The following is a 42,171-nucleotide window of genomic DNA, read 5'->3' on the forward strand; positions in this document are numbered from 1 at the left end:
CGCCCGTCCAAAAAGGACGGGCGGGACGCCCATCCCACAAACTTGTGGAAGTTATTTAATTCTCATTCCTTATAGGGTGTCTAAAATACAACCAATTCCCGCTTCATGAAGTACAGTAGCAACAGCTTGTCAACCCCTTTGTGAATTATTTAGTATTGAGTAAATAAGCGTCCAGTAGCAAGTAAAACATCAAGCTGGAGTGGTAGTGGTTGGAGAGAAATGACGTAAAAAAGCTTTCAGTTGTGACCACCATAATTCTATCGGATTAAAGTCTGGAGAATAGGGTGATAAATTGAGTAGACGCTTAGCCAGCCGATTGAATCAAGGGATCAATAGGAGAAGGGATTTTGGCTTGAGCACTAGGGAGGAAGGGAAAATCGCCGCCACTCAGCGCGGCTAGAAGTGAGAAGAGTAACGTCGAGCCAATGGTTTGCAGTTTCATCGTTTTTACTTCCTCCGTCAGATACATCACCTGAGCCAATATAGCAGTTATCAACCGCATAAGGTACACTCAGTAAAATTCATTAGCGTTTTGGCCTCGTACACACCAATCCTCTACTATTATGAGGGCGAGCAACTCATAACATTTTAAGGTAGCTCAAAGCTTGGTTCAAAAACTCGCCCATTGGCTAAGCTGCTACGCATTTAAATTGAATCCAGAGACGGGCAGGATGCCCGTTCCACAATAATTGTAGAAAAATTGAGTGTCAAATTAGGTGCACAACAGCTTAGGGAGAACTAAAAAATCTAGCTTCCCTTTCTACCGATGGCGGATTTTCCTTAAAGTTGGTTGGAAAAATTGATGTGATTGAACAACTGCTGGATAAAAAAATGATGCTACTTTAAAATAGTTATGCCAAGGCTTTCAAAAAAAGACCCCAATAAAATTCAGTATATCTTATTACGCGATCGCCCAAAAAACATTGAATTTGAATTCAAATTTCTCCCTTCACAGGCAAAACGATCGCAAACTCAGTGCCAACTCCAAGCTCTCCCTTCACCTCAATGCTTCCGCCATGTTTCTCTACCGCAATCTGGTGGACAATTGTCAACCCCAATCCCGTTCCCTTTCCGACACCTTTCGTCGTGAACAAATGGTCGAATATCTGCTGTTTAATTTCCTCTTTGATTCCGGTGCCGTTATCAGCAATTTTAATTTTAATGTACCCTTCGCTGACTAGATCCGTGCAAATCGTGATGCGGTTGGGATGGGCAGTAATTTCGCTAAAAGTGCGTCCTATATTTGACTCTTCTAAGGCATCGATCGCATTGGCAAGCAGGTTCATGAAAACTTGATTCAATTGACCGGGAAAACATTCGATTTTAGGGAGATTGCCGTATTTAGTTATCACTTCGATCTGCGGGCGGTGTTCGTTTGCTTTGAGACGGTGTTTCAAAATTAAAATAGCGCTATCAATGCCTTCGTGAATATTAAAAGGAACTTTGTAGTCTTTGTCGCCTCGCGAGAAGGTACGCAAACTGTTGCTGATGCTGCAAATGCGATCGCATCCAAGTTGCATTGAATCAATCATCTTCGGTAAATCTTCCAAAAGATAATCGAGGTCTATCTCTTCGGCGTGGTCGGCTATTTCCGATTGGGATGCACCGGAGCGATACAATTCTAAGTGTTCGATAACATCTTCCAAACTTCTTTTACCTTCGCTTAAATTGCCAGAAATAAACCCAATCGGATTGTTAATTTCGTGGGCAACTCCGGCGACTAAATTACCCAAGGCAGACATTTTCTCACTTTGCACGATTTGCAGTTGTGCTTGTTGTAAATTTTTTAAAGTTCTTTCTAGCTGTTGATTTTGCTCTTGCAAAAGTTCGGCTGCTCGCTTGCGATCGGTGGCATCAACAGCCAAACCAATAATCCCGATTGTCTCGCCCAGGGAATTTTTTAACTGGACTTTCGTGATTTCTAAATCGTGTAGTTTGCCGTCAACAAGTCTGAGAATTTCGCTGGAGTAATGCGGCAAATCTTGAGCAAGGCAGGCGGCATCGGAAGCCAGACAGCCCGCTGCATTCTCCCCCAGTATATCTTTATAATGATCGACAGCTAGGAAATCGCTCAGAGACACGCCCACATCTTGAGAAAATGTCTTGTTCAAAAACTGTACTTTACCACTGAGATTCACCATCCAAATCCAAATCGGAGCGACATCAAGAATCGCTTGGAGCATTGTTTTCTGATCTGCAAGCTGAGCTTCGGTTCGACTAATTTTTACTAGCGATCGCTCTAATTGTAGGTTGTAATCCTGATATTTTTTATAGAGTAGAGCATTTTGCAAACAGATGGCTGCCTGGGAACACAGGAGATTGAGAAGTTGCAGGCGATCGCGGGTAAAAACTTTGGCGGTTAAGCGGTTTTCCAGATACAAAATGCCGACTAAGTTGCCTCGATCGAGAATCGGCCAACACAACAGGCTCTGCGGTTGGTATTTGAGGATGTAGGAGTCGGAATCCCAATCACGTTGTTGAGCGAGATCCCGAACAATCACAGGTTTCAATAAATTTTTAACGCAGTCAACAATTGTGAGGGGCAAGATATCGCTGTTTTCATCGAGTTTTGCCGATGATAAGTTGATCGCCCATTCGAGTCCCGAATTGTCGATCGCGCTGGTAGCCGCGATTTCCCATTGATTGCCATTTGGCAAAATCAGCGCCCCTTTGTTAGCTGCTGTATTTTTCATCGCCAGTTGCATCAGTTTGGCAATCAGTCGATCGAGTTCTCTTTCACTAGAGAGCCCTTGACAAGCTTTTAGCAGTGTTGAAAAATTCCCGAAATCTGAGACGCTCGCCGAAACAGACGGAGGAATGGATGGATGAATGGATGGATGAAGCGATTGATTTTGCCCAGCAGGTGTGGGAAAATTTGCTAATGGATTTGCAGGGAGTTTGGCGGGTTCTAAAATCGGTTTTAATAATTGAGGATAACGTTTTTCTAAGTCGTCAATTTTTGCTCTATCTCCCCAGCGGACATAGCAATCATAGGCATCTATCATGTAGAGTCTGGCAATTTTTTCTCTTCCCAACGACAGGTAAAACTTAGCAGCGAGTTCGCAGGCAAGAGCTTCTTCATTGACATATTCGTTAGCTTTAGCTCCGGTAATAGCTCGATCGTACAGTTCCATTGCTTCTGCTGTCTGTCCCAAAACGCCGAGCAATTCTGCCTCAACCAGATCGAACTTGTGTTGGTAATTGATCGGCGTATGGTGCGCGAATTCTTTGAGTTTTTTCTGACTAGCCTGAACGCGCTTAAGGATTTGTTGGCGCTCCGTCGGTGTGGCATCTGCATAGAGTGCCAAATCGGCCAGAGCATCATGAAAGTCGTGCATCATAGTTACTAGCATCAAAACAGAATTCCCAAGATAAGGTTTGCCTCCATTTCCCCTGTCGATTGGCGGTGGATTACGGCTCGAATATATCCCGAATCCGTGGCCTCTTTTTGCTAAAATTTATACACCTCCATCTGGCAGATAACAGTCTAGATTAATTGAAAGATTGGAATGTTTAATGTATTTGTAAATAACCGGTCTGCGTTCAAGTTCGTCGAGAATGTCTGTTCGGTTGAGGACTATTTCTCCCGATGCAATTAACGGTCGCTAATGCAACTTTATTCGATTGTGGCAGCACCGCGTCCCGGAAATCCTCCGCCACCACGACGTAGGTTTGAGAATTTTAGCGGCGGGTTGTCGGTCTTTCTCGTGCACGAACGGATCGATAGCCGATCGAGAATCTGTGTACAATTGCGCGATCGGGCGATATCCCTGCCTTACCGCAGTCAAATCTACTGCATCTACTATGGCGTCCATATCCGCTGGCCTCCACCCAGACATTAAGGTAACAAAACGTAGTGTATCTATCTTAGGGCATAAATACCATAATTTTCCAGCGGTCGATCAGAAATTCTACTTATTATGTGTTAATAAAAAACATTTTATACTTTGGCGATCGGGATTAAAGCTTTTTACTTACGTATAAGTTTCTGCTGTTAATCTCAAATGCGATTCAATGAAGGCGTAATACGGTAGAAACGCTGCCTTATCATGTCTTGAAAAATACAATTGCTAATTAAGTGAATTTAATATAGCGCGATCGACCAACTTTCCGCTACTATATGGAAAATTTTTTACCTTAAAAAATGAAAATACAATGTATAGAAATAATAAAAAATCCGTCGTGAAAGGAGTGACACTCCACTCCCCCCTAGAAAAGGACAGGGCCGTTGCATTGTGGTGAAACCCCCCTGCACTCTACTTCCGGGCTAATAGCCCTGCCAGGGGTTAAAACCCAATCAAATATTAATAGGCAGTAGTCTTCACATGACCGAAAGCATCCAGGATACAAGCCCCCGTATTCATCCGTGGGGTCAATGCTTCAATTCTTTAATCTAAAATCTAAAATCTAAAATCTAAAATCGATTGACCGAAAGCATCCAGGATACAAGCCCTCGGATTCATCCGTGGGGTCAATGCTTCAATTCTTTAATCTAAAATCTAAAATCTAAAATCGATTGACTTTACCTAGATTCCGACAGGGGTTAAAACCCCTGTCGGAATGTAGCTTCCCGAGAAGGAAACAGCGTTATTTGAGATTAGTCGTCTGTCGCTCTTTTTGTCGCTCGTTGAGGTCAGTCAATATCTCGACTCACTTTCTAGGGAACCTTGTCCGATGCCTCTTCAGCGTTCTATCTTGCATCTCGTGCTGCATCATTGATATTTTCTTGGCCGCCGCTGGTACCATATCTCAGAGACTCAGTACCCTCTGATACTCTTTCTTTTGCTCCCTGGGTGGCTTCTTTAACAATATCTTTTGCTCCCTGCAAGCCTTCGCGAGTGTTTTCTTTAAGATTAGAAAAGCCTTGTTTGGTTTTGTCGCCAAAGTTATCAGCTTTGCGCTGGGCGGTGCGAGCATCTTCCTTCACCTTGTCCCCAATTTGGCCTAGTTTCTCAGGCGCGTCATCCGCTACCCGCCGTACATTTTCGCCTACATTGTTGCTAGATTTCGTGTCAATGCGGTGCTGCGCTTCCTCTTTGAGAAGCTGAGCTTTTGCTTCTGTTGTTGTAAGCTTTTTGTTTCTGGGATCGACATCGGGGTAGTCGTTCATGCCGCCTTTGAATTCGGACGTTACAGCCCCGGTCGGTACTTCTTCTCTAATTTGGTCGGCTGTTTTTCCTACCCTCGCATCAGCTTTTCCTGCCATCACATCCGTTTTTCCTGCCGCCACACCAGCGCCGCTGCAGGCCGTACTCACTAATACTAAAATGCCAGCCAGAAACACGGTTAAAATTTGTACAGCTCGAATTTTTTTCAGAAATGCAGTTAGTCTCTTCATAAAAATGCTCCTTTCTATTGTGAGATTCTCAAATGCCTTGTGGCTTTGTAGATGTCTAGCCTTACCAAATTAGGCACTTAAACACTTTTTTAGTATACGAATAGAAACAGGAGCTTTTCATCTATCTCAAGTTAGATTCCTGAAGTTATAGTAGAAGGAAGAAGGAAGAAGGAAAAAGGAAGAAGGAAGAACGAAGAAATAACAAGGAAGAAGGCTCTTCGGCTTGGCGAGCGGATAGAAATCAGCAATCAGGAAGAAGGAATGGACAATCCTCAATATTTTACCCATTATTAAAAGTCGCAGCACCCCCCACGGGACAAGGCAACGCCGTTTCCCTACATGGCTGTTGGGTTCTGTGTGCGCGCACTAGGTTGAGATGTTTTGCGTTTTTTTAAGTTAAAAAAAAACCTTCCGGTCAGGAACCAGAAGGCAGTGGATGTATGATCTCAAGTACAACAAGGTCTTTAATCGCAATTGTCGTGGCCTATCCCGATCGCACACATCTGTCTAATGGCTGAAAGTATGTGCACACTTACTAAGCATTTTGAATCGCTGTTTTTAAACTCTTGCAGAATTCGCCTATCGCCTCTAAACCCTGTTCTGGAGTTCCTTCAGCCAAGCGTTTGACAAAAGCACTGCCAACAATCGCAGCATCTGCACCCCATTCTTTCACTTGGCGAGCGTGTTCAGGTTTCGATATACCAAACCCGACGCCGATGGGTTTGTCGGTGACGGTGCGAAGTTCTTGCAGCAACTCTTTTGCTCTCGTTTCTAAGCCTTCGCGTACTCCCGTAACCCCCGTCACGCTGACTAAGTAAATAAATCCTTGAGACTGACGAGCGATCGCTTCTATACGACTTTTGGGACTTGTCGGAGCAACTAATAATGTTAGTTCAATCCCTAATTTGTTGGCAGGTTGGATGAGACTGTCGGCTTCTTCTAAGGGCAAGTCTGGTACAACCAATCCCTGAACTCCAGCACTTTTGATTTGCTGCAAGAAGGTTTCTATACCTCGGTACAAAATCGGGTTGTAGTATGTGAAGAGAATGATGGGCGATCGCAAATTCGGACTAACTTTCGCTACCATTTCCAGCACCGAATCTAACCGCGTTCCCCGCTGTAGAGCCCTTGTAGCAGCAGCTTGAATCACCGGCCCGTCAGCTAGCGGGTCAGAATAGGGAACGCCAAGCTCGATCGCGTCTGCACCGTTATCATCCAAAATTTGCAGTGCTTTAGCCGTTGTCTCCAAGTCTGGGTCGCCAGCAGTAATAAAAGGAATCAATGCACATTGGTGGTTCTTGCGTAACGTTTCAAAACAATTAGAAATAGTCATTAGGCAGTTGTCAGTTGTCTGGTGTCAGTTGGCAGTTGGCAGTTGGTTGTTGGCAGTTGGTTGTTGTCTGGTGTCAGTTGGCAGTTGGTTGTTGGCAGTTGGTATTAGCTAATAACAACTAATATCATGTCCGATCGATTAACCATAATATCCCGGTCGGGGCGGGTTTTTGAGATTGTCAATTATTAGCAGGTATTGTTGGCGAGGGGAGCCCCTACAAAAAGCGTGATCGCTCGACCGGACATGATATAACCACTAACAACTAACCACTAACCACTGACAACTGACAACTGACAACTGACAACTAACCACTGACTAATTATCTTTTTCCTGCTCAATTTCGGCTTGAAGTTTGGCTAATTCTTCAGGAGTGAGTGCATCTAGCTGCTTCTGCAAGACAGCTTCTTTGTAGTCTTGCAATTGCTGGCTGTAGGTCATATTTTGAGTCAGTGCTCGAAATAAATAAGTCACCAGCCAGCCAATCAAGCCGGCGACCAAAAATAACTGACTCCAAATCCCTGCATTCATGCTGTCGAGTCCGGCAAATTGCAGTAGCAAGTAGACAAACCCACCTGCTACAAAAAAGCCGACACTGATTCCAATTACGTCAATACGTCGCATTTATGCTTCTATCTGCCGCCGTTTGGGCCGAAAATTCAAAAACGGAGCTAGCAGAAACATACCTGGGAAGAAGAAGAACATCAAGAAGTACATGAAGCCGCGCTCAAAAGAGGTAGCGACGTACCAGCGGCTGTTCAGGTAAGCGTAGGTGGCGGCGGGTACTACCAGGAGGTAGGCTCCTGCCAAGACGGCGTAAAGCAGTAAGGTAATATACATTTTTTGCTCTAGAGGAATAATAACACGGGTAGTCGGTTGACACGCTCCGTTAGCTGGTTAACTATTGTACCGCTTGGGGAGAGCCAGCGCGACTTTTGGGAATTTTTTGATTAGGGGTTGCGTAAATTGGGGTTTTGCCTGTAGAATAAAAGGCTGTTGCTGTTAGTGGCTCAAAACCACAGCAGCTTGACCAAAGGGGGGCGTGGCGGAATGGTAGACGCTACGGACTTAAAATCCGTTGACCCGAAACGGTCGTGTGGGTTCAAGTCCCTCCGCCCCCATCCATTTCAATCATTTGTGATTCAATGGTTTCAGATTTATTGTCACCAATAGTTCTGTTTTCCGCTCGATTTTCGCGCTAATGGTTTTTTACTATGTCCAAAAGCGCCTCTATATCTGCCCAGTTCGCCCCGGAATTTTTACGTCGGGTATTCAACTGGTTGAGCAAAGCGGCTGGTTTGGGAAATTGGGCGACGGTGGGAACCGATTTTTTATGTTCATCCCGCCCCGCGTAATATTAAGCTGTTGTGCATTTAAATTGAATGTCAAAAAATAATCAAGCGTCTTGTGGGGTGGGCGTCTCGCCCGCCCTGAATATGCAATTTAAATGCGTGACAGCTTACGCAGCAACTGGCAAAGTAATCACAAATTCCGTGCCCTGTCCTATTTGAGAATTTACCTCAATTTTGCCTTGATGCTTGGCAAGGATTTGATAGGAAATAGCCAATCCTAATCCAGTACCTTTGCCGATCGACTTTGTAGTAAAAAATGGGTCAAAAATCTGTTGGACGCTTGCGGAGGCAATTCCCGGCCCGTTATCCCGAATCTTGACGGTGACAGTATTGTCGGCCGTAACTTCCGTGCTAACCCAAATCGTTGGCGAATAGCCTTTGTCTTCCTTTTTCACTTCCTCCAGCGCATCTATTGCATTACTAATAATATTCATAAATACTTGATTCAGTTGCGCGGGATAGCACTCAAGCGCAGGCAACTTGCCGTATTGTTTAATAACTTGAATACCTTGTTTGAGCCGATGATTGAGAATTACGAGGGTGCTATCAATTCCTTCGTGAATGTCGGCTGATTTCATTTTTCCGTCGTCGCATCGCGAAAAATTCCGCATGGATAGGACAATTTCGCGAATGCGATCGGCTCCCATTTTCATCGAACAGAGAGTTTTTGGCAAATCTTCTCTGAGAAATTCGAGTTCAATGTCTTCGATGCGCTCTAGAATGGCATCTGGTGGGTTAGGATAATATTCTTGATAGAGAGTTACCAAATCTACCAAATCTTTGATGTATTGGTTGGCATAGTCAATGTTGCCCCCGATGAAGTTGACAGGATTGTTGATTTCGTGGGCTATCCCTGCAACCATTTGACCGAGAGATGACATTTTTTCGGTTTGAATTAATTGGGATTGAGTTTCTTTTAGTTCTTTTGTATACTCGCTAACTCGCTGAATTAATTGATTGAAAGAGACCGCTAAAACTCCGATTTCATCGTCGGTTGTGACTGGTACTTGCAGGTTAAAATTCGATTCGCGAGCAACTTGCTGAGCCACATTAGTAACGGTTTCGAGGGGTTGGGCGATCGCGCGGCTGGTTTTGTCCGCCAGTGCGACAGCGATGAGTGCGGAAATTAGCATACTTCCGAGAATAATTCGGTTTCGCAAATTTTCAGATTCTTCTAATGCTTGGGTTCCTTCCTGTTTGTGAATTTCTACTTTAGAAATTAGCTCAGTTAAACGTTGAGCAAGGTTATCTAGTACGATCGCCTCTTGGCCGCTGCTAGTCCTCAACATTTGTAGCTGTGCGGACTCGATGCTGTTGGGAGGCAAGTTCCAAACTTCCGCTTCTTTTAACTGCAATTTAATTAGCTGACCGTAGTCATCAATGACGAGGGCAGATTTCTTCAATATAGCGTGCAATGCTGCCTCTTCTGTTGCTAGTTTATCGGGATGTTCTCGTGCGAAAGATTCAATTTCTGAAATCAGGATTTTCGCCTGAGTGATTTGCCCGAAAAAGCGATCGTGTTCGTATTGCAGCAACACCGTGTTTCCCAAAACGGCCGGCAATCTCGCCGCGTGCGATCGGGCTTCAAATACGGTATTTTGCAAATTTTGCAGCAGTTGCTGCTGCTGCCCAGCAACATTCACCTGAACTAAAGCTTGCTTGCGAAAGTAGTCTCCCAATCGCAGTCCCGCACCCGTTCCCAAAATCGCTATGCCGATAGCTAAAGCATAGCCATAGCTAATTTTTTGACCGATCCGCAAACGGTTGCATTCTGCCTTTAGCCCAGTTATATTAATAGTTGATTTTTGTAACAAATGTTTTTGAGCATAGTGCTCTTGCTCTACCTTGCTATTCTTGGACTGACTGTGGTTAAATAATAACATTGGAAGTTCCTCCCAAACAAATCAGGAGTAATTGAGCGAAGAAAAGCAGAATGCACTTATGCTGAAGGTCGAAAGCAGTTGTGAGTGTTGAAGTTGGAATTTTGAAATCTTTAGCTCAAAACTCACCCCTCAATACTCAACGCTTCCCCTAGTATCTCTCTTTTTAGGCTAGAGTGTTTGTGATCTCTATCAACAATTTATGTGATTATACGCAAATTTACAAAACTTAGGGTGACAGCGATTAGTATTTTTAGTCTGTTGGGACACCAGGCCCAACTACCGATTCTTGCCGTTTTTCTTTTTCGGCCAGTTCTAGGTTTAATTCCAGCACTTTTGCTAAAATATCGTCGCTGTCAGTCAATCCGTAAGCTGCATTACATTCGCGATCGAGCTTAGCGTGGAGTTTATCAAGTTGACTTGTTGGCTCTTCAAAAAATTTATTGTAAAGTTGAGTAATTCCCCACTGCTTTGCTGACATTTGTTGAGTGCGGTATTGATGCAATTCGACCGCCGTTGCCCGAATTTGCTCTACTGATTTACGAGTCGGTGTCTGGGGAAATGGGAAAGTTTCAAAGCAGGTATTGTGGGTGTATGCGATATCTCCTTTGAGAGTTGATTTTTGAGCGTGCATCCAAATTCGGTGAATTTTAGATGAGAGAATGCCGAGAATATAAAAATCATCAGAGACAACGACTTTAGTTTTATTTCCGGGCAGCCATTCACAAGAGCAAGGAACGAAAACAGCCCATTTGGATACCTCTGGAACTGCAAAGTAGTGAGATAAAGGGGCGATCGCCTTTCTCATTGCTGGTCGTTTTTCGCCATATTTCCACCAATTAACTTTAGTTACTTCTCTGCGGTTTTTATCTCGTTCAGGCTTGACATGAGCTTTTACATACTCGAAAGGCAGCACATATTCACTCGCTTCTTCAATGCTCATATCATTGAAGTCAATAATCCAGCGTTCCGGCATACCGTTAGGATTCTTTGCTAGATTTGCACCCATTGAAAAAAGTTTAAGAACCTCTTGATTTTTAGTATCTTCTTTAATCCAATCATTAACCTGTTCTTGAGTAACGATAAATCCCATACCCACCGGAATTACCCCTTGAAAGCATTTATTTAAATTCGCTGACAACCTAGCAGCTTGAGAAACATCAATCGTAGCTTGCAGCGAAGAGTTGATACTAGAAACCGCGAGGTTATCTAAATAATAAAGTTTCGGCTTTTCCTTGCTCCAGTTAATCAAACTAACATGAACCTTAGCTTCCCCCGACCAAGGCTGAGTAGAAACTGCCGCATAAATGTGACCGCCATTTTGCGCGACATAATCTAAAGCAGCAGCACGACTTTTACCTTGACTAATTGAATTAGTAGCAACTAAACCAGCCCGGCCATTTAGTTCTAAATTATTGTGAGCAATGCGAAACCAATAAGCACAAAAATCAACCGAATCTTTCACATCAGGAAAGCGTTTAAACACGCGGTCAATATATTCATCTCCCAGGGCAATCCTCATGTGCTTTCCGCCTAAAAACGGAGGATTGCCGATAATCGCGTCAGCCTTCACCCAATCAGTAAATAAAGCATCCTTACAGACAATATTTTTATCCAAAGTATCTAAAGGCAGAGAAGGTTCTTTCAATCCCAAATTATCGATCGCTACCTTGCGGCCGATCATCAACGTCACCCGCGCCAACTCCACGGCAAACGAGTTAATATCCATGCCGTAAAATTGCTGCGGCGTGACTAAATTCATATAACCTCTTGTACCGTCTAACTCGTTTAGCTTATCTAAAAGTAACTTTTCAACTTGCTTAAGTTCCTGATAAGCTACATACAGAAAATTACCCGAACCGCAAGCCGGATCTAGGACGCGATAGCGACCTAATTCTTGGTGCAAATTTTGCAGTTTTGCTACGGTATTTGCAGCGTTAATTCGCTCTTCCCAGTAATAGCTAATTGTGGGCAGAACAATGCGGCGAATGTCTCCCTCCGTAGTAAAGTGAATCCCGTAGGCGCGGCGCTGTTTTTTATCTGTTTTCAAAGCCGATTCAAAGATATTGCCAAAAATAGAAGGGCGTACCTGACTCCAGTTTTGTTCGGCACAAGCTTCTAATATTTTCAACTCTCCCTGTTGCAGTTCAATGGGATGTATTTCCGAAAATAATCCGCCGTTGAAATACTCGACTCCTTCATAACGTCCTTCCGGCGTGACTCCCTGCTGATTCATTGCTTGAAATAAGCCGCCCAAGACATCGTAAGAACTTGCTCCTTCTAGGCAATCTTTGACGCAGCGAGTAAAGAGTGCCGACGGCAAAAGTCCCCTATCTTCGGCAAACATTGCTAAGACGCATTGCAACACAAATCGCTGTGCCTGAAACTGATTAAATTTAGCAAATTTGCGCTCGTTGCCGCGTTCGATTAGCATTTCCAGCAGCATCCCCATTCTGCTAGCAGCTTTTTCGGTAATCTCGACTTGGTTGTTTTTGAATATGGGGCGGCGGCTAGTAGATTCCATGAAGGCAAAAGCGGGCGATCGCGCGGGCAATTGCTTTAGGGATATAATGTCTACAGGCTGATCCGGCTGAAGGTCGAAATCGTAAATGTGAAACTCGTCAAAATTGCACATCATCACGTAGCGCGGGCGATCGTCTTTTTTGAGGCGAATATAATAGCGTTCTGTTTGGGTGCGGTGTTCTCTTTTAGTCAAATCTTCACCGCGCTTTTTCATTTCAATCAAAACGTGCTTTTTCCACACCAAATCAGCAAATCCCATTTGACCTTTTTTGCTGCTTTTTTCTATGCGTTCCTCATAGGTTGCGCCTGCTTCTAATGCCCCATCGTGGCCGAAAGCCCGAAAGAAGCGGTCTAAAAATACCTGTGCTTGTCCTTTTTCATCGCCTGTAATGTGTTGTTGGCAGTAGGTAACGAATTTTTGGAGGCTTTCAGGGGTTGCTGGCATGGGAGGATAATTTAAAACGCATATTAATTAGTATAATCTGGTTAGAAGTTACGCAGCGATCGCTTAAAATTTCGATACTCCCTAGCCTTTTTTAAAGAGAGTAGAATTGATTCATACTTCCTTTGCCCGCCAGGCCCGCCAGGCCCGCCAGGGACTGAAGTCCCTGTCTAATAGCAAAAGTCGGTTGAAACCGACTGAAATACAGGACTTACGCACAGCAAGCAAATACTAACTTTACAGTCCTCTTAAGAGGACTTTCGCTTTGAGGCAGGGAATTCATTCCCTGCCGGACTATCGGACTGTCGGAATATCAAACTGGATCAGTGACCGATCATCCAAGGTCGTCCCCCTCGGTGTTCGCGATTCCGCTGCGGTTTAGGTTGCTCAGAACGCTTAACTACCTCCGGTTCCCGATTTTCTTGACCTTTCAACCGCAGCTTTCCCGTTAAAATCATCGGCGGCGAAAAGATGCGTTTAGCAACAGTTTCGCAATTCGGGCAAAGCACCGGTGTATCTGATTCTGCAAGAGGGCGCCACTTATCAAAAATGCCGCAAGTTTCACACTTAAAATCGTATAGAGGCATATCAATTTTTGAGGGTAAATTTGGATGCAATGACTAGGGCGGGCCGCGCATTTGTGTTAATTTAAGTTCAACTTAAGGTCAAAGTTAGTATCAGTCTGCTGTCTGAGTCACATTCCTCTAGATCCCCCCTAGCCCCCCTTAAAAAGGGGGGGAGAAGAGCGCTCAAAGTCCCCCTTTTTAAGGGGGATTTAGGGGGATCTAGACTCGGATAAAAGCGAGAGATACAGAGGGCTTTAGTCTTAAGTTCACACCCCCTTGACTGGCCCGGCCCGCCCTACTAATTAAGACGGCAGAATATCCATCTGGAAAATTTCTGTCGGTAAAGCAATCGTGCAGCAAGCATTGGGAATATCCACAATGCCGCTGATGCGACCCTCCACAGGAGCACAGCTTAACAGCAAATACGCTTGTTCTCCGGTAAAACCAAACTTTTTCAAATATTCGATCGCATTCAAACAAGCTCGTCGATAAGCAACGTGGGCATCCATATAATACTGCTGACCCGTAAATTCATCAACAGAAATCCCTTCAAAAACGAGGTACTCAGAATAGCGGGGTTCCACCGGCCCTGGTTTGAAAATCGGGTTGACCATCGCGTATTTATCCATGCCACCTTTGATAATATCAACGTGGAGGTCGATGTAGCCCGACATTTCAATTGCCCCGCAGAATGAAATCTCCCCGTCTCCTTGAGAAAAGTGAATATCTCCCATCGAAAGTTTCGCGCCTTCGACATAAACCGGGAAATAAATTCTCGAACCCCGCGACAGGTTTTTAATATCGCAATTGCCGCCGTGTTCGCGGGGAGGAACAGTGCGCGCCGCTTCTGCCGCCACTCGATCGAATTCTGCCCCTTGCAGCGAGCCCAAAATTGCATTTTTGGAGTTCGGCAGCGCTGCTAAAGGCGGCACTCGATCGGGATTTGTTGCTACTAATTCCGCTTCCCGTTTGTTCCATTTATTCAACAATTCCTGAGAAGGAGCGCAGCCGATTAAACCCGGATGAGTAATCCCAGCAAACCTGACTTTTGGTATGTGTCGGGAAGCGGTATAAATTCCCTGAAAATCCCAAATTGCTTTAGCAGCAGTCGGAAAATGTTCGGTTAAGAAACCGCCGCCGTTTTCTTTAGCAAAAATTCCCGTAAAACCCCATTCGTCCCCTTGCAAAGCCCCGATATCGAGGATATCGACTACTAGAATATCCCCCGGCTGCGCGCCGTTAACGTAAATTGGCCCGCTCAAAACGTGAACTACTGTTAAGTCTACATCGCGAATGTCGTCGGGATTGTCGTCATTTTTAATTTGTCCGTCTGTCCAGTCTTTGCACTCGATGCGAAATACATCGCCGGGATTGACGGAAACTACTGCTGGAATATCTGGATGCCAGCGATTGTGACCGACTAATTCCTGTTCTGACATCGGTTTGGTCAAATCAACTTTGAAGAGAACTTGAGGCATATTCTGCACTCCTCTAGTTACTGATTTTTACATGGTACGCGCATCTTCGCCGATCTGATGGTTGATAAATGTAAATTCTTATACTAATAAGTGCAGAAACCAAAAATATTTCAGAGAACGATTATCATTATTTAACTAATTGCAGGGAAGCGCCGCAGTCGTGGTATGTTTTTGATTGGGAATGTTTTTAAATTTAAAAATTAGTGACGGAAAATTTGACCAAACAACATATAGATCAAGTTGAAAATGGATGGCACGGCAGCCTGGATTTAGTCTACGCTAACCGCAGCGGCTCAACTCAAATCATTCACAATCAAATGCAAGCGCCCCTAAAGGTGCAGCGCCCGTTTTATCCTGAAGGTAAAGAGATTTGTCACAGCGTCATCTTGCACACGGCTGGTGGAGTTGTCGGGGGCGATCGACTTTCCAGCCATTTTCACCTCCAACCCAACGCCAAAGCCTTGATTACCAGCGCCGCCGCTAGTAAAATCTATCGTAGCAGCGGACTAGAATCACAACAAAATATTGACATCAAACTAGAACCAGGTGCTAATTTAGAATGGCTGCCACAGGAAACAATAGTTTTTGACGGCGCAATATATCGGCAAAATTTGCGGGTAGAATTAGCACCAACAGCGAGGATTTTACTGTGGGAAATTACCCGATTTGGACGCAGTGCTAGGGGCGAAAAGTTCTTGTCTGGAGAATGGATCTCGCACACCGAAATCTGGCAACAAAACAGCCCTTTATGGATTGACAGACAATTGCTAAAAGGTGGAGAAAAAATGCTCGAAAGTCCTCACGGCCTCGCAGGAAAACCCGTAGTCGCCACCCTCGCTTGGGTAGGCGAACCCGTAACCACAGAAATCGTGGAAAAAGTGCGAAATTTGCCATGTGAGGCAACAATTTATCCTGGTAATTCCACCGTCGGCGTGACTCGTATTCCTAACGGTTTGCTGTGCCGATATCGCGGTACATCCACCACCGCAGCTAGAGACTGGTTTGTCAACATTTGGCACTTGCTGCGCTTGTCTTTTTCACAACGCCCTTGCTGTTTGCCCAGAGTTTGGATAAAATAGGATGATCTTTGAGTTTCAATGTATAGTTGCCCTCCTAACTAGATTATTCATCTCTCTCTTCTCTGACTCTGCGCCCTCTGCGCCCTCTGCGGTTTAATCATTCTTAATCATTCAGCAACAACCGTAAACGATATCATAACCAAATAATGCGATCGCACTTACCCGAATAAAAATGCAACTCACCCCCCAAGAAAAAGACAAACTGCTGATTTTCACCGCCGCCCTGGTAGCAGAGCGCCGCAAACAAAGAGGTTTAAAATTAAACTATCCAGAAGCACTAGCCTACATTTCCGCCGCCATTTTAGAAGGAGCAAGAGATGGCCTCACCGTCGCCGATTTAATGAGTTACGGGACAACTCTCCTGACGCGGGAAGATGTGATGGAAGGGATAGCAGAAATGGTGCATGAAGTCCAGGTGGAGGCGACTTTCCCCGACGGAACTAAGTTGGTAACAGTCCACGATCCGATCCGTTAAAAAATTAACCACACAGACTCATAGGAGGAAAAGATGATTCCCGGAGAAATGATTGTTTCAGCAGGTGAAATAGAACTAAATGCCGATCGCCCTACGCTGCGGTTGCTTGTAGGAAATACGGGAGATAGACCCATTCAAATCGGTTCCCACTATCACTTCTATGAGGCCAACGAAGCCTTAGAATTTAATCGAGAACAAGCAAAAGGAATGCGATTGGATATCCCCGCAGGTACAGCAGTCAGGTTTGAACCTGGAGATGAAAGGGAAGTGCAATTAGTGCCGTTTGTTGGTACTCGTCAAGTCTACGGCTTTAATGGAAAAGTGAATGGTGAGTTAGATGGATGAGAGACAATTAGACTATTATAGGACTTACGCGAAAAACCCAGTTTCTGAGAAAAATTGTGCATCTATGCGAGAGATATTGACAGAGAAACCTGGTTTTTGGCAGCCGTGCGTAAGTCCTGTATTATCAACAATATTACTAAAACGACAGGTAGCGAAATGACACCGCACTCCCGAATAACCTCAATCAAAATTCAGGGTTATAGACCATTCCGAGATTTTACTGCTTTATTGGAACCAGTAGAAATTATTGTCGGAGCTAATGGTTCTGGGAAATCAAGCCTGTTTGAGTTTCTAAAATTTTTGACCGACAGTATGGAAAGCGAGATTCCTAACGAAATTATTAAGGGTTCTATCGGTCAACAGATTTTCCATATTCCCGGCTCAGAAAAGTTTGAATGGGAGCTTAAAATTGATACAGGTGAGTCTAATATCTCCTATCAAGGAGAACTCATGGGGCCGAGAAGCAATCCGCAAATTTCTTTCGAGCGAGTGGAGTCATCTCAACATTTATTCATGGATATTAAAGGTACTGAAGGTTTGTATCGCGAACCAGGATATGCAGAGACAAATCGCGTATTTCCAAAACGCAATCAACTCGCACTCAGGACAATAACAAATCCAGATTTAGCAACTCTCTATAAACTACGAGAGTATATCGGGGGTTGGAAATTTTACAGTTCATTTAACATTGCTAATCACAAAATTCGCAAATCTGTTCTCATTGAACAAGAACCAGTGTTGGATGAAGATGCAGGCAATTTGAGTTCAGTATTACACTATTTAATGACTGAACATAGCGCCGTTTTTGATGACCTGCAACAACATTTACAATCAGTTATTCCAGGATTCAAAAAATTGACTGTAAAAGCTCGCGGCGGGCCTGGAGAAGTTATCGCATTTTGGCAGGAAAAGGGGATTAACCAGGATTTAAGTCTTGCGGATTTATCCGATGGTATTCTAAGATTAATTTGTTGGATTTGTCTTTGTTTGCACCCGAAACCACCCTCTCTAATTTGTATTGATGAGCCGGATCAAGGTGTTCATCCTCGGACACTCCCTCTTTTAGCAGGATTGTTTGAAAAAGCTGCTGAACGCACTCAGGTTCTTTTGGCTACTCATTCTTCTTATTTTTTAACCCAATTTGATATTTCCCAAATTGCTGTGGTGCGAAAGGAGAATGGAGAATCAAAGTTTATTAAACCTGGTAATTCCAAAGTTTTAACAGATATGCTTGATGACTTTGGGACAGAGGAAATTGAAAAACTCCACCGCAGTGATGAATTGGAGCTTCTACCATGAGGGTAATTATCTATGTAGAAGGGCCATCAGATAAAAATGCAATGGAAGCATTGTTAGTAAATTTGATTGACCAAAAATCTGAAGAAGGTGTCAGTATAGAGTTTTTTCCAATCAAAGGAGAGAACAATGATAGAGGAGGTGACGCTAAAAAAGAGTTGCTGCTGAATGCTCCAATAAAAGCTGTTAATATTCTTTGCAGGACTCCGAATTCAATTGTAATTCTGTTGCCAGACTTATATCCTAAGAATAAAGGGTTTCCCCATGAGACTTTTCAACAGCTAAAAGCTGGAATTAGGGAGAATTTTTATCAAGCATTACAAAAGAAAGGTATTCAGGATGAACGTCTCAAAGAACGCTTCAAAGTTTTTTGTTTTAAATACGAAATGGAAGCTTTGATTTTGGCGGCTGAATCTGCATTACGAGGTAAACTAGGAGTTACTTCTCTAGCTGTCACCTGGACAATACCAGTAGAAGACCAAAATCACGATCGCCCCCCCTCGAAAATTGTAGAGCAACTTTTCCGAGATGCTGGCAAAGGATACAATAAAAAAGTGGATGCAAAATTGATACTAGGGAAGACTTGGTATCAAGAAATTGCCGAGAAATGTCCTCAATGTTTCAAACCATTTGTTGAGTTTATAGAAGGTATACAAACGGAAAATTTTTAGCATAAATTAATGTATACTCAAGCATTGGGGCAATGAGAAAAATTCTCGAAAATTTGATGAGGAGCTAATTAATATGAGTTACAGAATGGATCGCCGCGCCTACGCGGAAACTTTCGGGCCGACTGTGGGCGATCGCGTCCGGTTAGCCGATACAGAATTATTCATAGAAGTTGAAAAAGACTTCACAACCTACGGGGATGAAGTTAAATTTGGCGGTGGCAAAGTCATTCGCGACGGCATGGGACAGTCGCCTATTTCTAATGCTGATGGTGCGGTTGACACGGTAATTACTAATGCTTTAATATTGGATTGGTGGGGAATTGTTAAAGCAGATGTTGGGATTAAAGACGGGAAAATTTACAAAATTGGTAAAGCCGGAAATCCTTACATTCAAGATAGGGTAGATATTATTATCGGGCCTGGTACTGAAGTGATTGCCGGTGAAGGAATGATTCTGACTGCCGGGGGAATTGACACTCACATTCACTTTATTTGTCCGCAGCAAATTGAAGTGGCGATCGCCTCTGGAATCACGACAATGATCGGCGGCGGCACTGGCCCCGCAACGGGTACAAACGCCACAACTTGCACTCCGGGGCCTTGGCATATGTACCGAATGCTGCAAGCTGCTGACGCTTTCCCCGTAAATCTAGGGTTTTTAGGTAAAGGAAATAGCAGTCAACCTCAAGGATTAGTCGAACAAATCTTTGCCGGTGCAATGGGTTTGAAACTCCACGAAGATTGGGGAACTACACCAGCAACGATCGACACTTGTTTGAGTGTCGCTGACGAGTACGATGTGCAAGTTGCAATTCACACCGATACTCTCAATGAGGCGGGATTTGTGGAAGCTACAATTGCCGCATTTAAAAATCGCGCTATTCATACTTACCACACCGAAGGTGCTGGCGGCGGACACGCACCGGATATTATTAAAGTGTGCGGACAAGCTAATGTTTTGCCCTCGTCAACTAACCCGACTCGCCCTTACACTGTCAATACTTTAGAAGAACATTTAGATATGTTGATGGTTTGCCACCATTTGGATCGAGGCATTCCTGAAGATGTGGCTTTTGCTGAATCGAGAATTAGAAGGGAAACTATTGCTGCTGAGGATATTTTGCACGATTTAGGTGCGTTTAGTATGATTTCTTCGGATTCTCAGGCGATGGGAAGAGTTGGAGAGGTGATTATTCGGACTTGGCAAACGGCACATAAAATGAAGGTTCAAAGGGGGAATTTGAACGGGCAAGATGCCCGTTCCACAGGTGATTTATACGGGCAAGATGCCCGTTCCACAGGGGGTTTGGGCGGGCAAGATGCCCGTTCCACAGGGGGAGAAAATGACAATTTTCGGGTGAAGCGGTACATTGCGAAATATACAATTAATCCGGCAATAACTCACGGAATTAGTCAGTATGTCGGTTCGGTGGAAGAGGGGAAATTGGCGGATTTGTGTTTGTGGCGGCCGGCTTTTTTTGGGGTGAAACCGGAACTGGTAATTAAAGGAGGGGCGATCGCCTACGGGCAGATGGGAGATGCTAACGCCAGCATTCCGACGCCGCAACCGGTGCATATGAGGCCGATGTTTGGCAGTTTTGGCGGTGCGATTGGGGCGACTTGTCTGACGTTTGTTTCCCAAGCTGCGCGCGATCGAGATATTGCCGCACAGCTCGGTTTGCAAAAGCCCACGGTAGCAGTTTCCGGCACCAGACAAATTACCAAAAGAGACATGAAACTCAACGATTATTTGCCACAAATGGAAGTCGATCCAGAAACTTATGAAGTCAGGGCGGATGGGGAATTGTTAACTTGCGAACCGGCAACAGTTTTGCCAATGGCGCAGCGCTACTTTTTGTTTTAACTGATATTTTGCACCATTGTCAGCAACAGGCAAGATGCCTGTTCCACAACATATAAATTTTCTTGTGGAACAGGCACCATTTTCAGCAACAGGCAAGATGCCTGTTCCACAACATATAAATTTTCTTGTGGAACAGGCATCTTGCCTGTTCCTAAACAATTAATTGAAAAGGGTGCAATATCTCAGTTTTAACCGATTATACAATCATGTAGGGGCGGGTTTTACCAACAATATTTGCCAAAAATCGACAATCTCAAAAACCCGCCCCCACGCAACGACCAATTTTCATCTTACTTCATTCGGGATTGGATTTCCTGTTAGAAAAATTGAGCGATCGCACTATCAAACCCTGACACAAAAACCAAAAATAAAGTGCAATATTAATCCCGCTCAACAGCTTCGGTATTCCCTCCAGCAAGATCGAAACAATCTCGTTTTTTAAAGGCAGCGCTTCTGCAAAAAAGGCAACAAATAACAAACCAACGCCACTCAGCAGTAAAGGATAGGGAGTCGAGCGAATTTGTTTCCGAAAAGCTAATCCGTATGCAATTGCCAGGACAGCGTAAAATATGACAATTGCCGCTTTCGGAAAACCCGCACGTCCCAGATGAACGTGGGTGCGAAAAACTTCATTGAACAGAAAGCAACCTGCAAACAGTGCCGAATATAAAATAAATCGATTTTCTGGGCGATCGGGTTGAATAATTCTCAGCAATCCAAAGGTAAAAGCGCACACCATTACCGATAAATAAAATAACATTTGAAACGCCAAAAAAAAGAAACCTGCACCCGGATACGTGGCAGAACAAGGCGGCAAAAATAACCCTTTTACTGAAGAACCGAACAAACTCAGACACGCCGTCACTAGCCCAACTAGCACTAAAGTTAGACTATTGAACAACAATACAGTTCTGTAATTTGCCATAATTAATAACTAAAAGCTAACAACAGTATATTGCGCGTCAAACCATTTTTTGCTAGGGCTTTTGCACGGGGGTTCAGAAACCGGGTTTTTTAGGAAAATACTGCGTTGTGACTCGCAGATTCGGTAAAAAACCCGGTTTCTCTGTCGGAGTGCGTAATTCGCGATCGTGTTCTTTGAGTAAAGGTGAGATATTAGGTTTCGTAGGTGTGATAGCGAGTTGTAGAAAAGATATCTAGTCGAGGTGCAACTACCTCATCCACAGGTGTGGAACCTGCACGGTTAGAGAATTTATCTCTCCTGCCATTTATATCAATTCCTCCCACAGCAATTCTGCCGCGATCGGCATTCATAGCTGGATAGTCTGGTGCACAATAGTCTGGACTATTCACTCAAAACGCTCTAATTTAATCGCGACTCTCCTGGATTTGTGGTGGAAACATTAGTGTTAGCGTGTCGCTAACGCAGGTAATATGCCCCCACCACGGGAAGTTTTATTTTTATTTATTATCACCTAAAACTCAGGAGAGTCTTAATCGCTTGGTAAACTCAATTTTAATACCTGTCCAACAGATACCTCGTGCTTGTGCGTCGCTACTACCACCGCACCTTCTAATCGCGGATCGTAACATCCCACCCAAGCAGCAGGATGACATTCGTGCACTAAATACCCGTACAGCCAAATTGCTCCTCTACCTTCAATGACAATTCCTTGGCTTAATTGAACGTCTTGAGGAAGTTTCAAACCTTGTAAATCATCGGGTGTGATAATACCGTCTTGAGTTGTAATTCGCAAGCGCAAATGTTGGTAAGCTAAACCGTCTTGAGTTTGATGGGGGATTATTTTTAATTCAATAGGATTCATGGGATGCACAAATGTTGAATGCTGCGATAAAATCATATCATGTCTGGTAGTATGGGCGGGGGCGGGTTTATTATATTGTAGATTATGGGCAATTATTGTTTGTGAACCCGCCCCTACAAAATTTAATATCATACAAGTCCGAATCAAACAGACATGATATCATCTACCTTTTTAGGGTAAATTGGGAATCCGATCGCCAATTTTGAGTCCCAATTGGGCCGCCCTTCCGCCTTTGAGTTCAATAACTCCGTCAACGGGAACATCCGGGCCGTAGTTGGGGCAGGTTTCGCTCAAACACGGCGGTACGTTAGGAATTATCGCCTGCACGACGCCTTCCCGCAGAAAAACCATATCGAGCTCAATAAACACGTTTTTCATCCAAAAACGCACGTTTCGCGCGGGTTCGATGGGGAAAAGCATTCCTCTGTCGTCTGGCAATTCTGTGCGAAACATTAAACCTGTGGCTTGTTCTTGGGGAGTTTGCGCCACTTCCAGTCCGATCGCGCGATCGGCTATAATCGTGTTAACAGAAATTGGCAAAAGCTGACCCATATCTATCCCGGCAAACAGCGACATAAAGTGGGATTCAGTCAGATTAGAATTTCCCGGAACAACTCCTAAATAATTACCAGAGTTTTTATCTTTCATAATAGTTTGGTTATCGGTAACAGAAAGCTCTAAATCGCTAAACTTCATGCCTTCGGTCAAGACAATTTTATCATTGCCGTTGCCAAAATCTGTAATTATATCGGCTTGACTAATAGTAGATGCGGCGGATGTTTTTTCCATCACAAATAAATCCTCCCCCGCGCCTCCTGTCAAGATATCCCTGCCTTCGCCACCTATTAGCAAATCGTGACCCCGATCGCCAAAAATCGCATCTTCACCTTGTCCTGCATAGATTGTATCGCTTCCCTGCCCGCCAGACAGCGTATCAGCGCCTTCATTTCCTGCTAGCAAGTCATTTTCCCGATCGCCAAAAACTCGGTCATTTCCCCCCAAACCTTGAATAGTATCATTACCTGCAAATCCTCTAATGGTATCGTTGCTGAGAGTTCCCGCGAGAAAATCGAAGCCGGAAGTACCGTCGATGTTAACCATTTTGCGTTTAATGATGCGTTTAATAAAAGGAAGATTTGGCGATCGGCATCCGCCAACCGGTACCAAAAGCTCGATCGCTAATTTTCAAACCAGGGGCTGCTTGCCGCCGTTTAAACTCCGCTTGCCTCACTAATTTTACTACCCGTTTAACCACGGCTTCATCGTGTCCGGCAGCGACCATTTTTTGGGCAGATTCGTGATGTTCTATCAACCGATACAAGATGTCATCCAAAACATCGTAATCCGGCAAAGAATCTTGGTCAATTTGGCCAGGTTTCAGTTCAGCACTCGGCGCTTTATTAATAATATTAACCGGAATAATTTCCTTGCCCAGGGGCTGGCACGGGTGTGGGTACGGAGAGGGCGGGCACGGGGGCACCGCCCCTACATATCCGCCAGAATTCAGCCACCGACAAAGCGAATAAACGCGAGTTTTCGGCACATCGGAAATCACCGCCAATCCCCCATTCATATCGCCGTAGAGAGTGCAGTAACCCACCGCCATTTCCGACTTATTGCCCGTCGAAAGCAGCAAATGTCCGAACTTGTTAGAAATTGCCATCAACAGATTGCCTCGAATCCGCGATTGAATATTTTCCTCAGCAATCCCGAAAGTTGTATTGACAAACAAATTGGCGAGAGTGCGATCGTAAGTTTCCATCAAATCGCCGATCGGCAACATTTCGATCGCAATGCCCAGATTTCGGGCTAATTCCAAAGCATCGTTAACAGAATGATCCGAACTGTAAGGAGAAGGCATCAACACCCCTAGAACATTTTCGGGCCCGATCGCGCAACTGGCGATCGCCGCCACCAAAGCCGAATCTATCCCGCCACTCAAACCGAGTACAACCTTAGAAAAACCGCACTTGCGAACATAATCTCGCACTCCCAAAACCAAAGCAGCCCAAATTTCTGCATCTCCCTCTGCCGGATGAAAACTCAAATCAGTTGTGGAACGGGCATCTTGCCCGTTCCCGCCACTGCCAACGCCACTGCCGATCGAACCTAGTTTTTGTCGTCCTTCACATAATCCCAAATCAGTTGTGGAACGGGCATATTGCCCGTTCCCGCTGCCAACTAAATCTTGTTTAGCTGGGTCATATTCCAGCACCACAAAATCAGTTTCAAAAGAAGCCAATACCTGAATTAAATCACCCTTTCGATTCACAGCAAAACTGCTGCCGTCAAAAATAATATCGTCATTTCCCCCTACCTGATTAGCGTAAATAATCGGTTTCCCGCAGCGGATGACGCTGTGCTGCAACATCGCCGATCGCACTCCCCGCTTTCCCGCAGAATAAGGCGATGCCGACAAATTCACCACTAAATCTACACCCAATTTTGCCAAATCGGAAACAGGATCGCCCGCGTAACTGCGTTTACCCCAAAACTCCTCATTGTTCCACAAATCTTCACAAATTGTAACGCCGATTTTGACTTTGCCAATAGTAAAGTAATTGCTGTTTTCTCCCGGTTCAAAATATCTATCTTCATCAAATACATCATAAGTAGGCAACAAGCGTTTATGAAAAACTTGTTTGACCACGCCATTTTGCAACAAAACAGCGCTATTAAACAAGGATTTTCCGCCGAGTTTAACAGCATTAGCATTAGGTAAGGCAGTGCCTGCTATGACTGCCAACTCCGGCGGCAAAGCTTGCGCCAGTTGCAGCAACTGTGCACCTGCATCTGCAATGAAACTCGGATTGATTAACAAATCGCGCGGCGGATAACCGATCAGGGAAAGTTCCGGTGTTAGCAATAAGTTTGCGCCCTCAACATCAGCTTTTTTCGCAGCCTCCAGAATTAGGTTGGAGTTGCCCAAGATATCACCAATAGTAGGATTGAGTTGTGCGATCGCAATTTTCATCTCACCAAATCACCTAATAAATATTGCTAACAGTCCGCCCGCGCGGACTCACTTTCCTATAGTCCTAGATTTGAATGTAGCGAAAGATTACTTGGATTTGTAATGTTTCAACTCTTCTTCAATATAATAATTTACCAAATCCCGGTAAATATTTTCAACCACATCAGGATTCAAACCCGATTCTTGAGCCCACTCGCGCCGCTGCTGTAACATATCGTGAAAGCGATCGAACGATTTAACGCTAGCTTCACTCGTTTTGAACCTTGCGGCCGCGATGACGTATTGAAATCTCTTGCTCAAAGCCTCGATCACTTCTCGATCGATGATATCAATTTCCTCCCGAACTTCGTGAATATTAGCGCATTCATCAGGGTCTTTCATCGTCTGCACTCCTTAATAGCTTCTATTCTAATGTTACTAAATTGATCCCCGAATGTCATCTAAGTAACAGCTAAATAAAAACCAACGGCTTATTTTTTAAAGGAGCAAAAGCGGCCGCATCAAAGCGGTACAAACTAGCAGGGCGGCCAGCCCCCCGCGAAACCTTAACACCGGTATCGCACAAAAAACCCAATTTTAACAATCGAGATCTAAAATTAGAATAATCCGAAAAACTTTCCCCCAAAATAGTTGTATAAAGCTGATACAAATCGCTCAAAGTAAAAACATCCGGCAAAACTTCAAAAGCTACCGGACTGTATTCAAGTTTGTTACGCAGTCGCCGGTATCCGTATTCGAGAATTTGATTGTGATCGAAGGCCAGCTTAGGAACTTGTTGCACGGGATACCAAGCAATGCCGCCGACGCGGTGGCCCACACCCGCCACTACACTCCCAGCAATTAACTCAGCTTCCTCAAAGCGAACCAAAGCAAAATAACTCACCGAAAGATAACGATCGCCCCTGGTAATTTCCCGAGGATCGCGCCCCGGTTCTCCGAAAGTATACAATTGCTCCAGATACAAATTTTTTACCCGAATTTTCTCAGACAAAATTCGGTAAGCCGCATTTTCAAGAGACTCTCCGTCCCGCACCAAAGTACCAGGAAGACTCCAAGAATCCATAAACGGTTCGTCTTGCCGCATTACCAACAGTACCAACAAGCGGTTCTGCACGGCATCGACGGAAAAAATCACATTATCTACTCCTACTTTAAAGTCAGCTAATGAGCAACCTTCGCTCTTTTTCGTGCCTCGTGCCATGCGTACAAATGCTCCCTATTGATGTAATCTTCGATGGTCGGAGTCAGGGCTTGGGTGTCTCCTGTTTCCCGATAGAAGGTAGAAGAAACATTGGGACCATTCAAAGATGCGATCGCCACCTCTGCACCCATGCGCCTCAACTGCCACAAATCTAATTGTTCTGACGGATAACCCGGTCGCGGTACTATCAGCAAGTCCACTTGTTTTAACAATTGTTCAAATTTGTACCAGCGAGACAGTTGCCCCACCAAGTCAGAACCTATTACCAGTGTCAAATCTGCATCCTGCCACAGCAATCTTGCTTGTTCCACAGTTTCCACCGTCCTCGGACTGCTGAGTTCTGGATGCAAGCAAAGATTGTGTCTGGGCGAATTAATTTCTTGAATCATTAACAGCAGCATTGCCGATCGGTGTTCTAGAGAAGTTTGGTGCGACTTAAAAGGATTGTCCGACGCCCAAACTGCTACCCAATCAAAATGTTGGGAAAGCCAACTCAGAATTGTTTTGTGTCCTGCTGTGGGTGGATCGGCACTGGTTCCAAAAAGAGCAATCTTCTGCATAGGGAATCGGTAATGGGTAATTGGGAATGGGGAATTGAACTACATACTAATGACCAAAGCGTGTCAAATTAATATCAAACGTAGTTCCAGCCTGCTGTTTGATAATTAACCCCTCGATCCCCCCTAACCCCCCTTAAAAAGGGGGGGACTGGATCGATCAAAGTCTCCCTTCAAAAAAGAGGGGACTGTCAGCTCTCAAAGTCCCCCTTCTTAAGGGGGATTTAGGGGGATCGAGGCTAAGCTGGAAGCGAGATTTACCATGGATTTTAGTCTTAAGTTAGCACCAATAACCACTGACTAATAACTAATGACTCTTTTTCGTTTTTTGGGTGAGACTCTGCAAATCTGTAGAAATTTCCACATGCGGCGAAATCGGGTTGTCAAGTTGGCGAGTTTCGGGGCGAAGACTGGCGACAGAAGCAGCAGTTCGTTTGGCGATATCGTCCAAACTTTCCGGCTTCTGCACTCGTGTGCCGTCCTTTACAACCAACTCCATTAATGGTAAGTAAGAATCGCAATTGTGAATAGTTTCTCCCGACAATCCCAAACAATCTGTGAGAATTTGCCCATTTTCAATATGTCTAAAAATTTGCTTTCTTCCTGGATATGTTACCTTGCCGCTTGCCTCTTTCATCACCGGAATTCCGTCAATTTCCACCAACTTATAAACACCGTTCACAGGGGAACCGCTGACCAACTTCGTTCCCAAACCGTAACCGTCAATGCAAGCGCCGCTACTTTTTAATTTAGCAATTTCTCGATCGTCCAAATCGCCACTAGCAAAAATTGGAACCCCAGGCAGGATCGATCGAACTTCCCGAGACAGCACCGCCAAATCGCCCGAATCCAGCCGCACGCCTTCCAACTGCATTTCACCGCTGTTTACTCGATCGGCCAACATCCGCGCCGCCGCCACAGTATCGTAAGTATCTATCAGCAGTGGCGCCCCCGGAAAATAGCGGTGAAAAGCTGCAAACGCCTGATTCTCGCTGCCTTCGAGGGCGGCAACAGCCATTACCAAAGCATGGGCGATCGTACCTACAGGTTTGCTGCCTAACTTCAAAGCAGCCAAAACATTAGAAGTTCCGTCGAACCCCGCAGCCAGGGCAGCCCTAGCAGCCCATACAGCAGCTTGAGGCCCAAAAGCCCTCCGCGTCCCGAATTCTAGCAATTTAGCCTCCGGGCCCGCCACATCGCGCAGCCGCGCTGCCCGCGTCGCAATCAAAGTTTGATAATTTATGGCATTCAATAAATAAGTTTCCACTAACTGAGCCTGCCACAGAGGAGCCTCAATTCGCAGCAGAGGCTCGTTGGCAAACACCGCCGTCCCCTCCGGCACCGCCCAAACATCGCCAGTAAAGCGGGCTGTGGCGAGTAAAGTCCAAAATCGTTCCGGGGCGCCAGCAAAAATCCCAGTGGACTGCAAAGCCTGAATTTGCGCCGGCGAAAACCGAAATTTTTCCAAATAATCGATAACTTGAGCCAAACCCATCGCGATCGCGTAGCCAAAACCCTCTGGCAGCCTGCGCGCGAACAACTCAAAACTCGCGGCCCGCCCGTCGAGCCCTTCCCCGACATAACAAGCGGCCATCGTTAGCTGGTAGAGATCGGTCAAAAGGCTGTAATCTGCTGAGGAAACCGTCAGTTCCCGGTCTTCTAAGATTTCTTCAAAACCTGTGAGCTGCAGGCTTTCTGTCGCAGTTTCCATAAGAAAAACCCCGGACAAACTTCTTTTTCTTAATTATAGTGACAAATACCATATCTTTTTGTAAACTTTTGATAAAGATTGCAGATATTTGTCGGAAAAATTCGCTGATTATGCCCTTTAATAGCGGATTTCGGTTAATTTGGAGAGTAATATTATGGTAAAACCCATATAAATACTTAATTTAACCAACTCAGGAATTAAGCATAAACACTCAAGCGTTGCGGGTTTTTTGCGAAAATATTTCGTTGCAGCCCTTGAATAGAGTTAGACAACGCGGTTTCTAAGCGTCGGGAGGGCGATCGCGACTGCTTGAGTTGAGCAAGGAAAAATCTACCACCAAAAGGTCGATCGTCCAAAAATGCGTAATTTCTCCAAGCTTCAGCTTGCTTCATTGTTGCAGACCAATAAGTAATTCAAATAAATATTGCTAAAGTCATCCACCGCCCAAAAATCTGAGTAATATTAAAAGTATCAGAACTCAGACAAGAGAGGCAGATTCTATGAATCTTTCTAAATCTTTGGCAAACGCGATGCGTTACGTTTCGGAAGCAGCGGTGCGGATTTTTAGCCCCAGCGATGACAACTATCCCAATAGTGGAGTTCAACCTTTTGAAGGTAAGCTTTCCAAAAGTTCTAAATCCAAAGAATGAACAGCCATTCCCGCCGTTTCTAGCGAGTTCGGCACAGGCATTCAGTTTAACAGTCAACGGTTAACAATTAACTGTTGACTGTTAACTTTTGACTGTTGATTTTGACCGAAAGCATCCAGGATACCCGCCACGTGATTCATTCCTTTGCAGACTCAGGACGGAGAAATCAAAAACCTGTATCCGATAAGCAAGCCCCCGAATTTATCCGTGGGGTCAATGCTTCAATTCTTTAATCTAAAATCGATTGACTGTTAATAGTAATTGTAGGTGCGGTTTCTCTTAGGATCGCGAATTAAATAATTTACACAAGTTTGTGGGTTGGGCGGGACGCCCGCCCTTTCTGGACGGGCGGGCGTCCCGCCCTTTCTGGACGGGCGGGACGCCCATCCCACAAGAACCATCACGCATTGTAAGTTATTTAATTCTCATTCCTTAGTTCTACCCAACCTACAATTACCAATCACCAATTACACTGAACTTCCCCAATAGATAAAAGGTATATTCAGTGTAGAGTAAGCTTTTTAAAGAAAGATTCGGGCGCCCGGTTTACTGCGTATAAGTTAGAGAAACACAAGCAAAACTAGAACCTTTTGTTGCACTGGGGTTGGTTCACTAATTTTATCAAAAATCAAACTATATAGCAATCCTTGCAGGTGTCGTAAATGTTTTACCCACCTCATTGAACAAATCGCACCACATTTTAAGTTGCTACTTCGATACTTTAGAGTAATTCTACCCATTGACCAAAGTGTTTTTAGCTTAACTGGTGACCAATGTGTAGGCCCTGGCTGCGGGCGATACCTAGCCGAAAGTTCGGGTCATTCCCCCGTCTGAAGACTGGCTGTACGCTGGTCTTTTTGTTAGCTGAAAACTCTACTGTTAGTTAGGTCTTACGAGGGTTAATTGTCGTAAAGTGATTTTACAGGCAAGCTGCAAACAGGAGTGAGAACATTCAAGTAATTGCACGGAAGCTTTGAACGTTTGTTGGGAAATTGTTTGTGCCTCAATTGACTTGCAAGGAATTTCCCTTTCAAATACACCCCTGCTTACAGCCGCGATCGCACTCTCGAAAGGAATAGCTGATGCAGGTAAAACAAAACAAACTTTTCACTACTGAAGCGATCGATCGCTTATCTTCACCGGAACGCCTTGACCAAATGATGCAGGTGGTTAGTCCTCGATCGTGGCTGCCACTAACTGCAATTGGCTGTTTAGTTGCTGCTGCGGGGGTTTGGAGTGCGATCGGGCGAATTCCGCTGACTGTTTCCGGTCAAGGCGTGTTGCTTCTGCCCCGCCGAGTCGTGCAATTTCAAGCTGCTAGTTCCGGTCAATTGGTAAAGCTAAATATCAAGCCGGGAGATGTTGTTAAACGGGGTCAGGAAATCGGTAGAATTGATAAACTAGACCTCAAGCAGCAGTTAGAGCAAGAAAAAGCGAAATTAGCCCAACTGCAAGGGCAAAAACAAGATACTAATAAGCTGCAAAAACAGCAAATTGCCCTGGAATTAAAAACGCTAGAACAGCAGCAAAAAGACCTTCAAGAAAGCTTGAATAGGGAGTCAGTTGCACCGATACTGCACCAGCAAAGTATGGCGGCATTAGAGCAAAAACGGCAAAGTTTGGAAGAAAGTTTGCGTCGAGAACAAATTGCGCCGGTACTGCGGCAGCAAACTCTGACAGCCTTAGCAGAAAAACGCCAAAGTTTGGAAGAAAGTTTGCGGCGAGAACAAGTTGCACCGATATTGCGGCAGCAAACTCTGGCCGCGATCGCCAAAAAACGCGAGAGTCTTTTGCAGCGAAAACAGCACATCACTTCTTTGGTGGAAACTTTACAGCAGCGGTTTGAAACTCGCCGCGTTCTTTACGAACAAGAGAGGGCGATCAGCGAGGATGTAATGCTGCAAGCGAGACAGGAATTCGCGGACTCTCAGATGCAACTGGCGGATATTGAAACGCAGTTAAAAGAACTCGACGTTCAGAAAACCAATAGCGATCGCGAATTCCTGCAAAATCTCAATAAAATTGACGACCTCAAAAACAGCCGGCAGCAACTCAAGGTAGAAGCTACCAATACCGAACGGGAGTACCTGCAAAATCTCAACCGCCTTAACGAAATTAAAAACAATCTCCAAGAACTTAAAGTTCAGAAAAGTAACACCGAACGGGAGTACCTGCAAAACCTGAATAAAATTGACGAAATCAAAACTAAGATTAAAGACATGGAAACCCAAGCGGTCAAACTAGCTCAACAAGATTTAGAGAAGTCGATCGCCCAAACAAATCAAATTCAGGAAGTTAAACGCAAGATTGCCCACTTGCAGAATCAGTTGACAGCCGACAGCAAAATTACCAGCCAATACGACGGCCGCGTTTTAGAAGTTAGCGCCGTTGCAGGTCAAATACTGAACATCGGTACAAGGATCGGGACAGTTGAATCTAAAAATTCTCGCGAAAAAATGGTCAGTCTTGTTTATTTTGCTGACAGAGACGGCAAGCAAATTAAACCGGGAATGACCGTACAAGTTACCCCTAGCGTCGTCAAGCGGGAACGCTACGGCGGCATTGTCGGCAAAGTAACCCAAGTTTCTCCTTTTCCGGTTACTAATCAAGATATGTCGTCAATTATCGGCAATGAAAATTTGGCTGACAGCATCGCAAAAAACATAGCTGGTGGCGGTGCTCCCGTGCAAATATTTGTGGAATTGCAACAAGATCCGAACACTATCAGCGGTTACAAATGGTCTTCCTCGAACGGGCCTCCTCTCAAGATTTCCCCCGGTACTACTGCGCTAGTGCGGGTTCAAATCGGGCAGTTAGCGCCGATTTCTTACGTGATTCCTATTTTTCGGTCTTTGACAGGAGTTTATTAATTTAGGACTAAGGCTAACTGTCACACTCCCATCGACTTGTAGGGTGCGTCAGACGAAGTTCTAGAATGATTATCGAGGATTTCGGGTCTAACGCACCTTACTATTAAACCGACCGTCTCTCTTGTTTATATCGAAGTCTAGATCCCCCCTAACCCCCCTTAACAAGGGGGGGACAAGAGCAGTCAAAGTCAACCCCTACTCCCCAACAATCAGGGGGATTTAGGGGGATCTAGACTCGAATACAAGCAAAGTTTATTATGGATTTTAGCCTTATAACAGATGAAAACTCCCTGGATTGACAAGTTTTTTACACCGCGCAAATTAAGGCGAGTTCGTACTCCCACGCTGCTGCAAATGGAAGCAGTAGAATGCGGTGCTGCTGCTTTAGGAATTATTTTAAGTTACTGCGAACACCCAGTACCTTTAGCTCAATTGCGGAGCGAGTGCGGCGTTTCTCGCGATGGCAGTAAAGCTTCTAATATCCTCAAAGCAGCCAGAATTTACGGCTTAGATGCTAAAGGGTTTAAAAAAACTGTCGAAGAGTTGAAAACTGTACCGCCGCCTTTTATTGTTTTTTGGAATTTCAATCACTTTTTGGTAGTTGAGGGTATTAAGAAAAAGCGCGTTTACCTCAACGACCCCGCATCGGGGCCGAGGACTGTTTCCCTAGAAGAATTTAAGTCGGCTTATACTGGCGTTGTTTTGACTTTTGAGCCGGGGCCTGAGTTTAAAAAGGGCGGGAAAAAACCGAGTATTGCCAGTGCTTTAGATTCCCGATTGCAAAGTTCCCGTTGGGCGATCGCATTTTGTTTAATTGCTGGTTTATTACTGACTGTTCCCCGTTTGGCTGGCGCGGCATTTACCCAAATTTTTGTGGATGAAATTCTCGTCGAAAACCGTCACGAGTGGCTGCGACCTTTAATATTAGGAATGTTGTTTGCCGCTGCTATTCAAGGGTTGCTAGCGCGGATGCGGCTTTTCTATTTGCGGCGGCTGGCAAACAAGCTTGCGATTTCGATGTCGGGACAGTTTGTCTGGCATACGTTGCGCTTGCCTGTGGGATTTTACGCCCAGCGGTTTGCAGGTGAAATTAGCAGCCGCTGCCAAGTTAATGATAAGGTTGCTGAAATTTTATCGGGGAAACTTGCTGCAACTGCGATCGACGCAGTGATGATGGTTTTCTATGCGATAATTATGGTTATGTACGACTGGGTATTGACCAGTGTTGCCGCTGTTTTTGCGGCCTTAAACTTTCTGGCACTGCAATCTTTATCCCGCAGTCGCGTCGATGCTAACACCAGATTAGCTCAGGAAACAGGTAAGGTTGGCGGTGCTGCAATCGCAGGCATTCAATCTATAGAAACTGTCAAAGCTAGCGGTTTAGAATTCGATTTATTTTCTAAGTTTGCCGGGTACTATGCCAAAATGAGCAACGCCCAGCAAGAATTGGCTTTGCCCACTCAAGTATTGTCAATATTACCAGCATTTTTAACGGCATTAGCTGCAACTGCTATCTTAGTTGTCGGCGGCTTGCGGGTGATGAACGGCGGTTTGAGTATCGGGATGTTAATTGCCTATCAAAGTCTCACTCAGCAATTCCTCCGACCCGTCAACAATCTAGTCAATTTTGGCAGCACTCTGCAAGAATTAGAAGCCGATTTAAGCCGACTTGATGACGTTCTGCAAAACCCGATCGACCCCGAAACAGACCGCGATTCTTTTAATAGTAAAAACTGTCGCATCGCCCTTGCACCAGATTCTTTTCACCTGCAAGGAAGCATTGAATTGCGCGGTGTCAGTTTTGGCTACAGCCGCTTGGAAGCGCCGCTAATTGACAACTTGAACTTAACCGTAAAACCTGGTCAGCGGGTAGCGTTAGTGGGGGGAAGCGGTTCGGGCAAATCTACTATTGCCAAACTTGTGACCGGGCTTTACGAACCAATGAATGGCGAAATTTTATTTGACGGGGTTCCCCGCAATTTGATTCCCCGTTCTATCCTAGCAAATTCGCTGGCAATGGTCGAACAAGAGATATTTCTATTTGCCGGAACAGTTCGGGAAAATCTCACGCTTTGGGACCCGACAGTACCGGAAGCAGATTTAGTGCAAGCGTGCATTGATGCGGCAATTCACGAACTTATCTTGAATATGCCGGGAGGATACGATGCTCAACTCAATGAAGGGGGGACAAATATGAGCGGCGGACAGCGACAGCGCTTGGAAATTGCCAGGGCATTAGTGAGGAATCCAGCGGTGTTGGTGCTGGATGAAGCAACGAGTGCTCTGGATGCTGAAACAGAGTTAATTATCGATCGCAATTTGAGGCGTCGCGGTACTTCTTGTATTGTGGTTGCTCACCGTTTGAGTACGATTCGAGATTGCGATGAAATTATTATGCTCGCAGGGGGGAAAGTAGTTCAAAGAGGCACTCATGAGGAGTTGCAAAAGCTGGGAGGGCCTTATGCTCGTTTGGTTGGGAATGAACAATAAACAGCAGAAATACAGTAGCCAACCCGGTAGTCCGCCAGGGAATGAATTCCCTGTCTAATAGCTAAAGTCCTCTGAAGAGGACTGAAATGAGCGATGGTTTGATTGGGCTATTCAGTGTTGGCTATAGAGTCTTAGCTATTCAGTCGGTTAAAACCGACTTTAGCTATGAGACGGGGATTTTAATCACTCCTAGGATCTGTGGATTAGCCCGATCGATACGATCGCACTGTCTTCTTTGAGGCAAGGCTTTAAACCCCTGCCGGACTTGATATTACTACTCGCAAATTACTAGCTATGCTCGATCTAAATCCTGTTAAGAAACTGCACCGAATTAAAGGAAATGAACCGCTGCTGCTGAATGACCCGCATCAGGTATGGATTGTTAAGTCGGGCGCGATCGCAGTGTTTGCAGCCAAGATACAAAGTGAGAAGCCTGCGGGCAACCGCCATTATCTGTTCGGCGTCGGTGCCGGCGAGGCTTTGTTCGGCGCTGCTACCCCCCCCAACCAGGGCGGGCACGGGGGCACCGCCCCTACAAGGGGGGGAGAAAATTTAAAACCAGGTTGGGGACTTCTGGCGATCGCGATCGCCGAAACGGAACTGGAACCGATCGCGATCGCAGATTGTGCCGCTTTAGTTGCTGCTGGTGACAGCAAAACGCGATCGCTTGTGGAAGGGTGGATACAGCATTTGGGAGAACGAGTGATTCCCTACGGGATAGCTGCGCTTCACGCCCCGGAGGAAAAAGTTGCCCCAGAAACTGCGGTTGTCGCAGCAGCCTCGCAGCAGATATCGCTACTTCCCGGTCAAATTCTGCGATCGCCGCCGGAAACAGTTGTCTGGGTGCGCGTCTCGTCGGGCGATGCGAGTGTCGGGGAATTGCAGTTAAATTCCGCTTCCCCAGCATTTCCTTTGGCTGGGAATATGCTACTGGTGGCATCCGGGGAAGTTGAGGTGCAAATTTTCTCAACAGCAGAGGTGGAAAATGCCGACTGGCTGCCCGCGAGTTTAGCTTTGCTGCACGAGTATTTTTGCTGCTGCTTGAACTTGCTGGTTTCCCAGCAAAAAGCAGAGGACTTCCGCCGCTTTCAGGAACGCGAACAGCTAAACCGCCAAGTAACTCAGACAGCTTTGGGAGATTTAACCGAGGTTTTGCATCCCCGGAAAACTGCCTTGTCTGAGGAAGGAACGCCGCTGTTAATCGCTGCTGGGGCTGTAGGTAAGGCACAAAGTATAACCGTCAATCCCCCGGCGGGTTCCGAAGATTTGAGTCGAGTTAAAGATCCGATGGAGGCGATCGCGCGATCGTCCCAATTTCGCACCCGCCACGTGCTGCTGGCTGGGGATTGGTGGCGGCAAAACTGCGGCCCGCTATTGGCTTATACAAAGTCCGAAAATCGACCTGTAGCTTTGCTGCCCGGTAAGGGATCTCGCTATACTTTGTTCGATCCGATCGACCGCACTCGCAAACGGGTAACTAAAGCAATCGCCCAAGAGTTGTCGTCAGAAACTCTCATGTTTTACCGGCCCCTGCCGCTATTGCTTCACAACGCTGCGGAACTGTTTCGCTTCGGGACGAAGGGCTACGAAAAAGACATGATCGTTGCTTTCGGGCTGGGGATATTGGGAACGCTGCTGGGGATGGTGACGCCGCAAGCTACCTCGATTTTGGTCAATGATGCTATTCCTGACAGCGATCGTTTGTTACTGTGGCAGTTAGGGCTGGTATTGTTAGTTGCGGCGATCGGACGGGCTGTATTTAGCATGGCCCAAACAATTCTGACGCTGCGGATCGAAAATGCTGCCAGCGGCACTCTCCAGCCGGCAGTTTGGGATCGATTGCTGAGATTAAAACCGGCATTTTTTCGCAGCTATTCCTCTGGCGACTTGCTGACTCGCTTATTAGCAGTTAATCAAATTCGCGCCCAACTCAGCGGCGCGACGCAGCGGACACTTTTGAGCGCCATATTTTCCCTGCTGAATTTGGGGCTGATGTTTGTTTACAGCCTGCCGCTGACTTTAGTCGGAATTGGCTTAACTTTTCTGGCGGTTATAGTAACAGTCACATCGAGCTTGCTCTTAATCCCAAAAGAGCGGCAGATGGAAACAGGAGAAGGCGACATTAACGGGCTGACAGTAGAACTAATTAACGGAGTATCAAAGCTGCGGGTAGCTGCAGCAGAAGGGCGAGCCTTTGCAGCTTGGGCGAAAAAATACAGCAAACAAATTAAATTAAGAACTGGCATTAAACGAATTGACGACAGCGTTTCTGTATTTAACGAAGCGCTGCCGTTAGTTAGTTCTATTCTGATGTTTTGGTTTGCAATTGTGTTCATGCAAACCTCTCAAACAGAAGGCAGCGGACTGAATATGGGGACGTTTCTCGCTTTTAATTCCGCCTTCGGAACCTTTCTTTCCGGCGTCACAGATTTGAGCAATACCCTAACTGATATTTTAGGAATTGTACCGCTGTGGGAGCGAGCCAAACCGATCGTCCAGGGAATCCCGGAATCTGACCCGACAAAAGCCGATCCGGGGCGCTTAAAAGGTCAAATTACTGTCGATAGGGCAACTTTCCGCTACCGGGAGGACGGGCCCCCAATTTTAGATGATGTCAGCATCAATATTCAACCGGGAGAATTTATCGCGATCGTCGGGCCGTCGGGTAGCGGTAAATCAACATTATTTCGGCTGTTATTGGGATTTGAAATAGCACAAAGTGGCACTGTTTATTACGACAATCAAGATTTAGCAGGCCTCGACGTTCAAGCTGTGCGGCGGCAGTTAGGAGTAGTGCTGCAAAACGGCAGAATTAATGCTGGTTCGATGTTTGACAATATTACCTGCGGGGCGATGGTAACGCAGGAGGAAGCTTGGGAAGCGGCGCAAATGGCCGGTTTAGCCGCCGATATCGAACAAATGCCGATGGGAATGCACACGGTTGTCAGCGAGGGAGGCACGAATCTTTCGGGAGGACAGCGGCAGAGATTGTTAATTGCGCGCGCAATGGTTGTCAAACCAAAGGTTATCCTGATGGATGAAGCTACGAGTGCTTTGGATAACCGCACCCAGGCGATCGTTACTGAGAGTTTGGATAAGTTAAATGTGACGCGAGTTGTCATCGCCCACCGCCTGAGTACGATTCGCAATGCCGATCGTATTTATGTAATTGAAGCCGGCCGCTTGGTGGAATTTGGTTCCTTTGAGGAATTGGTAAAACAGGGAGGATTATTTGCTAGATTAGTGGCGCGGCAGATAGAGTAGGGATTCAAGGTAAAACCCTTATCAAGAACGGGCAAGATGCCCGTTCCACAAGAAATTCACTCTTTGTGGAACGGGCATCTTGCCAGTTCATAAAAGCCTGCTTAAAACTGGTGCAACATCTCAGTTACATCCGTTATATTCCGTACATTGATAGTTGCAGAACTGCTTATTGTTTTGTTAGCAAATCGGGCAACCACAACAAAATTAGCAATAGCAAGCAGGCGATAACTAAGCCAACGCTAAATATTGTTGTGCTGCCCCGATCGGGGGCTTGCTGCATCAGGTATAGTGGCTGTATTGCATTCATATTTTCTGTAGATTTGGATTGTTGTATTTGTCATTTTGTAACAAAAAAGCAATCGCAGAGTATACGATTGCTTTGCGAATTTTAGCCTCATCGATCGCGTTACAGTTGGCAATTACAAGTGGCTCATTACAAGCAACTCATTTCTTCTATCCGCGATCGAAATTCCTTAATGCTTCAAAGAATTCCATACTGATAGCGGGGCCTTTAAAATGAGGTCGGGGACTGTTGCTTGTGACCACAGGCATACCGGCAGCCCGAGCGCGATCGGCCATATTAGAATGACCACCCGCGATCGCTTCGAGATCCAAGTCGTTCAATTCTCGATCGGTTGAATTTCCCAATTCGGATGCTGTGAGTTTGGACGACTCGGACGGTAATTCTTGCAAAAAGTGATTGTTGCTTTCCATCAGATGTTTTCTCCTTGGATGTTTAAACTCAGCAGAAGCGCGATCGCTTCTAGTTACAAGCAGCTCATATCTTCCGTCCCAAATAGGACAGCGTTTCTTCAGTTATTTGGAAGACCGGACCCATACGCAACAAAAAGTCGGGCTTTGGACCGCTGGCTGTGATAGTACGGATACCGCCTGCGATCGCATCTAATTCCGTATCATTCAATTCTTGATTAGTTGAGTTATCCGGTGCGGATGCTGTGATTGCGGACGACTCGGAGGGTACTTCTTGCAAAAATCGATTGTTGCTTTCCATCAGATGTTTTCTCCTTCGATAATTAGTGAAATTTGCTTCCAAAAGCGATCGAACCAACTCCTAGCAAAGTTGGCTGCTATCCAGCCTTTTTACCCGCTATGTGGCTAGCAAAATCGCTAGCAAAATCCTCGGTCGAAATTCTCTCGGTCGGACCGTACCACTGGAGCCTACTCCAATTGAAAAACGTAAGACCGCCTGCGATCGCATCTAATTCCGTATCGTCCAATTCTTCAGCAACAGGATTGGCTGGCGACTGTTGCTGTTGTACGGCAGAATCTCGATCGACTTCTTGGCAAAACTGATTAGTGCTGTCCATCTGATTGCTCCTTTTGATTTCGGTGTTGTATTAAGACAAAGATTACCTACGGTGTTGGAGTCGCCGCACCGACTACAGCTCCAGAAATAGCTCCTTTTGCGGATTCCTTAAAGGGGTCTTCTCCTGCGAAAAGACCGCCGAGAAATCCACCTAGAGCACCTAGAACTGCTCCTATACCAGCTCCGATAACTCCTGCGCCAGCAACAGCCTCCAATTCACTGTCAGACAACTCGCCTGAAGTATCTGACTGGCTCTGATGCTGAGCAGTCACCGACTCCAGCCACTCAGAAACCTCTGTTGAGGAGAAACTGTAGCTTTTTTCTTTGCCCAGGGCTACCGCTTTATTCACTAAGCTTTCCCGATCCGTTACCGATTGGAACTGTAGCTGGAGTTCTGGATCTTGCGAGACTTCTTGAAAAAAATGATTGACGCTTTCAAATTCAAAAGACATGAGATTTGCTCCTAATTGAATTGTTAAGGAAGTAACTCCTTATTTGTTTTTTCCAGCTAGGCTAGTGCTGGCCTATGCGTAAATTTAGTTTAGGAAATTACCCAGCTAAAGTAGCTAGCTCCAAGTTTAGTTTTGAACCTATAAAAACAACAGAGCTTTAACTCACCTTTAGTTGAGGAGATTACCTGAACTTTTGGTTAGGTATCGAATATTCCACGGAACTATAGACTGGTAATACTCCGTTTCTGTGCAATGAGTAAAGCCTGCGTTCCATACCTCCGTAAGTCTTGTATAAGCAATGACAGCCTATATTTGAGGGCGACATCCAGCCAAAAGTTTAGGATTTTACCTCACAGAGGCTGAGTCGCCAACTGACTATTTGGCTAAGTTCATACTCAACTAAAAGCTAGAAGGTTTTTAGGGTTATTATCTTACGCTAAAAATAGTAAATCAACAAAAAAAACCATGAAATTCATTAAATTGTTTGGAGTGTCGGCTTCAATCGTACTATCGTTCTCCATCTTTCAGCAGCCGACCCATGCTCAAAAAGCAAGTACCTTTGCTACCAGTTGCACGGATTTTTCAATCAATGGCGCTCAATTATCTGCAACTTGTGACAAAAAAGATGGCACTAATCAGCGCACTTCCATTACCATTCAAGGAGTTCATAATAAAAATGGACAACTGGTACAAGGCAATATTGGGGAAGCAAGTACGTTCAACCGAACTTGCACAGACTTCGGTATTAATGGATCTCAAATTTCTGCCAATTGCCGCACATCTAGCGGTGATTATCGGCATTCTTCTGTCACATTACTGGGAATTAATAATAACGATGGCAAGCTAATGTATTAATTATAGGAGGATTGAGCGTTTCTAAAGTCCGATCGGCAATTGTGAAAGTCCTAACCCAAGAGTCGTATAAACAAAGGGCGATCGAGATGCAAGAGGCGATCGGGCGGAGTCAAGCGCGCCGCTGACATTATCGAACAAGCTGTATTGACTGGGAAGCCTGTTTTGGCTTCTAAAATCTAAAATCTCAGATGTGGAGTCAAATCTAAAATCTAAAATCTAACATCTAAAATCGACTGATGGCTCACGCACATCTGGTGTGAGGAGCAAATTTATGCTATGTTCGACTGCAAAGTTGACCGCAGGCTGAATATGCTCACTTTTCCTGGCGTTGAAGTCACAGAACTCATCTACGAAAGCGCAAACTCCCTAGTTTACCGAGCATTCCGACAACCCGACTGTCTCCCCGTCGTGATCAAAGTCCTTAAAGAAAATTATCCCACACCCCAAGAACTCGCCCGCTATCGCACAGAGTATAAAATTACACAATCTCTGAATCTGAGTGGCTGTATCAAAGCCTATGATTTGCAGCCATATCAAAACACGCTGGTGATGTTTGTTGAGGATTTTGGCGGCGAATCCTTGAAAATTTGGATGCAGCAGCAAAAATTTAGTATTGCAGAATTCTTGCGAATTGCGATCGCCACAACAGAAGGTTTACAACAAATTCACAGCGCCCACATCATTCACAAAGACATTAACCCTTCAAATATTGTCTTCAATCCAGCTAACGGACAACTCAAAATCATCGATTTTGGCATTTCTACGCAGTTGACGCGCGAGAATTACACCATCAAAAATCCCAACATTTTAGAGGGAACTCTTGCTTATATGTCGCCGGAACAAACCGGCAGGATGAACCGAAGTTTAGATTACCGCACGGATTTTTATTCCCTGGGCGCTACCTTTTACGAACTGCTGACATACCAACTGCCTTTTGACACTAACGATGTGCTGGAATTAGTACACAGTCATCTCGCTAAACAGCCCTTGTCTCCATCTCAGGTGAATCCTGAAATTCCGCAAATTCTTTCCGATATTGTGATGAAGTTGATGGGGAAAAATGCTGAGGAGCGCTATCAAAGTGCGATCGGCATTAAAGCGGATTTAGAAGAATGCTTAAATCAACTGCACAGCAATAACAATATATCCTTTTTTTCGCTAGGATGTCAAGATATTTCTGATCGCTTTCAAATTCCGCAAAAACTTTATGGCAGAGAGCGAGAAATTGATAGTTTACTAACAGCTTTTGAAACAGTCAGCAGTCACAGGCAAGATGCCTGTGCCACAAGCAGTCACAGGCAAGATGCCTGTGCCACAAGCAGTCACAGGCAAGATGCCTGTGCCACAAGCAGTCACAGGCAAGATGCCTGTGCCACAAGCAGTCACAGGCAAGA

At 45.2% G+C, this 42,171-nt stretch carries 40 protein-coding genes and 1 tRNA gene; 13 read left to right on the forward strand and 28 right to left on the reverse strand.

Going from position 1 to position 42,171, the window contains the following annotated elements; all coding sequences use genetic code 11:
* Positions 1-189: 189 nt before the first annotated feature.
* The 8 genes from QUB12_RS37600 to ndhL form a co-directional block, all read right to left on the reverse strand.
* Positions 190-312 (reverse strand): transposase, encoded by a 123-nt coding sequence (locus tag QUB12_RS37600; RefSeq protein ID WP_445252049.1) that lies wholly within the window; start codon positions 310-312, stop codon positions 190-192.
* Positions 305-502 carry a hypothetical protein gene (locus QUB12_RS15985; protein ID WP_333307548.1) on the reverse strand — a complete coding sequence of 66 codons (198 nt, stop codon included), beginning with the start codon at positions 500-502 and terminating at the stop codon, positions 305-307. Before QUB12_RS15985 ends, QUB12_RS37600 begins: the two co-directional genes overlap by 8 nt.
* A 433-nt stretch (positions 503-935) precedes the next feature.
* A complete protein-coding gene (locus QUB12_RS15990) occupies positions 936-3,353 on the reverse strand; it encodes an ATP-binding protein (protein ID WP_333307622.1) in 2,418 nt (805 codons plus the stop codon).
* A gap of 252 nt (positions 3,354-3,605) precedes the next feature.
* The gene (locus QUB12_RS15995) at positions 3,606-3,815 is read right to left on the reverse strand and encodes a hypothetical protein (RefSeq protein WP_333143662.1); all 210 of its coding nucleotides are present in this window, start codon (positions 3,813-3,815) and stop codon (positions 3,606-3,608) included.
* A gap of 875 nt (positions 3,816-4,690) precedes the next feature.
* Positions 4,691-5,338 (reverse strand): DUF6658 family protein, encoded by a 648-nt coding sequence (locus QUB12_RS16000; RefSeq protein WP_333307549.1) that lies wholly within the window; start codon positions 5,336-5,338, stop codon positions 4,691-4,693.
* Positions 5,339-5,873: 535 nt separating this feature from the next.
* Positions 5,874-6,671: a tryptophan synthase subunit alpha gene (gene trpA / locus QUB12_RS16005; RefSeq protein WP_333286531.1), complete on the reverse strand. Its 798-nt coding sequence runs from the start codon at positions 6,669-6,671 to the stop codon at positions 5,874-5,876.
* Between the two features lie 315 nt (positions 6,672-6,986).
* Positions 6,987-7,292, reverse strand: a complete 306-nt coding sequence (locus QUB12_RS16010) for a DUF3007 family protein (RefSeq protein WP_333104690.1) — start codon at positions 7,290-7,292, stop codon at positions 6,987-6,989.
* Entirely contained in the window at positions 7,293-7,508 is a 216-nt protein-coding gene (ndhL, locus tag QUB12_RS16015; protein WP_193972727.1) for an NAD(P)H-quinone oxidoreductase subunit L, read from the reverse strand. It lies immediately after the preceding gene.
* A gap of 196 nt (positions 7,509-7,704) precedes the next feature.
* On the opposite strand from ndhL, the gene QUB12_RS16020 reads away from it, so the two are divergent.
* Positions 7,705-7,789: transfer RNA gene (locus tag QUB12_RS16020), tRNA-Leu, on the forward strand.
* 338 nt (positions 7,790-8,127) lie between these two features.
* Here the strand turns inward: QUB12_RS16020 and QUB12_RS16025 are convergent.
* The 4 genes from QUB12_RS16025 to fmdA form a co-directional block, all read right to left on the reverse strand.
* Positions 8,128-9,903 (reverse strand): ATP-binding protein, encoded by a 1,776-nt coding sequence (locus QUB12_RS16025; protein ID WP_333307552.1) that lies wholly within the window; start codon positions 9,901-9,903, stop codon positions 8,128-8,130.
* A gap of 250 nt (positions 9,904-10,153) precedes the next feature.
* The gene (locus QUB12_RS16030) at positions 10,154-12,868 is read right to left on the reverse strand and encodes a DNA methyltransferase (RefSeq protein WP_333307555.1); all 2,715 of its coding nucleotides are present in this window, start codon (positions 12,866-12,868) and stop codon (positions 10,154-10,156) included.
* Positions 12,869-13,188: 320 nt separating this feature from the next.
* Positions 13,189-13,452, reverse strand: a complete 264-nt coding sequence (locus tag QUB12_RS16035; protein ID WP_333286526.1) for a zinc ribbon domain-containing protein — start codon at positions 13,450-13,452, stop codon at positions 13,189-13,191.
* 281 nt (positions 13,453-13,733) lie between these two features.
* The gene (gene fmdA, locus QUB12_RS16040; RefSeq protein ID WP_333286524.1) at positions 13,734-14,909 is read right to left on the reverse strand and encodes a formamidase; all 1,176 of its coding nucleotides are present in this window, start codon (positions 14,907-14,909) and stop codon (positions 13,734-13,736) included.
* Positions 14,910-15,112: 203 nt separating this feature from the next.
* Between fmdA and QUB12_RS16045 the strand changes: the two genes are divergently transcribed.
* The 6 genes from QUB12_RS16045 to ureC all read left to right on the forward strand — a co-directional run bounded on the left by QUB12_RS16045 (position 15,113) and on the right by ureC (position 20,639).
* Entirely contained in the window at positions 15,113-15,988 is an 876-nt protein-coding gene (locus QUB12_RS16045; protein WP_333307558.1) for an urease accessory protein UreD, read from the forward strand.
* 172 nt (positions 15,989-16,160) lie between these two features.
* Positions 16,161-16,463: an urease subunit gamma gene (gene ureA, locus QUB12_RS16050; protein WP_006635319.1), complete on the forward strand. Its 303-nt coding sequence runs from the start codon at positions 16,161-16,163 to the stop codon at positions 16,461-16,463.
* Between the two features lie 33 nt (positions 16,464-16,496).
* Positions 16,497-16,808, forward strand: a complete 312-nt coding sequence (locus tag QUB12_RS16055; protein ID WP_333143654.1) for an urease subunit beta — start codon at positions 16,497-16,499, stop codon at positions 16,806-16,808.
* A 54-nt stretch (positions 16,809-16,862) separates the two neighbouring features.
* Positions 16,863-18,107: an AAA family ATPase gene (locus tag QUB12_RS16060; protein WP_333300634.1), complete on the forward strand. Its 1,245-nt coding sequence runs from the start codon at positions 16,863-16,865 to the stop codon at positions 18,105-18,107.
* Positions 18,104-18,775 (forward strand): DUF4276 family protein, encoded by a 672-nt coding sequence (locus QUB12_RS16065; protein WP_333143652.1) that lies wholly within the window; start codon positions 18,104-18,106, stop codon positions 18,773-18,775. Before QUB12_RS16060 ends, QUB12_RS16065 begins: the two co-directional genes overlap by 4 nt.
* Before the next feature lie 73 nt (positions 18,776-18,848).
* On the forward strand, positions 18,849-20,639 hold the full coding sequence (gene ureC, locus QUB12_RS16070) for an urease subunit alpha (protein ID WP_333307567.1): 1,791 nt from the start codon (positions 18,849-18,851) through the stop codon (positions 20,637-20,639).
* Here ureC and QUB12_RS16075 read toward each other — a convergent pair.
* The 11 genes from QUB12_RS16075 to QUB12_RS16125 form a co-directional block, all read right to left on the reverse strand.
* A complete protein-coding gene (locus QUB12_RS16075; RefSeq protein ID WP_333143650.1) occupies positions 20,636-20,779 on the reverse strand; it encodes a hypothetical protein in 144 nt (47 codons plus the stop codon). The two genes, ureC and QUB12_RS16075, sit on opposite strands and share 4 nt — an antisense overlap.
* A 155-nt stretch (positions 20,780-20,934) precedes the next feature.
* The gene (locus QUB12_RS16080) at positions 20,935-21,564 is read right to left on the reverse strand and encodes a hypothetical protein (protein WP_333307571.1); all 630 of its coding nucleotides are present in this window, start codon (positions 21,562-21,564) and stop codon (positions 20,935-20,937) included.
* 191 nt (positions 21,565-21,755) lie between these two features.
* Positions 21,756-21,953 (reverse strand): hypothetical protein, encoded by a 198-nt coding sequence (locus tag QUB12_RS16085; protein WP_333307574.1) that lies wholly within the window; start codon positions 21,951-21,953, stop codon positions 21,756-21,758.
* Positions 21,954-22,093: 140 nt separating this feature from the next.
* Positions 22,094-22,426 (reverse strand): CRISPR-associated ring nuclease Crn3/Csx3, encoded by a 333-nt coding sequence (crn3, locus tag QUB12_RS16090; RefSeq protein WP_333083735.1) that lies wholly within the window; start codon positions 22,424-22,426, stop codon positions 22,094-22,096.
* Between the two features lie 171 nt (positions 22,427-22,597).
* Complete coding sequence (locus QUB12_RS16095; RefSeq protein ID WP_333307577.1) at positions 22,598-23,527, reverse strand: DUF192 domain-containing protein; 930 nt, start codon at positions 23,525-23,527, stop codon at positions 22,598-22,600.
* Positions 23,528-23,546: 19 nt separating this feature from the next.
* Positions 23,547-25,400, reverse strand: a complete 1,854-nt coding sequence (locus QUB12_RS16100; RefSeq protein ID WP_333307580.1) for an NAD+ synthase — start codon at positions 25,398-25,400, stop codon at positions 23,547-23,549.
* An 87-nt stretch (positions 25,401-25,487) separates the two neighbouring features.
* On the reverse strand, positions 25,488-25,781 hold the full coding sequence (locus QUB12_RS16105) for an isochorismate lyase (RefSeq protein ID WP_333105335.1): 294 nt from the start codon (positions 25,779-25,781) through the stop codon (positions 25,488-25,490).
* Between the two features lie 70 nt (positions 25,782-25,851).
* Positions 25,852-26,601: an NrtR DNA-binding winged helix domain-containing protein gene (locus tag QUB12_RS16110; protein WP_333307583.1), complete on the reverse strand. Its 750-nt coding sequence runs from the start codon at positions 26,599-26,601 to the stop codon at positions 25,852-25,854.
* Positions 26,562-27,161 carry a nicotinate-nucleotide adenylyltransferase gene (locus QUB12_RS16115; RefSeq protein WP_333307586.1) on the reverse strand — a complete coding sequence of 200 codons (600 nt, stop codon included), beginning with the start codon at positions 27,159-27,161 and terminating at the stop codon, positions 26,562-26,564. Before QUB12_RS16115 ends, QUB12_RS16110 begins: the two co-directional genes overlap by 40 nt.
* Positions 27,162-27,465: 304 nt before the next feature.
* Positions 27,466-28,869, reverse strand: a complete 1,404-nt coding sequence (locus QUB12_RS16120) for a nicotinate phosphoribosyltransferase (RefSeq protein WP_333307589.1) — start codon at positions 28,867-28,869, stop codon at positions 27,466-27,468.
* A gap of 197 nt (positions 28,870-29,066) precedes the next feature.
* Positions 29,067-29,261: a hypothetical protein gene (locus QUB12_RS16125; protein ID WP_333307594.1), complete on the reverse strand. Its 195-nt coding sequence runs from the start codon at positions 29,259-29,261 to the stop codon at positions 29,067-29,069.
* A gap of 108 nt (positions 29,262-29,369) precedes the next feature.
* Between QUB12_RS16125 and QUB12_RS16130 the strand changes: the two genes are divergently transcribed.
* The 4 genes from QUB12_RS16130 (at position 29,370) to QUB12_RS16145 (ending at position 38,143) form a co-directional block, all read left to right on the forward strand.
* Positions 29,370-29,519: an isochorismate synthase gene (locus QUB12_RS16130; protein ID WP_333143642.1), complete on the forward strand. Its 150-nt coding sequence runs from the start codon at positions 29,370-29,372 to the stop codon at positions 29,517-29,519.
* Positions 29,520-30,601: 1,082 nt separating this feature from the next.
* Positions 30,602-32,389: an NHLP bacteriocin system secretion protein gene (locus QUB12_RS16135; RefSeq protein ID WP_333307597.1), complete on the forward strand. Its 1,788-nt coding sequence runs from the start codon at positions 30,602-30,604 to the stop codon at positions 32,387-32,389.
* A gap of 279 nt (positions 32,390-32,668) precedes the next feature.
* Positions 32,669-34,879 (forward strand): NHLP family bacteriocin export ABC transporter peptidase/permease/ATPase subunit, encoded by a 2,211-nt coding sequence (locus tag QUB12_RS16140; protein WP_333307600.1) that lies wholly within the window; start codon positions 32,669-32,671, stop codon positions 34,877-34,879.
* A 294-nt stretch (positions 34,880-35,173) separates the two neighbouring features.
* Entirely contained in the window at positions 35,174-38,143 is a 2,970-nt protein-coding gene (locus QUB12_RS16145) for an NHLP bacteriocin export ABC transporter permease/ATPase subunit (RefSeq protein ID WP_333307603.1), read from the forward strand.
* Positions 38,144-38,309: 166 nt separating this feature from the next.
* Here QUB12_RS16145 and QUB12_RS16150 read toward each other — a convergent pair whose 3' ends face one another.
* The 5 genes from QUB12_RS16150 to QUB12_RS16170 form a co-directional block, all read right to left on the reverse strand.
* Positions 38,310-38,450, reverse strand: coding sequence for a hypothetical protein (locus QUB12_RS16150; RefSeq protein ID WP_333143638.1), 141 nt, complete (start codon positions 38,448-38,450; stop codon positions 38,310-38,312).
* Positions 38,451-38,596: 146 nt separating this feature from the next.
* On the reverse strand, positions 38,597-38,857 hold the full coding sequence (locus QUB12_RS16155) for a hypothetical protein (RefSeq protein ID WP_333143637.1): 261 nt from the start codon (positions 38,855-38,857) through the stop codon (positions 38,597-38,599).
* A gap of 64 nt (positions 38,858-38,921) precedes the next feature.
* Entirely contained in the window at positions 38,922-39,155 is a 234-nt protein-coding gene (locus QUB12_RS16160; protein WP_333143636.1) for a hypothetical protein, read from the reverse strand.
* A gap of 76 nt (positions 39,156-39,231) precedes the next feature.
* Positions 39,232-39,471, reverse strand: coding sequence for a hypothetical protein (locus QUB12_RS16165; protein WP_333143635.1), 240 nt, complete (start codon positions 39,469-39,471; stop codon positions 39,232-39,234).
* Positions 39,472-39,517: 46 nt separating this feature from the next.
* Entirely contained in the window at positions 39,518-39,922 is a 405-nt protein-coding gene (locus QUB12_RS16170; RefSeq protein ID WP_333143634.1) for a Nif11-like leader peptide family natural product precursor, read from the reverse strand.
* A gap of 465 nt (positions 39,923-40,387) precedes the next feature.
* On the opposite strand from QUB12_RS16170, the gene QUB12_RS16175 reads away from it, so the two are divergent.
* Together QUB12_RS16175 and QUB12_RS16180 are read left to right on the forward strand one after the other, a co-directional pair.
* A complete protein-coding gene (locus QUB12_RS16175) occupies positions 40,388-40,777 on the forward strand; it encodes a CVNH domain-containing protein (RefSeq protein ID WP_333143633.1) in 390 nt (129 codons plus the stop codon).
* Positions 40,778-41,086: 309 nt separating this feature from the next.
* Positions 41,087-42,171, forward strand: a 1,085-nt coding sequence (locus QUB12_RS16180) for a serine/threonine-protein kinase (protein WP_333307624.1), incomplete at its 3' end; no start/stop codon positions are given.

Source organism: Microcoleus sp. B7-D4 (assembly GCF_036705125.1).
Taxonomy (GTDB): domain Bacteria; phylum Cyanobacteriota; class Cyanobacteriia; order Cyanobacteriales; family Microcoleaceae; genus Microcoleus.

Bases quoted from the DNA above. Each gene is read 5' to 3' on its own strand.
- QUB12_RS16165 (WP_333143635.1), bottom strand. From the start codon at position 39,471: ATGGACAGCACTAATCAGTTTTGCCAAGAAGTCGATCGAGATTCTGCC.
- QUB12_RS16130 (WP_333143642.1), top strand. From the start codon at position 29,370: ATGAATCTTTCTAAATCTTTGGCAAACGCGATGCGTTACGTTTCGGAA.
- QUB12_RS16175 (WP_333143633.1), top strand. From the start codon at position 40,388: ATGAAATTCATTAAATTGTTTGGAGTGTCGGCTTCAATCGTACTATCG.
- QUB12_RS16080 (WP_333307571.1), bottom strand. From the start codon at position 21,564: ATGGCAAATTACAGAACTGTATTGTTGTTCAATAGTCTAACTTTAGTG.
- QUB12_RS16150 (WP_333143638.1), bottom strand. From the start codon at position 38,450: ATGAATGCAATACAGCCACTATACCTGATGCAGCAAGCCCCCGATCGG.
- trpA (WP_333286531.1), bottom strand. From the start codon at position 6,671: ATGACTATTTCTAATTGTTTTGAAACGTTACGCAAGAACCACCAATGT.
- QUB12_RS16135 (WP_333307597.1), top strand. From the start codon at position 30,602: ATGCAGGTAAAACAAAACAAACTTTTCACTACTGAAGCGATCGATCGC.
- QUB12_RS16105 (WP_333105335.1), bottom strand. From the start codon at position 25,781: ATGAAAGACCCTGATGAATGCGCTAATATTCACGAAGTTCGGGAGGAA.
- QUB12_RS15985 (WP_333307548.1), bottom strand. From the start codon at position 502: ATGCGGTTGATAACTGCTATATTGGCTCAGGTGATGTATCTGACGGAG.
- QUB12_RS16155 (WP_333143637.1), bottom strand. From the start codon at position 38,857: ATGGAAAGCAACAATCACTTTTTGCAAGAATTACCGTCCGAGTCGTCC.
- ndhL (WP_193972727.1), bottom strand. From the start codon at position 7,508: ATGTATATTACCTTACTGCTTTACGCCGTCTTGGCAGGAGCCTACCTC.
- QUB12_RS16025 (WP_333307552.1), bottom strand. From the start codon at position 9,903: ATGTTATTATTTAACCACAGTCAGTCCAAGAATAGCAAGGTAGAGCAA.
- QUB12_RS16140 (WP_333307600.1), top strand. From the start codon at position 32,669: ATGAAAACTCCCTGGATTGACAAGTTTTTTACACCGCGCAAATTAAGG.
- QUB12_RS16075 (WP_333143650.1), bottom strand. From the start codon at position 20,779: ATGCCTGTTCCACAAGAAAATTTATATGTTGTGGAACAGGCATCTTGC.
- QUB12_RS16055 (WP_333143654.1), top strand. From the start codon at position 16,497: ATGATTCCCGGAGAAATGATTGTTTCAGCAGGTGAAATAGAACTAAAT.
- QUB12_RS15990 (WP_333307622.1), bottom strand. From the start codon at position 3,353: ATGCTAGTAACTATGATGCACGACTTTCATGATGCTCTGGCCGATTTG.
- crn3 (WP_333083735.1), bottom strand. From the start codon at position 22,426: ATGAATCCTATTGAATTAAAAATAATCCCCCATCAAACTCAAGACGGT.
- QUB12_RS16145 (WP_333307603.1), top strand. From the start codon at position 35,174: ATGCTCGATCTAAATCCTGTTAAGAAACTGCACCGAATTAAAGGAAAT.
- QUB12_RS16010 (WP_333104690.1), bottom strand. From the start codon at position 7,292: ATGCGACGTATTGACGTAATTGGAATCAGTGTCGGCTTTTTTGTAGCA.
- QUB12_RS16100 (WP_333307580.1), bottom strand. From the start codon at position 25,400: ATGAAAATTGCGATCGCACAACTCAATCCTACTATTGGTGATATCTTG.
- QUB12_RS16170 (WP_333143634.1), bottom strand. From the start codon at position 39,922: ATGTCTTTTGAATTTGAAAGCGTCAATCATTTTTTTCAAGAAGTCTCG.
- ureC (WP_333307567.1), top strand. From the start codon at position 18,849: ATGAGTTACAGAATGGATCGCCGCGCCTACGCGGAAACTTTCGGGCCG.
- QUB12_RS16095 (WP_333307577.1), bottom strand. From the start codon at position 23,527: ATGGTTAACATCGACGGTACTTCCGGCTTCGATTTTCTCGCGGGAACT.
- QUB12_RS16000 (WP_333307549.1), bottom strand. From the start codon at position 5,338: ATGAAGAGACTAACTGCATTTCTGAAAAAAATTCGAGCTGTACAAATT.
- QUB12_RS16125 (WP_333307594.1), bottom strand. From the start codon at position 29,261: ATGAAGCAAGCTGAAGCTTGGAGAAATTACGCATTTTTGGACGATCGA.
- QUB12_RS16035 (WP_333286526.1), bottom strand. From the start codon at position 13,452: ATGCCTCTATACGATTTTAAGTGTGAAACTTGCGGCATTTTTGATAAG.
- QUB12_RS16110 (WP_333307583.1), bottom strand. From the start codon at position 26,601: ATGGCACGAGGCACGAAAAAGAGCGAAGGTTGCTCATTAGCTGACTTT.
- fmdA (WP_333286524.1), bottom strand. From the start codon at position 14,909: ATGCCTCAAGTTCTCTTCAAAGTTGATTTGACCAAACCGATGTCAGAA.
- QUB12_RS16120 (WP_333307589.1), bottom strand. From the start codon at position 28,869: ATGGAAACTGCGACAGAAAGCCTGCAGCTCACAGGTTTTGAAGAAATC.
- QUB12_RS16030 (WP_333307555.1), bottom strand. From the start codon at position 12,868: ATGCCAGCAACCCCTGAAAGCCTCCAAAAATTCGTTACCTACTGCCAA.
- QUB12_RS15995 (WP_333143662.1), bottom strand. From the start codon at position 3,815: ATGGACGCCATAGTAGATGCAGTAGATTTGACTGCGGTAAGGCAGGGA.
- ureA (WP_006635319.1), top strand. From the start codon at position 16,161: ATGCAACTCACCCCCCAAGAAAAAGACAAACTGCTGATTTTCACCGCC.
- QUB12_RS16115 (WP_333307586.1), bottom strand. From the start codon at position 27,161: ATGCAGAAGATTGCTCTTTTTGGAACCAGTGCCGATCCACCCACAGCA.
- QUB12_RS16065 (WP_333143652.1), top strand. From the start codon at position 18,104: ATGAGGGTAATTATCTATGTAGAAGGGCCATCAGATAAAAATGCAATG.
- QUB12_RS16160 (WP_333143636.1), bottom strand. From the start codon at position 39,155: ATGGAAAGCAACAATCGATTTTTGCAAGAAGTACCCTCCGAGTCGTCC.